This is a genomic window from Pseudomonas sp. 2835, assembly GCF_050435905.1.
Lineage (GTDB): Bacteria > Pseudomonadota > Gammaproteobacteria > Pseudomonadales > Pseudomonadaceae > Aquipseudomonas.
In genome coordinates this window covers 281,782-334,953 of record NZ_JBNDLE010000005.1, presented here as the reverse complement: position 1 = coordinate 334,953, position 53,172 = coordinate 281,782, and the positions used below count along the sequence as shown (strand labels likewise).

Annotated in this window: 62 protein-coding genes (2 of these 62 cut by a window edge); 36 read left to right on the top strand and 26 right to left on the bottom strand. The window is 63.7% G+C overall.

Annotated features, from left to right (window positions below):
- Positions 1-202: the 5' portion of a type II toxin-antitoxin system HicB family antitoxin gene (locus ABIE20_RS09940; protein WP_429504769.1), read on the bottom strand. 131 nt of this gene lie to the left of the window's left edge; only the first 202 of its 333 coding nucleotides appear in the window; it begins with the start codon at positions 200-202; its stop codon lies off the left edge, out of view.
- A gap of 80 nt (positions 203-282) precedes the next feature.
- On the bottom strand, positions 283-1,239 hold the full coding sequence (locus tag ABIE20_RS09935) for a threonine dehydratase (protein ID WP_429504767.1): 957 nt from the start codon (positions 1,237-1,239) through the stop codon (positions 283-285).
- Positions 1,240-1,326: 87 nt separating this feature from the next.
- On the opposite strand from ABIE20_RS09935, the gene ABIE20_RS09930 reads away from it, so the two are divergent.
- From ABIE20_RS09930 to ada, 3 genes are all read left to right on the top strand, one after another.
- Positions 1,327-2,670: a PLP-dependent aminotransferase family protein gene (locus ABIE20_RS09930; RefSeq protein WP_429504765.1), complete on the top strand. Its 1,344-nt coding sequence runs from the start codon at positions 1,327-1,329 to the stop codon at positions 2,668-2,670.
- On the top strand, positions 2,670-3,299 hold the full coding sequence (locus ABIE20_RS09925; protein ID WP_429504764.1) for a DNA-3-methyladenine glycosylase family protein: 630 nt from the start codon (positions 2,670-2,672) through the stop codon (positions 3,297-3,299). Before ABIE20_RS09930 ends, ABIE20_RS09925 begins: the two co-directional genes overlap by 1 nt.
- A gap of 76 nt (positions 3,300-3,375) precedes the next feature.
- Positions 3,376-4,437 carry a bifunctional DNA-binding transcriptional regulator/O6-methylguanine-DNA methyltransferase Ada gene (gene ada / locus ABIE20_RS09920; RefSeq protein WP_429504762.1) on the top strand — a complete coding sequence of 354 codons (1,062 nt, stop codon included), beginning with the start codon at positions 3,376-3,378 and terminating at the stop codon, positions 4,435-4,437.
- A gap of 6 nt (positions 4,438-4,443) precedes the next feature.
- Here ada and ABIE20_RS09915 read toward each other — a convergent pair whose 3' ends face one another.
- Together ABIE20_RS09915 and ABIE20_RS09910 are read right to left on the bottom strand one after the other, a co-directional pair.
- Entirely contained in the window at positions 4,444-5,073 is a 630-nt protein-coding gene (locus ABIE20_RS09915) for a lytic polysaccharide monooxygenase auxiliary activity family 9 protein (protein ID WP_429504760.1), read from the bottom strand.
- 99 nt (positions 5,074-5,172) lie between these two features.
- Complete coding sequence (locus tag ABIE20_RS09910; RefSeq protein WP_429504758.1) at positions 5,173-5,430, bottom strand: DUF2790 domain-containing protein; 258 nt, start codon at positions 5,428-5,430, stop codon at positions 5,173-5,175.
- A gap of 285 nt (positions 5,431-5,715) precedes the next feature.
- Here ABIE20_RS09910 and ABIE20_RS09905 point away from each other — a divergent pair, with 285 nt between their 5' ends.
- Positions 5,716-6,168, top strand: coding sequence for a GNAT family N-acetyltransferase (locus ABIE20_RS09905; RefSeq protein WP_429504756.1), 453 nt, complete (start codon positions 5,716-5,718; stop codon positions 6,166-6,168).
- Here the strand turns inward: ABIE20_RS09905 and def are convergent.
- The 3 genes from def to ABIE20_RS09890 all read right to left on the bottom strand — a co-directional run bounded on the left by def (position 6,120) and on the right by ABIE20_RS09890 (position 7,982).
- Positions 6,120-6,659 (bottom strand): peptide deformylase, encoded by a 540-nt coding sequence (gene def, locus ABIE20_RS09900; protein WP_045193433.1) that lies wholly within the window; start codon positions 6,657-6,659, stop codon positions 6,120-6,122. The two genes, ABIE20_RS09905 and def, sit on opposite strands and share 49 nt — an antisense overlap.
- Positions 6,649-7,635 carry a YihY/virulence factor BrkB family protein gene (locus ABIE20_RS09895; protein WP_429504755.1) on the bottom strand — a complete coding sequence of 329 codons (987 nt, stop codon included), beginning with the start codon at positions 7,633-7,635 and terminating at the stop codon, positions 6,649-6,651. Before ABIE20_RS09895 ends, def begins: the two co-directional genes overlap by 11 nt.
- Before the next feature lie 167 nt (positions 7,636-7,802).
- Positions 7,803-7,982, bottom strand: coding sequence for a CsbD family protein (locus tag ABIE20_RS09890; protein ID WP_429504753.1), 180 nt, complete (start codon positions 7,980-7,982; stop codon positions 7,803-7,805).
- A 207-nt stretch (positions 7,983-8,189) separates the two neighbouring features.
- Here ABIE20_RS09890 and ABIE20_RS09885 point away from each other — a divergent pair, with 207 nt between their 5' ends.
- The gene (locus ABIE20_RS09885) at positions 8,190-8,570 is read left to right on the top strand and encodes a hypothetical protein (protein ID WP_429504751.1); all 381 of its coding nucleotides are present in this window, start codon (positions 8,190-8,192) and stop codon (positions 8,568-8,570) included.
- Here the strand turns inward: ABIE20_RS09885 and ABIE20_RS09880 are convergent, their stop codons facing one another.
- Entirely contained in the window at positions 8,571-9,407 is an 837-nt protein-coding gene (locus ABIE20_RS09880) for a CvfB family protein (RefSeq protein WP_429504749.1), read from the bottom strand.
- Positions 9,408-9,552: 145 nt separating this feature from the next.
- Between ABIE20_RS09880 and ABIE20_RS09875 the strand changes: the two genes are divergently transcribed.
- Positions 9,553-10,422: a DUF6279 family lipoprotein gene (locus ABIE20_RS09875; protein ID WP_429504747.1), complete on the top strand. Its 870-nt coding sequence runs from the start codon at positions 9,553-9,555 to the stop codon at positions 10,420-10,422.
- A gap of 44 nt (positions 10,423-10,466) precedes the next feature.
- On the opposite strand, the gene aceK is transcribed toward ABIE20_RS09875, so the two are convergent.
- Positions 10,467-12,188: a bifunctional isocitrate dehydrogenase kinase/phosphatase gene (gene aceK, locus ABIE20_RS09870; RefSeq protein ID WP_429504745.1), complete on the bottom strand. Its 1,722-nt coding sequence runs from the start codon at positions 12,186-12,188 to the stop codon at positions 10,467-10,469.
- A gap of 187 nt (positions 12,189-12,375) precedes the next feature.
- Between aceK and ABIE20_RS09865 the strand changes: the two genes are divergently transcribed.
- From ABIE20_RS09865 to ABIE20_RS09770, 20 genes are all read left to right on the top strand, one after another.
- Positions 12,376-13,260 carry a DMT family transporter gene (locus tag ABIE20_RS09865; protein WP_429504743.1) on the top strand — a complete coding sequence of 295 codons (885 nt, stop codon included), beginning with the start codon at positions 12,376-12,378 and terminating at the stop codon, positions 13,258-13,260.
- Positions 13,261-13,594: 334 nt separating this feature from the next.
- Complete coding sequence (locus ABIE20_RS09860) at positions 13,595-14,431, top strand: ABC transporter ATP-binding protein (protein ID WP_429504823.1); 837 nt, start codon at positions 13,595-13,597, stop codon at positions 14,429-14,431.
- Between the two features lie 39 nt (positions 14,432-14,470).
- Positions 14,471-15,469, top strand: coding sequence for an ABC transporter substrate-binding protein (locus ABIE20_RS09855; RefSeq protein WP_429504742.1), 999 nt, complete (start codon positions 14,471-14,473; stop codon positions 15,467-15,469).
- Between the two features lie 29 nt (positions 15,470-15,498).
- Positions 15,499-16,275 carry an ABC transporter permease gene (locus ABIE20_RS09850; protein WP_429504740.1) on the top strand — a complete coding sequence of 259 codons (777 nt, stop codon included), beginning with the start codon at positions 15,499-15,501 and terminating at the stop codon, positions 16,273-16,275.
- A complete protein-coding gene (locus ABIE20_RS09845; protein WP_429504738.1) occupies positions 16,275-17,039 on the top strand; it encodes an SDR family oxidoreductase in 765 nt (254 codons plus the stop codon). The genes ABIE20_RS09850 and ABIE20_RS09845 overlap by 1 nt, the downstream gene beginning before the upstream one ends.
- Positions 17,040-17,053: 14 nt before the next feature.
- Positions 17,054-17,593: a cupin domain-containing protein gene (locus tag ABIE20_RS09840; RefSeq protein ID WP_429504736.1), complete on the top strand. Its 540-nt coding sequence runs from the start codon at positions 17,054-17,056 to the stop codon at positions 17,591-17,593.
- Between the two features lie 4 nt (positions 17,594-17,597).
- Positions 17,598-18,467, top strand: a complete 870-nt coding sequence (locus tag ABIE20_RS09835; RefSeq protein WP_429504735.1) for an alpha/beta fold hydrolase — start codon at positions 17,598-17,600, stop codon at positions 18,465-18,467.
- Positions 18,464-19,291 (top strand): IclR family transcriptional regulator, encoded by an 828-nt coding sequence (locus ABIE20_RS09830; RefSeq protein ID WP_429504733.1) that lies wholly within the window; start codon positions 18,464-18,466, stop codon positions 19,289-19,291. Before ABIE20_RS09835 ends, ABIE20_RS09830 begins: the two co-directional genes overlap by 4 nt.
- A 1-nt stretch (position 19,292) precedes the next feature.
- Positions 19,293-20,093 carry an SDR family oxidoreductase gene (locus ABIE20_RS09825; protein ID WP_429504731.1) on the top strand — a complete coding sequence of 267 codons (801 nt, stop codon included), beginning with the start codon at positions 19,293-19,295 and terminating at the stop codon, positions 20,091-20,093.
- Positions 20,086-21,768, top strand: a complete 1,683-nt coding sequence (locus tag ABIE20_RS09820) for a thiamine pyrophosphate-binding protein (protein WP_429504729.1) — start codon at positions 20,086-20,088, stop codon at positions 21,766-21,768. The genes ABIE20_RS09825 and ABIE20_RS09820 overlap by 8 nt, the downstream gene beginning before the upstream one ends.
- A gap of 10 nt (positions 21,769-21,778) precedes the next feature.
- Positions 21,779-22,582, top strand: a complete 804-nt coding sequence (locus ABIE20_RS09815) for an aspartate dehydrogenase (RefSeq protein ID WP_429504727.1) — start codon at positions 21,779-21,781, stop codon at positions 22,580-22,582.
- Between the two features lie 10 nt (positions 22,583-22,592).
- Positions 22,593-24,083 carry an aldehyde dehydrogenase gene (locus tag ABIE20_RS09810; protein WP_429504725.1) on the top strand — a complete coding sequence of 497 codons (1,491 nt, stop codon included), beginning with the start codon at positions 22,593-22,595 and terminating at the stop codon, positions 24,081-24,083.
- Complete coding sequence (locus ABIE20_RS09805) at positions 24,080-25,045, top strand: VOC family protein (protein WP_429504723.1); 966 nt, start codon at positions 24,080-24,082, stop codon at positions 25,043-25,045. Before ABIE20_RS09810 ends, ABIE20_RS09805 begins: the two co-directional genes overlap by 4 nt.
- Before the next feature lie 13 nt (positions 25,046-25,058).
- Positions 25,059-26,201, top strand: a complete 1,143-nt coding sequence (locus ABIE20_RS09800) for an FAD-dependent monooxygenase (protein WP_429504722.1) — start codon at positions 25,059-25,061, stop codon at positions 26,199-26,201.
- Between the two features lie 9 nt (positions 26,202-26,210).
- Positions 26,211-26,528, top strand: a complete 318-nt coding sequence (locus tag ABIE20_RS09795) for a hypothetical protein (RefSeq protein ID WP_429504720.1) — start codon at positions 26,211-26,213, stop codon at positions 26,526-26,528.
- Position 26,529: 1 nt separating this feature from the next.
- On the top strand, positions 26,530-26,757 hold the full coding sequence (locus ABIE20_RS09790; protein ID WP_429504718.1) for a recombinase-like helix-turn-helix domain-containing protein: 228 nt from the start codon (positions 26,530-26,532) through the stop codon (positions 26,755-26,757).
- A 20-nt stretch (positions 26,758-26,777) separates the two neighbouring features.
- A complete protein-coding gene (locus ABIE20_RS09785) occupies positions 26,778-27,809 on the top strand; it encodes a Rieske 2Fe-2S domain-containing protein (RefSeq protein ID WP_429504716.1) in 1,032 nt (343 codons plus the stop codon).
- Positions 27,809-28,246 (top strand): Rid family hydrolase, encoded by a 438-nt coding sequence (locus ABIE20_RS09780; protein WP_429504714.1) that lies wholly within the window; start codon positions 27,809-27,811, stop codon positions 28,244-28,246. Before ABIE20_RS09785 ends, ABIE20_RS09780 begins: the two co-directional genes overlap by 1 nt.
- 3 nt (positions 28,247-28,249) lie before the next feature.
- Complete coding sequence (locus ABIE20_RS09775; RefSeq protein ID WP_429504712.1) at positions 28,250-29,209, top strand: PDR/VanB family oxidoreductase; 960 nt, start codon at positions 28,250-28,252, stop codon at positions 29,207-29,209.
- A 475-nt stretch (positions 29,210-29,684) separates the two neighbouring features.
- Positions 29,685-30,914 carry a hypothetical protein gene (locus ABIE20_RS09770; protein WP_429504710.1) on the top strand — a complete coding sequence of 410 codons (1,230 nt, stop codon included), beginning with the start codon at positions 29,685-29,687 and terminating at the stop codon, positions 30,912-30,914.
- A gap of 39 nt (positions 30,915-30,953) precedes the next feature.
- Here the strand turns inward: ABIE20_RS09770 and ABIE20_RS09765 are convergent, their stop codons facing one another.
- From ABIE20_RS09765 to cysK, 4 genes are all read right to left on the bottom strand, one after another.
- Positions 30,954-31,844 carry a DMT family transporter gene (locus tag ABIE20_RS09765; protein ID WP_429504708.1) on the bottom strand — a complete coding sequence of 297 codons (891 nt, stop codon included), beginning with the start codon at positions 31,842-31,844 and terminating at the stop codon, positions 30,954-30,956.
- 107 nt (positions 31,845-31,951) lie between these two features.
- Positions 31,952-32,113 (bottom strand): hypothetical protein, encoded by a 162-nt coding sequence (locus tag ABIE20_RS09760; protein WP_176794290.1) that lies wholly within the window; start codon positions 32,111-32,113, stop codon positions 31,952-31,954.
- A 134-nt stretch (positions 32,114-32,247) separates the two neighbouring features.
- Positions 32,248-33,183 (bottom strand): aspartyl/asparaginyl beta-hydroxylase domain-containing protein, encoded by a 936-nt coding sequence (locus ABIE20_RS09755; RefSeq protein WP_429504706.1) that lies wholly within the window; start codon positions 33,181-33,183, stop codon positions 32,248-32,250.
- Between the two features lie 161 nt (positions 33,184-33,344).
- A complete protein-coding gene (gene cysK / locus ABIE20_RS09750; protein WP_045193464.1) occupies positions 33,345-34,319 on the bottom strand; it encodes a cysteine synthase A in 975 nt (324 codons plus the stop codon).
- A 130-nt stretch (positions 34,320-34,449) separates the two neighbouring features.
- On the opposite strand from cysK, the gene ABIE20_RS09745 reads away from it, so the two are divergent.
- The 3 genes from ABIE20_RS09745 (at position 34,450) to ABIE20_RS09735 (ending at position 37,702) form a co-directional block, all read left to right on the top strand.
- Complete coding sequence (locus tag ABIE20_RS09745; protein WP_429504703.1) at positions 34,450-35,523, top strand: DUF748 domain-containing protein; 1,074 nt, start codon at positions 34,450-34,452, stop codon at positions 35,521-35,523.
- A 138-nt stretch (positions 35,524-35,661) separates the two neighbouring features.
- Positions 35,662-36,507: an AAA family ATPase gene (locus tag ABIE20_RS09740; protein ID WP_093386178.1), complete on the top strand. Its 846-nt coding sequence runs from the start codon at positions 35,662-35,664 to the stop codon at positions 36,505-36,507.
- Positions 36,508-36,523: 16 nt separating this feature from the next.
- Entirely contained in the window at positions 36,524-37,702 is a 1,179-nt protein-coding gene (locus tag ABIE20_RS09735) for a vWA domain-containing protein (RefSeq protein ID WP_045193466.1), read from the top strand.
- Between the two features lie 96 nt (positions 37,703-37,798).
- On the opposite strand, the gene ABIE20_RS09730 is transcribed toward ABIE20_RS09735, so the two are convergent.
- Genes ABIE20_RS09730 through ABIE20_RS09715 form a run of 4 tightly spaced genes read right to left on the bottom strand, consistent with a single transcriptional unit; the run spans position 37,799 to position 41,481 of the window.
- Positions 37,799-38,719 carry a biotin-dependent carboxyltransferase family protein gene (locus tag ABIE20_RS09730; protein ID WP_429504701.1) on the bottom strand — a complete coding sequence of 307 codons (921 nt, stop codon included), beginning with the start codon at positions 38,717-38,719 and terminating at the stop codon, positions 37,799-37,801.
- Positions 38,716-39,420 (bottom strand): 5-oxoprolinase subunit PxpB, encoded by a 705-nt coding sequence (gene pxpB, locus ABIE20_RS09725; protein WP_429504700.1) that lies wholly within the window; start codon positions 39,418-39,420, stop codon positions 38,716-38,718. Before pxpB ends, ABIE20_RS09730 begins: the two co-directional genes overlap by 4 nt.
- A complete protein-coding gene (locus ABIE20_RS09720; protein ID WP_429504698.1) occupies positions 39,417-40,169 on the bottom strand; it encodes a 5-oxoprolinase subunit PxpA in 753 nt (250 codons plus the stop codon). Before ABIE20_RS09720 ends, pxpB begins: the two co-directional genes overlap by 4 nt.
- A 25-nt stretch (positions 40,170-40,194) precedes the next feature.
- Positions 40,195-41,481, bottom strand: coding sequence for an MFS transporter (locus tag ABIE20_RS09715; RefSeq protein WP_429504696.1), 1,287 nt, complete (start codon positions 41,479-41,481; stop codon positions 40,195-40,197).
- A 142-nt stretch (positions 41,482-41,623) separates the two neighbouring features.
- Between ABIE20_RS09715 and ABIE20_RS09710 the strand changes: the two genes are divergently transcribed.
- The gene (locus tag ABIE20_RS09710) at positions 41,624-42,535 is read left to right on the top strand and encodes a LysR family transcriptional regulator (protein ID WP_429504694.1); all 912 of its coding nucleotides are present in this window, start codon (positions 41,624-41,626) and stop codon (positions 42,533-42,535) included.
- On the opposite strand, the gene ABIE20_RS09705 is transcribed toward ABIE20_RS09710, so the two are convergent.
- From ABIE20_RS09705 to ABIE20_RS09695, 3 genes are read right to left on the bottom strand one after another with little or no spacing between them, the layout of a single operon-like run.
- Positions 42,532-43,053, bottom strand: a complete 522-nt coding sequence (locus ABIE20_RS09705) for a DUF2937 family protein (RefSeq protein WP_429504692.1) — start codon at positions 43,051-43,053, stop codon at positions 42,532-42,534. The genes ABIE20_RS09710 and ABIE20_RS09705 overlap by 4 nt on opposite strands.
- An 11-nt stretch (positions 43,054-43,064) precedes the next feature.
- Positions 43,065-43,841, bottom strand: a complete 777-nt coding sequence (locus ABIE20_RS09700; RefSeq protein WP_429504690.1) for a class II glutamine amidotransferase — start codon at positions 43,839-43,841, stop codon at positions 43,065-43,067.
- A 21-nt stretch (positions 43,842-43,862) separates the two neighbouring features.
- A complete protein-coding gene (locus ABIE20_RS09695; protein WP_429504688.1) occupies positions 43,863-44,354 on the bottom strand; it encodes an MFS transporter in 492 nt (163 codons plus the stop codon).
- 84 nt (positions 44,355-44,438) lie between these two features.
- Between ABIE20_RS09695 and ABIE20_RS09690 the strand changes: the two genes are divergently transcribed.
- Together ABIE20_RS09690 and ABIE20_RS09685 are read left to right on the top strand one after the other, a co-directional pair.
- Positions 44,439-46,490: a S9 family peptidase gene (locus ABIE20_RS09690; protein WP_429504686.1), complete on the top strand. Its 2,052-nt coding sequence runs from the start codon at positions 44,439-44,441 to the stop codon at positions 46,488-46,490.
- 137 nt (positions 46,491-46,627) lie between these two features.
- A complete protein-coding gene (locus ABIE20_RS09685) occupies positions 46,628-47,101 on the top strand; it encodes a cyclic nucleotide-binding domain-containing protein (protein ID WP_123565863.1) in 474 nt (157 codons plus the stop codon).
- Here the strand turns inward: ABIE20_RS09685 and ABIE20_RS09680 are convergent.
- Positions 47,098-47,370 (bottom strand): hypothetical protein, encoded by a 273-nt coding sequence (locus ABIE20_RS09680; protein WP_429504684.1) that lies wholly within the window; start codon positions 47,368-47,370, stop codon positions 47,098-47,100. The genes ABIE20_RS09685 and ABIE20_RS09680 overlap by 4 nt on opposite strands.
- A gap of 126 nt (positions 47,371-47,496) precedes the next feature.
- On the opposite strand from ABIE20_RS09680, the gene ABIE20_RS09675 reads away from it, so the two are divergent.
- The 3 genes from ABIE20_RS09675 (at position 47,497) to ABIE20_RS09665 (ending at position 48,832) form a co-directional block, all read left to right on the top strand.
- Positions 47,497-47,868, top strand: coding sequence for a YajD family HNH nuclease (locus tag ABIE20_RS09675; protein ID WP_038996595.1), 372 nt, complete (start codon positions 47,497-47,499; stop codon positions 47,866-47,868).
- A 61-nt stretch (positions 47,869-47,929) separates the two neighbouring features.
- On the top strand, positions 47,930-48,400 hold the full coding sequence (locus ABIE20_RS09670) for an RNA methyltransferase (RefSeq protein WP_429504683.1): 471 nt from the start codon (positions 47,930-47,932) through the stop codon (positions 48,398-48,400).
- Between the two features lie 66 nt (positions 48,401-48,466).
- On the top strand, positions 48,467-48,832 hold the full coding sequence (locus ABIE20_RS09665; protein ID WP_429504681.1) for a YgaP family membrane protein: 366 nt from the start codon (positions 48,467-48,469) through the stop codon (positions 48,830-48,832).
- Here ABIE20_RS09665 and ABIE20_RS09660 read toward each other — a convergent pair.
- On the bottom strand, positions 48,829-50,043 hold the full coding sequence (locus ABIE20_RS09660; protein WP_429504821.1) for a hypothetical protein: 1,215 nt from the start codon (positions 50,041-50,043) through the stop codon (positions 48,829-48,831). The two genes, ABIE20_RS09665 and ABIE20_RS09660, sit on opposite strands and share 4 nt — an antisense overlap.
- A 58-nt stretch (positions 50,044-50,101) precedes the next feature.
- Positions 50,102-50,551: a YcgN family cysteine cluster protein gene (locus ABIE20_RS09655; RefSeq protein ID WP_429504679.1), complete on the bottom strand. Its 450-nt coding sequence runs from the start codon at positions 50,549-50,551 to the stop codon at positions 50,102-50,104.
- Between the two features lie 148 nt (positions 50,552-50,699).
- Here ABIE20_RS09655 and ABIE20_RS09650 point away from each other — a divergent pair, with 148 nt between their 5' ends.
- Positions 50,700-51,293 (top strand): nitroreductase family protein, encoded by a 594-nt coding sequence (locus ABIE20_RS09650; RefSeq protein ID WP_115088257.1) that lies wholly within the window; start codon positions 50,700-50,702, stop codon positions 51,291-51,293.
- Positions 51,294-51,384: 91 nt separating this feature from the next.
- Here the strand turns inward: ABIE20_RS09650 and ABIE20_RS09645 are convergent, their stop codons facing one another.
- From ABIE20_RS09645 to rnd, 3 genes are all read right to left on the bottom strand, one after another.
- Positions 51,385-52,317 carry a D-2-hydroxyacid dehydrogenase gene (locus ABIE20_RS09645; RefSeq protein ID WP_429504677.1) on the bottom strand — a complete coding sequence of 311 codons (933 nt, stop codon included), beginning with the start codon at positions 52,315-52,317 and terminating at the stop codon, positions 51,385-51,387.
- A gap of 64 nt (positions 52,318-52,381) precedes the next feature.
- Positions 52,382-52,675, bottom strand: coding sequence for a YcgL domain-containing protein (locus ABIE20_RS09640; RefSeq protein WP_429504675.1), 294 nt, complete (start codon positions 52,673-52,675; stop codon positions 52,382-52,384).
- Positions 52,672-53,172: the end of a ribonuclease D gene (gene rnd, locus ABIE20_RS09635; protein ID WP_429504673.1), read on the bottom strand. It continues 633 nt past the right edge of the window; 501 of the gene's 1,134 nt are visible here — the last part of the coding sequence; its start codon lies beyond the right edge, outside the window — the gene reads right to left on this strand; it ends in the stop codon at positions 52,672-52,674. Before rnd ends, ABIE20_RS09640 begins: the two co-directional genes overlap by 4 nt.

Here is a 53,172-nt window from a genome sequence, read left to right as displayed (position 1 = left end):
GTTTTTCCGGCTTGACCCCACGCTCGGCGCAATCGGCCAGGTAGTCATCCAGGGCCAGGTGAAACGCCTCATGCAACTGCCTGACGGCGCTGGCGTGAAAGCTGATGATGTCACGCAGCCCCAGGACACGTCCGACGAAAATATCGTCCCGTGGGTCGTATTCGACTCGGGCGGTGTAGCCCTTGTAATTCATAGTGTTCATGGGCGCAGTCCCTAATTTGACGTTAAAAATGCTATCAAATTTAGATAGCATTTTTTATCAACCGATCAATTCAGGATTTTTCAATCGCCCGCCAGCACCTGAGCATACCGCTGCCGGTCAATGTTCGCCCCGCTGAGGATCACCGCCACCTTGCGCCCTTGCTGGCGCTCGCGCTCCTGGATCAGTGCGGCAAGGCCGGCGGCACCTGCGCCTTCGGCGGTGTTGTGGGTGTCTTCGTGGTAGATGCGCATGGCCCGGGCCACTTCTTCGTCGCTGACGCGCACAATGCGTGCGGCGTGCTGGCGGATGATTTCAAAGGCTTCGGGCAACGGCATGCGACACGCCATGCCATCGGCGAAGGTGTTGGCCGTGGCGGTGGTGACGATGCGGCCCTGCTCCAGGCTCTGGGCAAAGGCGTCGGCGGCGCTGGAGACCACGCCGACGATCTCGGTGCGCAGGCCCAGCAGGTTGCGCGCCTGGATCAACCCGCAGATGCCCGAGCCCATGCCGATCGGCACGTAGATGCAATCCAGCTCGCGCACGGCTTCCAGCAGCTCCAGCGCGTAGGTGGCGACGCCACGGATCAACTCGGGGTGAAACGGTGGCACGCTCTCGTAACCATGCAACTGGGCCAGGCGTGCGGCCTCTTCGCGGGCCTGGTCAAAGTCGGCGCCGTGCTCGATCAATTGGGCGCCCAAAGCGCGCATCGCCGCGTTCTTTTCGAGCGAGTTGCCCTCGGGCACAACGATGATAATCGGCAGCCCGGCATTGCCCGCAGCCAGGGCCATGCTCTGGCCGTGGTTGCCACGGGTGGCGGTGACCAGGCCGCGCACCGCCGGCTTTTGCCCCAGCAGCCACTGCACATACATCAACCCGCCGCGCACCTTGAAGGCGCCGGTCGGGGCATGGTTTTCATGCTTGACCCAGACTTCGCAGCCCAGCCGCTCGGCCAGGCGCGGCCAGGCGTACTGAGGGGTGGCGGGTACGCTGGCATGAACCAGGCGGGCAGCTTCGCGCAGGGCTGGCAGGTCGAACATGGAACACCTCGGCAGGATCGGATTTGACCTGATCCTAGTCGCCGCGCATTGTATGGGTAAATTCCTATATTGCATGGCCAACAATAAATGTGGACCCCTACCCTCTGCGACGATGCCCAGCCGCGCTACCTGGCCCTGGTCGATGCAATAGCCATTGCCATCGAACGAGGCGAGCTGAAAGTCGGCGAACGCCTGCCGCCACAACGGCGCCTGGCCTGGAACCTGGGGCTCAACCCGAGCACCACCCAGCAGGCCTACCGTGAAGCGGCGGCACGCCATTTGGTTTCGGGCGAAGTCGGCCGTGGCACCTATGTGCTGGCCGGCAGCAAGGAGGCCACGCTGTTTCGCCTCAAACAGCGCGACGTGCAACCGAGCCTGATCGACCTGTCGACCAACGTACCGGTGATCGAGCCGGCCAACCGCGACAGCGAAAACACTTTGCAGGCGCTGCTTGAGGAGGGGCTGGCGGCTTGCCTGGATCACTACCTGAGCGCCGAAGAGTTGCTGCGCGGGCGCCTGCACGGTGCCGCCTGGCTGGCCAATCGCGGTTTGCAGTTGAACGCCAGGCAACTGCTGCTGTGCGGCGGCGCCCAGCAGGGCCTGTTCACGGTGTTGCTGTCGCTGTGCCAGCCAGGCGAAGCGGTGCTGGTCGAAGCCCTTACCGCACCCGGCATCAAAGCCGCCTGCCGGCAGTTGCGCCTGCCGCTGCATGGCATCGGCCTGGACGATCAGGGTATTGTCCCGGACGACCTCGATCGGGTCGCCCGCGCCACCGGCGCGCGGGTCATGGTCCTGACCCCGAGCCTGCACAACCCAACCGGTGCGTGCATGAGCAGCCCCCGCCAGCAGGCGATTGCCGAGGTGGTCGAGCGCCATGACCTGCTGGTAATCGAAGATGATGTCTACGGCGCGCTGACCGACCAGCCGCCACTGTGGCGGTTGCTCGGGCGCCGCGGCCTGTTGATCAGCAGCCTGTCGAAAACCGTGGGCGCTGGTCTGCGCCTCGGTTGGATCGTCGCTGACCCGGCATTACTGGAGCAGATCGACCCCCATGCCCAGGCCACTCACTGGCAAATATCACCCCTGAACTTGCAGATTGCCTGCCGCTGGATTGCCGATGGCACCGCGCAAAGGCGCCTGGCCTGGCAGCGTGAGGAAGTTAACCAGCGCTGGCGCCTGGCGGGCAGGATCCTGGGCAGCCATTTGCTCAACACCCGCCAGCCATCGCCACATATCTGGGTCAGGGCCGGGCTCAGCGCCGCGCGCTTGACCGAGGCCTGCCGGACCCATGGCGTGGCAGTGGTGCCAGGCGAGGTGTTCGCGGTAAAACAGCATGACCTGGCGGCAATCCGCATCAGCCTGTCGGCCGCTGGCAGCCGCGCCGAACTCAAGCAGGCACTGGAACAAGTGGCCAAGGCACTGGAGGCCTGATGAGCACGCATGCGTTCTATACCGAGGCACAAACCTGCCTCGCCGCACTCGACCCGCAGTGGGCCGCGCACATCGAGGCGGTCGGCCCGTGCCTGCATCAGCCCAAGCCCACCCGCGACCCGTATCAGGCGCTGGTGCGGGCCATTGCCTACCAGCAACTGCATGCCAAGGCCGGCGATGCGATCCTCGCGCGCTTTCTGGCGCTCTACCCGGGCAGCACCTTTCCCAGCCCCGAGCAGGTGCTGGCGACCACCCCGGAGCAGTTGCGCGCCTGCGGCTTTTCGGCGAGCAAACTGGCAACCATCCAGGGTATTGCCCGGGCACGCCTCGACGGCCTGGTGCCGGACTATCAGCAGGCTCTGATGCTTGAAGACGAGGCACTGATCGAACGCCTGGTAAGCCTGCGTGGCGTGGGACGCTGGACCGTCGAGATGCTGCTGATCTATACCCTGGAGCGCATGGACATCCTCCCGGCCGACGACTTCGGCGTGCGCGAGGGCTACCGCCGTTTGCAGGGCCTGCCCGAGCAACCGACACGCCGGCAGATGATTGACCTGGGCAAGTCCTGGAGCCCGTACCGGACCGTAGCCGCCTGGTACCTGTGGCGAGTGCCGGCCAGCCGAGTTTGAGCGCAAGACCCGGAGTTTTTCCTGTGAGCCGCCCCCGTAGCCTGAACCCATCGAACAACGCCAGGAGCACCCCGTCATGAGTACAGGCAAACCACGGATCAGCGAATCCGACCCGCGCTGGCAGGCCATAGTGGCCCGTGACCCGGCCGCAGACCAGGCCTTTGTCTATGCCGTGCGCACCACCGGCGTGTACTGCCGGCCCAGCAGCACCTCGCGCCTGCCGCGCATCGATAACGTCGAGTTTTTCGACACCGCCGCACAGGCCGAAGCCGCTGGCTACCGGCCAAGCAAACGCCGCGGCGCCGACCAGACCCATGTCGCCGAACAACACCGGGCGCAGGTCACCCGCGCCTGCGCCTTGATCGAAAACACCGACCCGGCGCCGAGCCTGAACCAGCTGGCCGAGCACCTGGAAATAAGCCCCTTCCACTTTCACCGGGTGTTCAAGGCCGTGACCGGGCTGACGCCCAAGGCCTATGCCTCGGCCCACCGCGCGCGCAAGGTGCGCACACAGTTGCAGCAATCGGCAACGGTCACCGACGCCCTGTACGAGGCCGGTTTCAACTCCAACAGCCGCTTCTACGAATCGAGCAACGCGCGCCTGGGCATGACCCCGGGGGCCTATCGCGATGGCGGTGCCAACACCGATATCCGCTTTGCCATCGGCCAGTGCACCTTGGGGGCAATCCTGGTGGCGCAGAGTGAACGGGGGATATGCGCAATCCTGCTCGGTGACGACCCGCAGGCGTTGCTCAATGATCTGCAGGATAAATTCCCCAAGGCCAACCTGATCGGTGGCGATGCCGGGTTTGAAACCCTGGTGGCCAGGGTCGTGGGCTTTATCGAGGCGCCGGGCATCGGCCTGGACCTGCCGCTGGACCTGCGCGGTACGGCGTTCCAGGAACGGGTCTGGCAAGCCTTGCGGGCGATCCCGGCTGGCAGTACAGCCAGTTATGCCGAGATCGCTCAGCGGATCGGCTCTCCCAGGGCGGTGCGCGCCGTGGCTCAGGCTTGCGCGGCCAATGCCCTGGCTGTGGCCATCCCGTGTCACCGGGTGGTGCGCAGCGATGGCAGCCTTTCGGGCTACCGCTGGGGCGTGGAGCGCAAGCGCGAGTTGCTGGCGCGCGAGAGCCAGTGAGGCGGGTTACTGGAAGTTGACGTCGAAGGCCTGGTAGAAGGCGTTGCCGGTGTCAGCGACCAGCCACAGCAGCACGATTACGTGATGGCCTTTTTTGTTGGCCGGTAGCTTGACGTCGTGTTCAACCTTGGCCTTGAGCTGCTCCTTATGCTCGTAGTAAGGCGTGTACGGATAGAGATCTTCGGCAAAGGGTGCCGTTTCGAGCTGAGCGCGACCGATACGTTTGTTGGCATCCCATCCGTCTTTGGTAATAAACCAGCGATAACCACGGGTGGTGTGCGGGGCCGTGTACTCCCACTTCACATGAAAAGTCTGGCCCGGCGTGACATTCAACAACGGCCAGGTAAACGGTTTGCCCAGTTTCGCGGACATTTCCGCGTTGGTGTAATTGACGACGTCACGAGCGTCCTGTTTACCGCCACTTAGAATATATCCATCGGCGGGGGGCACAACACTTGGGTCATCCGTCTGAAAGGGTGCAGGCACCGGTCCTGCCGCCAGGCTCGGGAAGTTCTTGCCGCCTTCCATTTCATTGAGTTGCCAGTTGCCAAGCAATCCCAGTTCGACGGTCTTGGAACCGCGGCTTTCGGGTGAAATGACGCGGCCGTGCCGCAGATTTTTCTCAGGGCTGTTCATTGCAATCACTCCATGTGAGATAAGAAAACCTGTCCACCCTGGACCCGATTTACCCTAGCTCAAGCGCTGCAATGCGCAACCCAGAGGCGCCGAACGGTATCAGCCGTTGCTGCAGCCGTCGCCCATGGCGCGGTACTCGATGGTGTGGCGCTGACCCTGATGGTCTTCGTAGGTCATGGTTGCCGGTACCACTTCACAGACATTGGGAATGGTCGACAAACTGATGACTTTGGCAATATCCAGGTTGGTGCTGTAGTCGTACTGTTCAACAACCGGTTGTGCCGCAGCGGTATTGATTTCATCCGCCAGGGCGAACGAAGAAACAGCAACCAAAGCAAGTGCAATTAAGCGTTTCATGATAATAGGCCTGCAAAGCAATCAAACTAATCGATTGACTTCATTTGCCAATAAGGGCGCGGAGAAGTTGTTATATCAAGCGATGGGACATAACACGAAGACCCGACCCCACTACAACTTATTCTGTGGGATGTGGTTAGTTTACAAGGTACTTCAGGCGGTTAAATCGCGAAGCCGGACAATCACTGTTACCGCTTGTGCAACAATAACTCCAAGGCAAGCCCCTCGACATTGATTGCCTTGCGGTGTAAAAGCCCGGGGTAGAGCCATTGCCAGATCAAACCCGTGACCCGTTTACGCTACTGCCCATTGCTTGCGCCCGAGCGGCCCTTGCTGAATAAATTCTATCGAAACCACGGCTCGCCCATGCGCGCGGCGGCCCAGGGCCGGCTTTGGGTGGCCCGGGCCGAAGAAATCGTCGCCGCCTTGTGCCTGAGTGAAGTGCCCGGCGGCCATTGGCTGACCGGCTTGTTCGTGGCCCCCGCCTGGCGCGGCCAGCAACTCGCCGGCCGCTTGATCGACGCGGCGCTGGCTGAGTTGCAAGGCAACATCTGGCTGTTCTGTCATCCGGACCTGACAAGCTTCTACACCCGCCAAGCCTTCAACACCACCGACGCCCTGCCTGCGCCACTGGCCGAGCGCCTGCAGCGCTACCAGCAAAGCAAGCCGCTGCTGGCGATGGTGCGGGTTCAGTCGTCGCTGGCCGGGTCCAGCCCGGGGAACAGCACCTCGGTATAACCGAAGCGGCTGAAGTCGTGGATGCGCGAGGGGTACAGGCGGCCGATCAGGTGGTCGCATTCATGCTGCACCACCCGCGCATGAAAGCCTTCGGCGTTGCGCACGATAGGCTGCCCCTGCGGGTCGATGCCTTCGTAGCGAATCCGCTGGTAGCGTGGCACCACGCCACGCAGGCCCGGCACCGACAGGCAGCCTTCCCAGCCGTCCTCGACCTCGGTGCCCAAGGGCGTGATCAGCGGGTTGAGCAAAATGGTCCGCGGCACCGCCTCGGCATCCGGGTAGCGCTCGCTGCGCTCGAAGCCGAAGATCACCAGTTGCAGGTCGATGCCGATCTGCGGCGCGGCCAGGCCGACGCCGCCGACATGCTCCATGGTTTCGAACATGTCGGCGATCAGCCGCTCAAGCTCGGCGCTGCCAATCATGTGCGCCGGCACCGGTGGGGCGATGCGCAACAAGCGCTCATCGCCCATTTTGAGAATGTCATGAATCATGCTGGCTTCGACTCAAGGGTTCGCTGGCAGGCGTGGTTTCATGATCGAGCGAGTGATCGCGGCCCAGCCCGGATACATGCTTTTTATCATGCTCAGGGGCCGCGCCATCAAAGTCTTTTTCGCCGGGGTCCTTGCCTTCTTCGGACATATGCTCGATCACCGCATTCATCTCCGCGCCCAGCAGCAATACGGCAGCAGAAATATAAAAGTACAACAGCAGGACAATGATCGCGCCGATACTGCCGTACATGGCGTTGTAGTCGGCGAAGGTCTTGACGTAATAACCAAAACCCAACGAAGCGATGATCCACACCACTACCGCCAGCACCGACCCCGGGGTAATAAAGCGAAACTTCTGCTTCACATCGGGCATCACGTAATAGATCAGCGCCACCGCAACCATCATCAGGATGATGATCGCCGGCCAGCGCAGCACGGTCCACAGGGTGACAATGAACTCCTGCATGCCGATCTGCGAGGCAATCCATTCCATCACCTGCGGCCCCAGCACCATCAGCGCCGCGGCCGCCAGAAGCATGCCGGCAATACCCACGGTGTAGACCACCGACAGCGGGATGCGCTTCCACACCGGGCGTCCTTCGACCACGTCATAGGCCGCGTTCATGGCGCTCATCATCAACCGCACACCGGCGGACGCAGTCCACAGGGCGATAACGATACCCACCGAGAGCAACCCACCCTTGGACTGCTGCAACTGGTCGATCACCGGATTGACCTGCTCCAGCGCCTGGGGCGGCAAGACCAGTTCCGACTGCAAGCGCAGCCAGGAGAAGAAGTCGGGCAAATGCAGAAAACCGATCAGGGCGATCAGGAACAGCAGGAAGGGAAACAGCGAAAACAGCATCTGGTAGGCCAGCGCCGAGGCATAGGTGGACATCTCGTCATCGAGAAATTCCTTCACCGTGCGCACCAGCACACGGTGCAACGGCAAGCCGCGCAGGTCGGGAAAAATCATAGCGTCTCCTTTCGCCGCTCGAGGGTCATGGGCGGTTCCTCACACACTCATCTGACAGGTACGTCCTGAAGTCTAATCGACGATCGCCTCAAAGTTGCGATTGATTGGCGCAGATAGCACAACGGCCACCCGAGGATGGCCGCCGTCCTTTGCGTGTTGAGGCAGACTCAAGGCTTTTTCACGGCATCCTTGGCCTTGCCAACGGCTTGCTGAACTTCGCCCTTGACTTCCTGGGCCTTGCCTTCGGCGCGCAGCTTGTCGTTGTCGGTCACCTTGCCAACACCTTGCTTGACGTTACCAACTGCCTCGTTGGCCATACCTTTTACTTTATCTTTAGTGCCACTCATGGGTGTTCTCCTGAAGGGGAAATAAACGCTGTCAGAGTCGACAGTCTGTGGACCCGTGGCCGCTTGCGAGAGTTTCAATTATTTTTCCGCGGGCCGCCTGCCGAGCATGCAGGGGCATTAGATAGGGCGGCGAATAACGTCGCTTTATGTTTCATCGCGTTGCCAGCACAATAAGCGACCTTTCAAGCGTCACCCGTAGGAACCTGCATGAAACTCGACAAACCCACCGCCATCGCCCGCCGCAACCAGGAACTGGAACGCCCCGTGCTCAACAGCGACAACACCCTGTTTGCCGTGCTCGACACCAAGCGCAGCCTGTGGTGGTTCGATGTGCCGGTGAAACTGCTGCGCAAGGGCCAGCCCGACTGGGTCAACCTGCTGCTGCACACCCCCGACACCGACGAGCTGCAGCATTTGAAGGTGCCGGTGAACTACCTGCAGGCCCATCAGGAAAAAATGGAAGTGCGCCACCCGGGCAAGCGCCGCTCGACCATCAGCCTGGCGCTGAGCGCCGATCGCGATTCGCTGCTCAAAGACCTGCGCCCAGGCGGTGAGAACCTGAGCTTTGCAGGCTTCAAGCAGGTCTGATCAGGCCAGTTCGATGCGGTCGGCGTGGATGACGATGCGGCCATCCTTGTACAAGGCACCGATGGCCTTCTTGAAGTTGCCCTTGCTGACCCCGAACAGATCGCTGATCAGCTGCGGGTCGCTCTTGTCGCTGACCGCCAGCACGCCGTTGGCGTCCTTGAGCTTGGCCAGGATCTTGTCGTGCAGGCTGTTGGCCAGGTCCTGGCCGATGGGCTGCAGGCTGAGGGCAATCTTGCCGTCGCTGCGCAGCTCTTTGATGTAGCCCTTCTCCTGCTTGCCCGAACGCAGGAACTTGAACACCTCATTCTTGTGAATCAGGCCCCAGTGCTTGTTGTTGATGATCGCCTTGAAGCCCATCGGGGTTTCTTCGACCACCAGCAAATCAACCTCCTGGCCGACCTTGTAGTTGGCCGGCACCTTGTCCAGGTAGCGGTCCAGGCGCGCGGTGGCGGTGATACGGCGGGTACGCTTGTCGAGGTAGGCATGCACCACGCAGTACTCGCCGGCCTTCATCTGACGCTTTTCTTCGGAGTACGGCATCAGCAGGTCTTTGGGCAGGCCCCAGTCGAGGAAGATGCCGATGCTGTTGATTTCCTTGACCTTGAGGCTGGCGAAATCGCCGACCTGCAACTTGGTCTTTTCGGTGGTGGCGATCAGCTTGTCTTCGCTGTCGAGGTAGATGAAGACGTTCAGCCAGTCCTCGACCTCGGTGGGCGTGTCCTTGGGGATGTAACGGTTAGGCAGCAGAATTTCGCCGTCCGCCCCGCCGTCCAGGTACAGACCGAAGTCTGTGTGCTTGACCACTTGCAAAGTGTTGTAACGCCCAACTAAAGCCATTTCCGGAAATCCTCGTTGCGAGCGGGGCATTCTACACCTCAAGCGGCAATTGCGCCCGGTCGCCGATGACGGCCTGTCAGCAAAATGAACCGCGAGGGCCAGCCCTGTTCTATAAAGACAAGCAAGCCTTCGCAAGGATTCGCTCATGTACGCCTGCCTGTCCAAGTACCTGCGCACCGTTCTGTTGCTGGTGATATCGGCCCTGCTGGTGGTCGCCTGCAACCGTATCGACCTGGCCTACCGCAACCTCGACACGCTGGTGCCCTGGTCGCTCAACGACTACCTGAGCATGAACCGCCAGCAGAAGACCTGGCTCAATGAACGGCTCAAGCAGCAACTGGCCTGGCATTGCCGTACGCAATTGCCCGGTTACCTGACCTGGATCGACGAGATCACGGCGATGGTCACCAGCAACGCGGTCACCGACCAGCAGTTGCGGGTACGTACTGAAGAGGCCCGGCAGGCGATTGCCAAGGTCGCCGACCAGATCACTCCGTCGGCCGCCGAACTGTTGCGCAGCATGGATGACGAGCAAGTGCGGGAAATGCGCGAAGCCTTTGCCGACGATATCCGCGAGCGCCAGGCCAAGTACGTCAATACGCCGCTGGCGCGGCAGATCGAACGCCGCGCCGAGCGTATGGAGAAACGCCTGAGCACCTGGCTGGGCGAGCTCAGCCCGCAGCAGCGTTTGCGAGTCATGACCTGGTCCCAGGGCCTGGGCGAACAGAACCGCCAGTGGATCGCCAACCGCGCCCATTGGCAGGCACAGTTCAGCGCGGCCATGGACCAGCGCCACAGCGACAGCTTCGAACCGCGCCTCGAAATCCTGCTGAAAAAGCGCGAAACCCTGTGGACCCCGGAATACCGGATCGCCTTCCAGCGCACCGAGCAAGAGGCGCGGCGCTTGCTGGTGGACGTAATGGCGCAGAGCAGCGAACAGCAGCGCCAGCATCTGGAGCAGAAGCTTGCACAGGTGCGCCAGAGTTTCAGTGAGTTGAAGTGCTTGAAAGGGTAGCGGCCGCATTCAACTGTAGGAGCGGGCTTGCCCCGCGATGTTGTTCAACCCTCCCGGCACTTGCGCCGGTACGGGAACACGTCGATCACCTTGCCGCCGCGGATCGCCGCCTGCAGGCTCTTCCAGTAATCGGCGTCGTACAACTCGCCATGCAACTGGTTGAACAGCCGGCGCTGGCCGCTATCGGCGAACAGAAACGGCGGAAACTCCTCAGGGAACACATCCAGTGGACCGATCGAGTACCAGGGCTCGGAGGCCATTTCATCCTCCGGCGTGCGCGGCGGCGGGATATAACGAAAGTTGACCTCGGTTAGAAAGCAGATCTCGTCATAGTCGTAGAACACCACCCGGCCGTGACGGGTAACGCCAAAGTTCTTCAGCAGCATGTCACCGGGGAAGATATTCGCCGCCGCCAGTTGCTTGATGGCCAGGCCGTAATCTTCCAGGGCTTCGCGCACCTGGGCGTCGTTGGCGTTTTCCAGGTAGAGGTTGAGCGGGGTCATGCGCCGCTCGGTCCAGCAGTGGCGGATCAGCACAGTGTCGCCATGCACCTCGACAGTGGACGGCGCCACTTCCAGCAGTTCGGCCAGGCACTCGGGCTCGAACTTGCTCAAGGGGAAGCGAAAGTCGGAGAACTCCTGGGTATCGGCCATGCGCCCGACACGGTCGACGCTTTTTACCAGCCGGTACTTTTCGATCACCGTGGCGCGGTCGACGTTCTTTGACGGCGAGAAGCGGTCCTTGATGATCTTGAACACGGTGTTGAAGCCCGGCAGGGTGAACACGCTCATGACCATGCCACGCACGCCCGGGGCCATGATGAAGCGGTCATCGGTGCCGGCCAGGTGGTTGATCAGCGCCCGGTAGAACTCCGACTTGCCGTGCTTGTAAAAGCCGATCGAGGTGTACAGCTCGGCGATGTGCTTGCCCGGCAGGATGCGCTTGAGAAAACCGACGAACTCGGCCGGCACCGGCACATCGACCATGAAGTACGAGCGGGTGAAGGAGAAGATGATCGACACCTCGGCTTCGTCGGTGATCAGCGCGTCGACCTCGATGCCGTGGCCCTCGCGGTGCAGCAGCGGGATCACCAGCGGCCACTGCTCGTCCTGGGTGTAAAGGCGCCCGACCAGATAAGCGCCCTTGTTGCGGTACAGCACCGAGGAAAACAGCTCGACGGCCAGGGCCGGGTCCTTGCAGACCCAGTCCGGCAAGTTCTCGCGCAGCTGCGCTTCGAGGCGCGCGAGGTCACCGGCAAGGTCGGCGTAGGGCACATCGAAGCGGTAGTCGGCAAACACCTGCGCCAGCAACGCGCTCAAGCCGCTTTGCGGCCGATAGGTGCGGGTTTGCGCTGCCCGCTCGTGGCTGCGCAGCGCTGGCCGGGTGGTGTGGATGAACATGCAGCCATCGCTGATCAGGTCATGGCTGAACAGGCTGCAGAAGATCGAGTTGTACCAGGTCTCCGACAGTTCATCGTCCAGGCGCGGGTCGATCAGGCCGATATAGGCACTTTTGACCAGCGGCCACAGCGAGACGTCGAGCAGCACCTCACCCTCGAAACCCTGGCGCAGCCAGCCGCTGACCTCGCTGACCTTTTCCTCATACAGATTGATGCGCGCCGCCGAGGCGCTCTGGGTCTGTTGCCACTGGGCCTGCTCGAATCGCTCGCGGGCGCCGTCGGTGATCTGGCGGAAATGCTCGCGGTAATCGTCGAAGCCATCGAGGATCATCCGGGCGATATCGGCGGCCGGCCATTGCTGGGGCATACGTCAGACCTCTGCGGGAATGTCAAAGCCTGAGCTTAGCCAGTCGCCACGGGCAGGGAAAGCCTGTTGGCACGGCTGTATCGGCCAAACTCGGCGCATGCTGAATTCGAGCGCAAGAAAGGGAGAGAGCTCAGGCTGCCATGTAACGTAAACTCGCGCCCTGCCCCCAAAGGACCCGGAGAGCCCCATGAGCCCCATCGCCATATCCCGCCTGTTGATTCTTGCTGCTGTCTGGGGGGCGAGCTTTTTGTTCATGCGCATCATCGCGCCGGTGCTCGGCACCCTGCCCACGGCGTTTTTCCGCGTCTCCATCGCCTGCCTCGGCCTGCTGGTGATTCTCGCCCTGCTGCGGGTTCGCTGGGACTTCAATGGCAAGCTCAAGGCCTGCCTGGTGCTGGGCATGATCAACTCGGGGATCCCCGCCACCCTTTATTCAGTGGCCGCCCAGGTGCTGCCAGCGGGTTATTCGGCGATTTTCAATGCCACCACGCCGCTGATGGGCGTGCTGATTGGCGCATTGTTCTTCCGTGAGCCGATGACCCTGGCCAAGCTCAGCGGTATCTTCCTCGGCCTGTTCGGGGTTGGCATTCTCAGTGGCGCAGGCCCGGTGGCGTTCGACGCCAAGCTGCTGCAAGGCGCCCTCTCGTGCCTGGCGGCGACCGCCTGCTACGGCCTGGCCGGTTTTCTCGCCCGGCGCTGGCTCGACCAACAAGGCGGCCTCGACAGCCGCCTGTCGGCGCTGGGCAGCATGATGGGCGCGACCTTGCTGCTGTTACCGTTGTTCGGCTACAGCGTGCTGACCCAGCCGCCGGCAAGCTGGGGGGGCTGGCAGGTGTGGGCGTCGTTGCTGGGCCTGGGGCTGGTGTGTACCGCCTTTGCCTACATCCTTTATTTCCGCCTGATCAGCGAGATCGGGCCGGTCAAATCCAGCACCGTGACGTTCATGATCCCGGCCTTCGGCGTGCTCTGGGGCGCCTGGCTGCTGGACGAACCGCTGTCGATGGCGCACCTGTATGGCGGGCTGTTGATTGCCGTGGCGTTGTGGCTGGTGCTCAAGCCGGCTCGCGCCTGACAGGTTAATGCTTGTTCCTGTGGGAGCTGCCAAGCCAGCTTCCACAGTTTCTGGTTTCACCCATGAAACCAGCCCTTCCCCTGCGTTACCGAAAAAAGCCTCTTTTCATTGCACCAGCAATTGCCACGCGCCGTTGTTGTGCAAATTCGTGCCATATAGAAAACCTTGTTTCATATATAAAACAAACGAGCGTTAACCTTAATCCATCAACTCATTAATAAATAAGCACTTTTTAAATAAAACAGGGCCAATACACATTTGGCATTGTTCATGCACTAAACCGCGTATCACCTATAAAACAGACCAGAGAGCTTCCCCAATGGCTGTGAAAGAGATGTACGCAATCCCCTCTCAATGGAATACGCCGCACTCCAAGGAAGACCTGGAGCCGACCGAAATCGAATTTCGCAATGTCGGTAAGTGTTTCCCGGCCAAGGGCAAGGCCGACGCGCCCTTTGCCATTCGCGAGGTGAACTTCAAGATCCGTCGCGGCGAGGTGGTGTCGATCATCGGCCCATCCGGTTGCGGCAAGAGCACCATCCTCAATATGGGCTCCGGCCTGTACCGCCCTAGCGAAGGCGAAGTCTTCGTCGGCGGCGAGGCGGTGGTCGGGCCGGTGCGCAAGGTGGCCTTCATGTTGCAGAAAGACCTGCTGATGCCCTGGCGCAGTATCCGCCGCAACGTCGAGCTGGGCCTGGAAATCCAGGGCATGCCCGCCGCCAAGCGCCAGCCGATTGCCGAAGATCTGCTCAATCGCTGCCACCTGCAAGGCTTTGCCGACCACTACCCGTTCCAGCTGTCGGGTGGCATGCGCCAGCGCGCCGCCCTGGCCCGGACCCTGGCCATCGACCCGCAGGTGCTGTTCCTCGACGAGCCGTTCTCGGCCCTCGATGCGCAGACCAAGATGATCCTGCAACAGGACCTGGCGCGGATGCTGTTCGAAGAAAAGAAAACCGCGCTGTTCATCACTCACGACCTGGTCGAGGCGATTGCCATGTCCGACCGCCTGCTGGTCATGAGCGCCCGCCCGGGCACCATCATCGAAGAAATCACTGTCGACCTGCCGTTTCGCGACAACCCGCTGGAGCGCCGCAAGCTGCCGGAAATCGGCCCGCTGGCCGGGCGCCTGATGGAACTGCTGAAAGTCGGCGAAGACACCGAACTGCATTGATCAACGGCCACCGGCCCATCAACCGATTCAGGAGTACGCATGTTCAAGTCCCTGCAACGCCTGGCACAGACTTCGCTCATCACCCTGGGCCTTGGCCTGGCGCTCACTGCCCAGGCAGAGCCGACCAAGGTCACCTACCTGCTGCCCGCGCCGCCAAACTCGCCGGCCTTCGCGCCGTGGATCATCGCCAAGGAAAAGGGCTACTACCTTGCCAGGGACCTGGACCTGACCTTCATCGCCGCCAAGGGCGGGGTCGATGTCGCCAAGCAGATCGGTGCCGGCAACGCCATGCTTGGCGGCGCCATCGGTGATACCCCGATCGTGGTCCGCGCCAACGGTATTCCGGTGCGCGCGGTAGCAGTGCTCGGTGCCGGCGGGGTGACCATGATCGCCACCAACGCCGGCGAGAACATCCAGTCGATCAAGGACCTCAAGGGCAAGACCCTGACCGTGATGTCCTACTCCGACACCACATACTACGCCCTGCTCGCCTCGCTGCGCAAGGCTGGCCTGAGCAAGACCGACGTCGATATCCAGGCCGCCGGGCCGTCGGGCGTGTGGCAGCTGTTTTCGGCCAACAAGGCCCAGGCCATGGCCGGGGTGCCGGACTGGGTGGTGAATGCCGAAGAGGCCGGGCTGAAGATCAGCCTGATCCCGCAGAACGAGATCTTCGAGAGCATGGCCCAGGCGATCCTCGCCTCGGACGAGGCGATCAAGAACCAGCCGCAGGTGGTCGGCGGCGTGGTCCAGGCAACCCTGCAGGGCATGCGCGACATCATCCAGGACCCGAAAGCCGCCGCCGCTACCTTCGCCAAAGCGGTCCCGGCCTACGCCGGCAAGGAAGCGGCGCTGGAGAAAACTTTGCGCCTCTACGTCGAGCACGTCTACGCCAACCAGACCGTGCTCGGGCGCATCGACCCGGCGCGCCTGGACGCTGTGCGCAAGTTCTATGTCAGCGAAGGCATCGTCGCCAAGGAACCCAAGCTCGACGAGCTCTACAGCAACCAGTTCATCGAAACCACCACGGCCGCGCAATAAGCCGGGATGCATAACAAGGTATTAGCCCGATGAGAAACCTCAACACCTCCGTGCTCGGCAGCGTCGCCCTGCTGATCCTGTTCCTGCTGCTCTGGCAGTGGGGCCCCGGCCTGCTCGGCATGCCCGAGTTCGTCATGCCGCAACTGAGCCGCGTGGCCCAGGAAAGCGTGGTGATGTGGCAGTCCAGCGGCCTGCTGCAGCACACCCTGATTACCGCCTTCGAGATCATCGTCGGCTTTGGCCTCGGCGCCCTGCTGGGCGTGGCCATCGGCGTGTCGCTGGGCCTGTCGCCGTCGGCCGAGGCCATGCTCTCGCCGTACATCCTGGCCCTGCAGATCGCCCCGAAAGTCGCCTTCGCGCCGCTGTTCGTGATGTGGCTGGGTTACACCATCTACCCGAAGATCCTGATTGCCATCCTTATCGTGTTCTTCCCGGTGATGATCAACGTGCTCTCGGCGATCCGCACCGTTGACCCGGACATGATCAACCTGGTGCGCACCATGAACGCCAGCCGCTGGCAGATCTTCCGCCTGGTGGAGTTCCCCTCGGCCATGGCCGCGCTGTTCTCGGGCCTGCGCATCGCCTCGACCCTGGCAGTGATCGGGGTCACCGTCGGCGAACTGGTCGGCGGCAACCAGGGCCTGGGCTTCCTGTTGGTCGACGCTGAAGGCCAGGGCAACACCGCCGGCGTCTTCGTCGCCATCGTCATGCTCACCCTGATCGGCGTGCTGGCCTACGGCGCGGTGGTCTGGGCCGAGAAACGCGTCCTGCACTACCTGCCCAAAGCCATGCTGAGTACCCAATGATGAGCCCATTCAACTCCATGCTCGAAGGCCGCCGCGTGCTGGTCACCGGGGGCGCCCGCGGCCTGGGCTATGCCTTCGCCCAGGCCATCGGCCAGGCCGGTGCCCAGGTAGTGATCGCCGATATTCTCCAGGAGCGCGTGCTGCAGGCCGCCTGCGAGCTGCGCGAGCAAGGCTTGCAAGTGACCGGCGTGACCCTCGACCTGGGCAACCCGCAATCAATCAATGCCTGCGTCGCCGAGGCGGTTGCCGTACTGGGCGGCCTCGACGGCCTGGTCAACAACGCCTCGATCACCAACTCCGGCGGCAAGACCTGCGAGCAACTGGACATCGACACCTGGGACCAGGTCATGCAGGTCAACGTCCGTGGCACCTGGCTGATGACCCGCGCCTGCCTGCCGGCCCTGCGCGCCAGCGGCAAAGGCGCGGTGATCAACCTGGCCTCCGACACTCCGCTGTGGGGCGCGCCGAACCTGCTGGCGTATGTCGCCAGCAAGGGCGCGATCATCGCCATGACCCGCAGTCTGGCCCGCGAATTGGGCACTGACAACATCACCGTCAATGCCATCGCCCCCGGCCTGGTGCTGGTTGAAGCCACCGCCTATGTGCCCGAGGCGCGCCACCGCCTGTACACCGAACAACGGGCAATTCAACGCCCGCAACTGCCAGAAGACGTCAGTGGCGCCGTGTTGTTCGCCCTGTCCGACCTGTCGCGTTTCATTACTGGACAAACCCTGCCGGTCAACGGCGGGTTCGTCATGCCTTGAGCAAGGAGAAACCCATGACCGACCTATCCGTACAAAACGACGCCCCGAAAACCTGGGAACAGCCCGCAGGCTCGGACCTGGCTGGCTGGATGCAAACCCGCATCGCCCGCTACCAGACCCGCAAGTACGACTGGGACGCGCTGAAGTTCCAGGCCGACTTCGACCCCAAGTTCCGCCGCGCGCAAATGCGCTACGTCGGCACTGGCGGTACCGGGGTCAACAGCGACATGAACACCATTCCGTCAGAGAACTTCACCTTCTCGACCATGGTCATCCCGGCCGGCCATGAAGGCCCGCCGCACATCCATACCGACGTCGAGGAAGTGTTCTTCGTGTTGCGCGGCAAGCTCAAGGTGATCATCGAGAAAGACGGCGAGCGCTTCGAAACCGTGCTCACCGACCGCGACCTGATTTCGGTTCCGCCAGGCGTGTACCGCGAAGAGATCAACATCGGCGATGAAGACGCGCTGATGTGCGTGATGCTCGGCGCGAAAAAGCCGGTCACCCCGACCTACCCGCCAGCGCACCCGCTGGCCTCGATCAAGCGCGGTTAAGCCGATGTTGCACGCCACCGACCACGCCCTCGCCGGCCTTGAGGCCCAGTTGCAGCAGCGCTTCCCCCAGCGCCTGGTGCAACTGGCAAGCGGCGCCCAGGCGATCCGCGAAGCCGGCCACGGGCCTGCCATCGTGCTGTTGCATGGCATCGGCTCGGGCGCCGCGTCCTGGCTGCAGGTGGCGCTGCAACTGAGCCAGCACGCCCGGGTGATTGCCTGGGATGCACCGGGCTACGGCGACTCCAGCCCGCTGGCCGCCCCAGCACCGCAAGCGGCGGACTATGCCCGGCGCCTGCTGCAATTGCTCGATGCGCTGCAGATTGACGACTGCCTGCTGGTCGGCCATTCCCTCGGCGCCCTTAGCGCCGCGGCCTTGACCCAGCAGCAGCCGCAACGGGTGCGGCGCCTGGTGCTGATCAGCCCGGCTCGCGGCTATGGCGACCCGGCCCGCGCCGAGCAGGCGCAACAGGTGCGCAACCAGCGCCTGCACACCCTTGAGCAACTGGGCATCGCCCAGATGGCCAACCAGCGCAGCGCGCACATGCTCTCGCCAGCGGCCAGCAGCGAGGCCCGCGCCTGGGTGCAATGGAACATGGCGCGGCTGCTGCCCCAGGGCTATCGCCAGGCCATCGAGCTACTGTGCGGCGACGACCTGCTGCGCTACGCAGCCCTGGCCGTGCCGTGCGAAGTGCATTGCGGCGGCGCCGACAGCATCACCCGCCCCGAGGACTGCCAGGCCCTGGCCAAGGCCCTGGGGGCAGCGTTTGCGCTGATTGCCGAGGCCGGCCACGCCAGCCCGATCGAACAACCCGAGGCCGTGGCAACGCTGCTTGCCCGGGCCCTCGAAGAATCCCTGACAGGTACTGCGCTATGAATGATTCGGATCTGTTGAAAGACAACCAGGACAAATACATCGTCCCCGGCCTTGAGCGCGGCCTGTTGCTGCTCTGTGAATTCAGCCGGCAAAACCGCACCCTCACCGCGCCGGAACTGGCGCGGCGCCTGGAGCTGCCGCGCTCGACCATCTTCCGCCTGCTGACCACCCTCGAAACCATGGGCTTCGTCACCCGCAGCGGCAACGAATACCGTCTGGGCATGTCGGTGCTGCGCCTGGGCTTCGAGTACCTGGCCTCGCTGGAACTGACCGAGCTCGGTCAACCGCTGCTGGCGCGGCTGTGCGATCACCTTAATTACCCGAGCAACCTGGTGGTGCGTGACGGTCGCTCGATCGTCTACGTGGCCAAGGTTTCGCCGCCGTCGGTGTTCTCCAGCGCGGTCAACGTCGGCACCCGCCTGCCGGCCCACGCCACGGTGCTGGGGCGCATCCTCCTTGAAGACCTGAGCCTGGCCGAGCTACGCGAGCTGTACCCGGAGGAGCACCTGGAACAGCACTCGCCGTGCACGCCGAAAACCGTGCTGGAGCTGTTCGACCTGGTGCAGAGCGACCGTCAGCGTGGCTATGTCAGCGGCGAAGGTTTCTTCGAATCATCGATCTCGACCATCGCCGCGCCGGTGCGCGATCACAGTGGCCGGGTGGTTGCCGCCATGGGCGTGACCATCCCTACCGTGCAGGTTGCGCACATCAATTTCGACGGCCTGCTCGGCCATGTGCGGGGCAGCGCCGACGAGCTGTCGCGCCTGCTCAACTACACCCCGCACGCAGGCTCCGGCCGCGTCACCGCGCTGATGAGGGACTGACATGAGCAACCTCTATCAACTGCACGGGCGCACCGCCATCGTCACCGGCGGCTCTTCCGGAATTGGCCTGGCCTGCGTCGAGCAACTGCTTGAAGCCGGTGCGGCAGTGGCCTTTTGTGGTCGCGATCAAGACCGCTTGAACAGCGCAGAAGCACGCCTGCGCGAACGTTTCCCCAAAGCGCGCCTGTTGGCTCACGTCTGCGATGTGCTGGATGCCGCGTCAGTCAACGCTTTCGCCGCCGCCAGCCTGGCCGCGCTGGGCCCGGCCCAGGTGCTGATCAACAACGCCGGCCAAGGCCGGGTCTCGACCTTTGCCGACACCACTGATGAGGCCTGGAGCGAAGAGCTGCAGCTGAAATTCTTCTCGGTGATCTACCCGGTGCGCGCCTTCCTGGCGCAACTGCAGGGCCAGGCCGGCGCCTCGATCGTCTGCGTCAACTCGCTGCTGGCCAGCCAGCCGGAGCCGCACATGGTCGCCACCTCGGCGGCCCGTGCGGGCCTGAAGAACCTGGTGCGCTCGATGGCCACCGAGTTCGCCGAACAGGGCATCCGGGTCAACGGCATCCTCATCGGCCTGGTCGAGTCCGGCCAGTGGCGCCGGCGCTTCGAGGCCCGCGAAGAGCGCGGCCTGGACTGGTCGCAATGGACCGCGCAACTGGCGCAACGCAAACACATTCCCCTGGGGCGCCTGGGCCTGCCCAAAGAAGCAGCCCAAGCGATCCTGTTCCTGGCTTCGCCCCTGTCGGCCTACACCACTGGCAGCCATATCGATGTTTCTGGAGGCCTGTCCCGCCATGCGTAATGAAAACACTGTCACCGTTGGCGCTGCCATCACCGCGTTCCTCGAACAATGCGAGGTCAAGGCCGCCTTCGGCGTGATCTCGATCCACAACATGCCGATCCTCGATGCGTTCGCCGTGCGCGGCAACATTCGCTTCGTCATGGCTCGTGGCGAGGCCGGCGCGACCAACATGGCCGATGCCTATGCCCGCACCACCGGCGGCCTGGGCGTGTGCCTGACCTCCACCGGCACCGCCGCCGGTAACGCCGCCGGGGCGCTGGTCGAAGCGCTGACCGCCGGCACGCCGCTGCTGCACATCACCGGGCAGATCGAAACGCCGTACCTGGACCAGGACTTCGCCTACATCCATGAAGCCCGCGACCAGCTGACCATGCTCAAAGCGGTGTCCAAGGCGGCCTTTCGCGTACGCAGCGTCGAGACCGCACTGAGCACCCTCAAGCTCGCCGTACAGACCGCCCTGACCGCGCCGACCGGCCCGGTCAGCGTCGAAATCCCGATCGATATCCAGTCGACCTTCATCCCCATGCCGACCGACCTGTCGCCGCTGCCGATCCCGGTTGCCGTGCCGGCGCCTGAAGCCCTGGACCTGGTCGCCGAACGCCTGGCCAGCGCCACCCGTCCGCTGCTCTGGCTCGGCGGCGGCGCCCGCCACGCTGGTGCGCAGGTCAAGCGCCTGCTGGACATGGGCGTTGGCGTGATCACCTCGACCCAGGGTCGCGGTGTGGTCAACGAAGACGACGAGCGTTGCCTCGGCGCCTTCTCGCAAAACAAGCTGGTCGAAGGCTTTCTGCAAAGCTGCGATGCGCTGGTGGTAGCCGGTTCGCGCCTGCGCAGCAACGAAACCTTCAAGTACGCCCTGAAGCTGCCGCGCACCACCCTGCGCATCGATGCCAACCCGGCCATCGAAGGGCGCAGCTACTCCAGCGAGCTGTTCATCTGCGGCGACTCGGCCCTGGCCCTCGAGGGTCTGGCCGACCGCCTGGAAGGCCGCCTGAACATCGACCCGAACTTCATCGACGAGCTCAAGGCCGTACGCACGCAATCGCGCGCGCAGCTGGTGGCCGACCTCGGCCCGTACTCGGCGATGGTCGAGCAGTTGCAGGGGCTGACCGGGCGCAACTTCTCCTGGGTGCGCGACGTGACCCTGTCCAACAGCATCTGGGGCAACCGCCTGCTCAACCTCTACCACCCGCTGGCCGGCGTGCATGCCCTCGGTGGCGGCATCGGCCAGGGCCTGGCGATGGGCATTGGCGCGGCCGTGGCAGCGGCGGAAACCGACCCGCAGCGCAAGGTCTTCGCCCTGGCTGGCGACGGCGGTTTCATCCTCAACCTCGGTGAGCTGGCGACCCTGGTGCAGGAGAAAGCCAACGTGGTGATCCTGCTGATGAACGACCAGCGCTACGGGGTGATCCGCAATATCCAGGATGCCATCTACGGCGCCCGCCACGCCTATGTCGAACTGCACACCCCGGACTACACCAAGCTGGCCGAGTCCATCGGCCTGCGCCATGGCCTGGTCAGCGACCTGAAGGACTTCGGCCCGGTGCTCGACAACGCCCTGAGCCAGGGCGGGCCGTTCCTGCTGGAAGTCGACATGCTCAGCGTCGGCGGCTTTGCCACCCAGTTCGCAGGGCCGCCCAACAGCGAAACCAAAGCCCAGAAAGCCACGGCCTGAGGACTTGCGCATGCTCAATATCACCATGATCGGTTGCGGCGCCATTGGCGTCGCGGTGCTGGAACTGTTGGAGAACGATGCGCAGATGCGGGTCGAGCATGTGATTGCCTCGGCAGGCTCTGAAGCCCTGGTGCAACAGCGCCTGGCCAGTTTCAAGCGCCCGCCGCAGGTGCTCACCGCCCTGCCCGCCGACGCCCGTCCAGACTTGCTGGTGGAATGCGCCGGGCACAAGGCAATCGAGGAGCATGTGCTGCCGGCGCTTGAGCGCGGCATCGCCTGCCTGATCGTCTCGGTTGGTGCATTGTCGGAGCTGGGCCTGGTCGAGCGCCTGGAGGCCGCCGCCGCCCGTGGCAACACCCGCATCGAGCTGCTGCCCGGCGCCATCGGCGGCGTCGATGCGCTGTCGGCGGCCAAGGTCGGTGGCCTGGATTCGGTCGACTACACCGGCCGCAAACCGGCCAGGGCCTGGAAGAACACCCCGGCCGAAGAGGTTTGCGACCTGGACACCATCGACCAGGCCACGGTGATCTTCGAGGGCAGCGCCCGCGAGGCGGCGCGCCTGTATCCGAAGAACGCCAACGTCGCCGCCACCCTGTCGCTGGCCGGCCTTGGCCTGGACCGCACGCGGGTGACACTGATTGCCGACCCGCTCAGCGAAGAGAACGTGCACCACTTCGAAGCCCGTGGCGCCTTCGGCGGTTTCGAGATGAGCCTGCGCGGCAAGCCGCTGCTGGCCAACCCGAAGACCTCGGCGCTGACCGTCTACAGCGTGGTCCGCGCCCTGGGCAACCACGCCCATGCCATTTCCATCTAGGGGAACGTCGATGACGCTGGAACAGACTCTACCTATCTGCATCGCCGGCACCTGGCGCCTGGGCGGTGGCGAGCGCTACGCCACACGCTACCCGGCCACGGGCGAGCCGGTGGCCTGGCTCAACGCCGCCAGCCTCGAGGATGTCGAAGACGCCGTGCAAGGCGCCCACCAGGCCTTCCTCAACAGCGGCTGGGCCCAGCGCAAGCCGCACGAACGCGCCGCCGTGCTGTACCGCATCGGCGAACTGATCCGCCAGCGCAGCGAAGAACTGGCGCAACTGCAGCGCCAGGACAACGGCAAGCCGATCAACGAAACCCGCGCCCTGGTGGCCAGCGCCGCCGGTACTTTCCAGTTTTTCGCCGCTGCCTGCGAAACCCTGGAAGAGACCATCACCCCGTCGCGCGGCGACTTCGTCAGCATGAGCGTCTACGAGCCGATGGGCGTGGTCGCGGCCATTACCCCGTGGAACTCGCCGATTGCCAGCGAAGCGCAAAAGGTCGCTCCGGCCCTGGCCGCCGGTAACGCAGTGGTGATCAAGCCGGCAGAAATCACCCCGCTGCTGGCCCTGCAACTGGCGCAGATCTGCGAAGACGCAGGCTTGCCCAAGGGCCTGGTCAGCGTGCTGCCAGGCAAGGGTTCGCTGCTCGGTGATGCGCTGACGCAGCACCCGCTGATCAAGCGTGTGTCGTTCACTGGCGGGACCAAAACCGGCAAGCACATCGCCCACATCGCCGCCGACAAGATGATGCCGGTGTCGCTGGAACTGGGCGGCAAGTCGCCGACCATCGTCCTCGATGATGCCGACCTCGATCACGCCGTGGCCGGGGTGTTGTACGGCATCTTCAGCTCCTCGGGCGAGGCCTGCATTGCCGGCTCGCGTTTGTTTGTTGCCCGCGCTCTGTACGAGCCGTTCATGCAGCGCCTGGTGGCGGGTGCTGCACGTTTGCGCCTGGGCGACCCGGCGGACGAAGCCACGCAGATGGGCCCGCTGATCAGCGCCGCGCACCGCGAGTCGGTGGAGCGTTACGTGGCCCTGGGCCTGGCCGAAGGTGGCCGCCTGCTGCTCGGCGGCCAACGCCCGACTGGCGGCCTGTTTGATCAGGGTTACTTCTACCCGCCGACCATCCTCGAAGGCCTGAGCAACGGCCAGCAGACCTGCCAGGAAGAAATCTTCGGCCCGGTGCTGGTGGCCCTGCCGTTCGACAGCGAGGCCGAGCTGATCGAGCAGGCCAACGACAGCCTTTATGCCCTCGCCGCCGGCATCTGGAGCCGCGACTACAAGCGTGCCTGGGCCCTGGGCCGCAAGATCCAGGCCGGCACGGTGTGGATCAACACCTACAAGCAGTTCTCCATCGCCACCCCGTTCGGCGGCTGGCGTGACAGCGGCCTGGGCCGCGAGAAAGGCCGCCTGGGGATCCTGCAGTACATGGAACAGAAAAGCCTCTACTGGGGCATGAACGAACAACCACTGGCCTGGGCCGGTGCGGAGGCAAAGCCATGAGCGTATTGGGCATCGATGAAGTCACCTACGGCGTCGAAGACCTCGACACCTGCGTGCGCTTCTTCAGTGACTGGGGCCTGGACAAGGTCAGCGAACAGGCCGACGAGGTCGTCTTCGAAACCCTCAACGGCTGCCGGGTGGTACTGGCCGACATCAACAAGACCGGCCTGCCTGCGGCGATCGAGCCGGGCTCGACCGTGCGCGAGGTGGTCTGGGGCGTTGAAAGCGAAGCGGACCTGGCCCTGTACAGCCAGCGCATCGCCAATGACCCGGGCTTTGTCGAAGGCAACGGGCGCATCGGCTGCACCGACCCCAACGGCCTGGCGATCCGCCTGCAGGTGACCCGCAAGCGCGCACTGGACATCGAGTGCAGCGGCCACAACACCTGGCAGACCAAGGGCCGGATCAACAAGCCGGCGCCGGTGTACGAGCGCGCCACGCCGATCGAGGTCGGCCACGTGGTGTTCTTCGTCAAGGATGTGAATGCCTGCGAAGCCTTCTACCACGAGCGCTTCGGCTTCCAGGCCTCGGACCGCTACCCCAACCGCGGCGCGTTCCTGCGCACCGCCGAAGAAGGTGGCCACCACGATTTGTTCATGCTCCAGTTGCCGGCCCCCCGCGCCGGTCTGAACCACGTGGCCTTCACCGTGCGCGACCTGCACGAGGTGTTCGGCGGCGGCATGCACATCTCGCGCAGTGGCTGGGCCACCGAGATCGGCCCGGGCCGCCACCCGGTGTCGTCGGCGTTCTTCTGGTACTTCAAGAACCCGGCCGGCGCCCTGGTCGAGTATTACGCCGACGAAGACCAGCTGACCGGCGAATGGCAGCCGCGCGAGTTCGAGCCGGGCCCGACGGTGTTTGCCGAATGGGCGATTGCCGGCGGCATCGATGGCAATACCCGGCGCCAGCAGCATGTCGAGGCGCCGCAAGGCAAGTTCCTTACCGACAAACCCAAACCCTGAGCAGGAGTTGTCCATGTCTTCTTTGAACATCGCCATCAACGGTGCCGGTATCGGCGGCCTCACCGCCGCCATCGCCCTGCGCCAGGCCGGTCACCAGGTCACGGTTTTCGAACAGTCCAAAGCCTTTTTGCGGGTCGGTGCCGACATCAACCTCACCCCCAACGCCGTGCGCGCCCTCGATGGCCTCGGCGTGGGCCCGGCGGTGCGCATTCCGGCCGCGCGCCCGACCCACCGCATCAGCCGCCTGTGGGACACAGGCGAAGAAACCTCGCGCCTGGAGATGGCCGACGCCGCTGAAAGCCAGTACGGCGCACCGCAGCTGACCATCCACCGCGCCGATTTGCTGGCGGCCCTGGCCGATGTGTTTCCGCTGCACAACGTGCAGTTCGCCAAGCGTGCCGAGCAGGTGCTGCAGGATGCCGATGGCGTCGAGCTGCGCTTCAAGGACGGCAGCCACCATCGTGCCGACCTGCTGATCGGCGCCGACGGCATTCACTCGGTGGTGCGCAATGCCCTGTTCGGTGAAGAGCAGCCGCGCTTCACCGGGGTGGTCGCCTACCGCGCCGTGGTCCCGGCCGAGCGTGTAGCGCATGTACCGAACATCCAGGCTTTCACCAAATGGTGGGGCCCCAACCCGCAGAGCCAGATCGTCACCTTCCCGCTGAACCAGGGCCGCGACATCTTCATCTTCGCCACCACTGCCCAGGACAGCTGGCACCTGGAGTCCTGGACCACTGCCGGCGACGCCGCCGAGCTGCGCAGCCATTACCAGGACTTTCATGCCGACGCACGGGCGCTGCTCGATGCCTGCGATGAAGTCCTCAAGACCGCGCTGTACGAGCGTGACCCGCTGCCGTACTGGTCCGAAGGCGCCATCACCCTGCTCGGTGACGCCTGCCACCCGATGATGCCGTTCATGGCCCAGGGCGCCGGCCAGGCCATCGAAGACGCGGTGGTGCTGGCCCGTCATCTGCACGGTGTCACCAGCCCGGCGCAGATCACCAGCGCCCTGCAGGGTTACCAACGGGCGCGCCTGGAGCGCACCAGCCAGATCCAGATCGGTTCACGCGGAAACCAGTGGCTCAAGGCCGGCGGCAATGCCGACTGGGTCTACGGCTACGACGCCTGGACTGTGCCCACTGCCAGTGCCGCTTGAGGCCCAAGCATGAGCGAGACGATGCAACTGACGGTGGTGCTCAAGCACGACCAGTCGAAGAACCTGGAACAGATCCAGGCGCACATGAAGCAGATGGGCTGGTGGGACAGCTTCCCGCCGGCCGGCGTCGAGCTGCTGTCCTGGACCGTGGCCATGGGCCTGGGCCAGATCGTCACCCTGCGCCTGCCGCCGAGCTTGCTCGGCAAGGTCAATGTGGAACTGGAGCGCGCCGCCTGGGGCGTGTTCCGCACCGAATGCTACCCGACGTACGACTTTGTCCCGGTCCGCGAAATGATCCGCGAACGGGTCCGCAATGGAGGTCAATGACATGAGCAACACCCCACGCTACCTGGAACCCCATCAGGCGCGCAAACGGCCCAACACCCCGTTCGAGGAACTGCTCGGCGATTCCATCGAGCGCGCCTACGGCAATGGCATCACCCAGCTGCCCGAGCTGCTGGCGCACCTGAACCTGGCTGGGCCGCCCTGCCCTTTGACCAGCGGCGAGTGGACCGAAGACTCCTATAAAACCCTGATGGCGCGGCTGGGCGCATGACCCGCCGGAGGTAAAACAAGATGAATATGCAATTCACCGTCGATCCTGTTGAGAACCACCTGGCCAACGGCCTCAAAGACCTCTGGTTTCCTGTGTTGCCCTCCGAGCTGCTTGGCGACAAGCCGCTGTCGGTACGTCGCCTGGGCTACAAGATCGCCCTGTGGCGCGACAACGATGGCAGCGTGCATGCCCTCGAAGACCACTGCCCGCACCGTGGCGCGCCACTGTCCCAGGGCCCGGTGCTGGGCGACCGCCTGCAGTGTCCGTACCACGGCGTCGAAGTGCGCTGCGACGGCACCGTGACCAAGGTCCCCGGCAGCCCCGGCTGCAAGCTCGAAGGCAGCCGCCCGACGCGCATGTTCCACACCCGTGAGGCGGCCGGGGCGATCTTTTTGTTCAACGCCACCGACCCGCACCTGGACACCCCGCCAGAGCTGGTGCTGCCCGAGCAATTGACCTCGCCCGAATGGAGCAGCTTTCTCTGCTACACCGAGTGGCAAGGCGACTACCGCTATGTGCTCGACAACGTCATGGACCCGATGCACGGCACCTACCTGCACAAGATGTCGCACTCGATGAGCGAAGGCGAAGCCACCGCCAAATTCGTCACCCGCGACACCGAACAGGGCTTCTTTTTCGAAAAGGAAGGCCAGCGCGGGGTCAACTTCGACTGGACCGAATTCCTCGACAACGGCTGCCACTGGCTGCGCCTGGAAATCCCCTATCCGAAGACCGGCGGCCCGGGCGGCAACTTCACCATCATCGGCAGCTACACCCCGAGCAGCCGTAGCCTCTCGGCAGTATTCCACTGGCGCGCGCGGCCACTGACCGGCTGGCAGCGCGACACCTGGCGCTTCCTCTACAAGAACCGCCTGGAAGCCCGCCACTGGACGGTGCTGGAGCAGGACCGGGTGCTGCTGGAGTTCATGGAGTACGACGCCAACCAGCGCGAGAACCTCTATCAGCATGACCTGGGTGTGGTGCGCCTGCGCCGCTACCTCAAGGGCAAGGCCAAGGAGCAACTGGCGCTGATCGAAGCGAAGCCGCTGTGATGAGCCTGCCCGTGCACCGTATCCAGGCACAGGCGGTGACCGAGCTGGCCACTGCCAGCTGGTCCAACGCCCTGCTGCTGGGCAACGAGCTGGTGATGTCCGGCATGACCGGCCATCCCGCCACTCGCCAGGCTGCCGAGCGCGGCGTGCCACTGGATGCCTACGCGCAGACCCTGGTGGTACTGAACAAGATCCGGGCGCTGGTGGAAGCGGCAGGCGGGCACATCGGCAATCTCTACCGCTTGACGCTGTACCTCACCGACATTGCCGACAAGGACGAAGTCGGTCGCGCCCGCCGCGACTTCTTCCAAGGTTTTGCCTGCTACCCCACCTCCACCCTGGTTCAGGTGAGCGCCTTGGTGTTCCCCGAGCTGGTGGTGGAAATCGAAGCCAGCGCCCGGCTCGACATTGACTTGCGCACTGCGCCATTGAGGTGACCGATGTCCAACTCCTCTACCATCACCGCGCTGGTGCACACCCTGCGCCACGAAGCCGAAGGCATCATCAGCGTCGAACTGCGCCCCTGGGGCGACACCGTGTTCGCGCCGTTCGAAGCCGGCTCGCACATCGACCTGCACCTGCCCAACGGCCTGGTGCGCAGCTATTCACTGCTCAACTCGCCGAGCGACCAGGGCCGTTATGTGGTCGGCATTCTGCGCGATCGCAACAGCCGCGGCGGCTCGGCGTTCGTCCATGAACAACTGCGCGTTGGCACGCAACTGCGCATCTCGCAGCCACGCAACAACTTCGCCCTCGACCCGCACGCCAGCCACAACGTGCTGGTGGCCGGCGGCATCGGCATCACGCCGATCTACTGCATGTTTCGCCAGTTGCTGGCACTGGGCAAATCCGCCGAGCTGATCTACTGCGCCCGCTCGCGCAAGGAAGCGGCGCTGCTGGAAGAACTCAGCGGGGTCGATGCCAAGGTGCTCTACCACTTCAACGACGAGAAGAACGCGGTACCGGACCTGGCCCATTACCTGGCCGGGCAGCCCGGCGATACGCACTTCTACTGCTGCGGCCCGACGCCGATGCTCGATGCCTTCGAGAGCACCTGCGAAAGCCTCGGTTACCCCCATGCGCATATCGAACGCTTCACCGCCGCCGAACTGCCGCCCTCGGAAGATGCCCAGGACAGCTACAGCGTCGAGCTGAAAAAGTCCGGCAAGACCCTGAACGTCGAGCCTGGGCTGAACCTGCTTGATGTGCTGCTCGAAGCCGGCTGCGATATCGAGTACAGCTGCCGCGAAGGGGTGTGCGGCTCGTGCGAAACCCGGGTGCTGGAAGGTGATATCGACCACCGCGATGGCGTGCTGACCAAGGCCGAACGGGCGGCGAACACATCGATGATGGTCTGTGTCTCGGGCTGCAAGAGCCGGCGCATGGTGCTTGATCTGTAACCCTTGCAACACGCGCAATTGGCCGGCACCGAGTGTGCCGGTTTTTTTTGCGCGACTTTCAGGACCTGTGGGAGCCGGCCTTGCCGGCGATGGGCCGCAAAGCGGCCCTAAAACAGTCAATTACTTATTCATTGATAAAACACCCCACGCACTGTCAACGCGCGCTGTGCACTTAAACCGCACTGCCATTGCCCAGCGCTGTTACTTAAACACCACGCTGTTTCACCCACGGCACGGTTTAAAGCGTTTCAGATATAAATAATTGTTTTACATCATATTTATTCAAACAACCGCCACTTATCGGCACTGGCACAGTTCCTGCTCTTTCCCTCTCGAATATAAATAAAAACAATGTGCCACCTATAAAATAATAACAAACCCACCGATGCGCCACCGCTGACTTCGCTTAACGCCTGACCCCAGGCGGCGGACAGCTGTTGCCCACAGAAACTGCTCAACCTTGCGGGGCATTGATATGAACAAGTACGTGATAAGCCTTGGCCTGATCCTCGGCAGCGCCACCAGTTTCGCTTCCGAGCCCGGCCCTGCGGCGCCGGACCAGCCGCCAGCGGTGAAAAAACCCTTTCCGCACATTGCCTGGCGCAGTGACGACGGCCAGAGTTCGCTGGATATCGGCGGTGCGCTGCGGGTCAATTACCGCGATGAGCACTGGGACACTACCGAGAACAACGGGCGCTTTCTGTTCGATACCTTTCGCCTGGATGTCCAGGCCACCCACAAGCAACTGTTCAGCGACATCGGCTACTGGTTCCAGGACGACGGCAAGCGCTCGATCGACCGTGGCTACGTCGGTTATCGCTTCAATGCCAATTCCAATGTGCAACTGGGCGCGCCATTCAAACCCTTTGGCCTTGAGCCTTACCCGCAGTTTGGCTGGAGTTACCACATCCCGTTTTTCATGGGCTATGGCGTCAGTGCCGGCACGGGCCTGAAATACAGCTACAAGGACAAGGACTGGGACCTGCAACTGGGCTACTTCCCGCGCATGCTACCCAGCGGCATCCGCTACTCGCCGGAAGTCGGCCGTTACAGCGATCTCGACGACAACGCCGTGGCCTTCACCCAGTCGCGCCAGGACAACGAGAAGCGCAACCAGGTCAACGCCCGGGTTGCCCGGACCTTTAGCGGTGACGGCTGGAAAACCGAAATCGGCGCCTCGCTGGCCGCAGCCGAGCTGTACAACGCCACCACCCGTGACGATGGCGACTACTGGGCCGGCGGCGTGCATGCGATCGTCAACGCCGGCAACTGGACGGTCACCAGCCAGGCGATTCGTTACGAGTACGATCCGAAGAACCCCGACGGCGTCAGCAACGATTCGGTGCTGATGGGCGGCAACGGCCTGACCCCGGCCTACCTGATCGCCTCCAAGGCCACCATCGGCTCGATCAACGTCGGCTACGACATCTTCACCCCGGGCCTTGGCCAGTTGAAGAAGATCAAGGTCTACAACGACTACAGCCGCATGATGAAAGACAAAAGCGGCTGGGATGACTCGCAGATGTTTACCGTGGGCGCGCAGTTTTTGGCCATGCCGATCATGGCCTGGGTCGACTTCACCTGGGCGAAGAACGCCAACCCCTTCGGCGGCGCCGAGAACGGCACGGGCTGGACCAGCACCAACTCGGTCGGCAGCAACGACTGGTACTACCGCACCAACATCAACATCGGCTACTACTTCTGAAGGCAAACCGCCCGGCGCACTGCCGGGCGGTCCGTACAGTCAGTCAGCTTGCAGCTGCGCCTGCCCGGCTGCGGGCTTGCGGAACACGAACAGCAGGCCGATGACGATCAGCCCCATGCCCAACAGGCTGAGCGCCGCCAGGCGGTTGCCGAAGATCAGGTAGTCCATCACTGCAGTAACCGCGGGCACCAGGTAGAACAGGCTGGTGACATTGACCAGGTTGCCCTTGGCGATCAGCCGGTACAGCAGCAAGGTCGCCAGCAGCGACACCACCAGCCCCATCCACAACAACGCGCCGATGAAGCTGTCGGTCAGTTCCACGTGCAGCGGCTGGAACGGCGCGAATACCGCGCACATCAGCAGCCCGGCGATATACTGCAGCGGCAGGGTGCCCATGGGGTTGCTGGTGATGCGCTTTTGCATGATCGAACCGAAGGTCATGCTCATCAGCGCCAGCAAGGCAAACAGCATCCCGGCCAGCGACACGCCGCCAAGGTTGATGCTTTGGTAAACCACCATGATCAGGCCGCTCAACCCCAGGCCCAGGCCGAACAACCGGCTCCAGGAGCGCTGGCGCTCCATCAGCACCACGGTGAGGATCGGTTGCACGCCCATGACCGTGGCCATGACCCCGGGGGTAACGTGGGTGTTGAGCGCCAGCAAGTAGAAAATCTGATAGGCACCGAGCAGCACGCAACCGGTGGCCAGAGCTTGCAGCACTGCCGGGCGGCTGCGCGGCCAGTGCAGCTTGAGCAACGGGCTGAGCAACAGCAGGCCGGCCAGGGCCAGGGCCGAGCGCAGCAGCAGGAAGGCAAACGGGCTGGCGTGGGCCAGGCCGAGCTTGGAGACGATCGCCCCGCTACTCCAGAGCAGGACGAACAGGCTGGTAGTGGCCGCCGAGGCCATAGATTGTTTCGATAGAACAGACATGAATGCCACCTGTAATTCGGGCAGATAAGCCGAACGGTGCTACCCGCAAGGGGCAGCCAACCGTATTCAGTAGGGTGCAGGTGTGTGGGGACGCAGCGATTGGCCGCTTAGCCCAGCACTACCACCGCTGGCGGTGCAACGATGCACACGACCACGCTACTGACAGGTGGTGGGTAGTGACTGATCATGGCCGGCTGCTGGCTCGCGCGCACAACGACAACCGCGTCAGGCGCGGTAGCGAATACGGTGGCTGGGCAGGAAGCTGGCATGAGCAGGTCTTCGGTGAGGTGAAGTGGGTCTGACTATAGACCAGCCTGTTTCAGGCTGGCAAGTCGGTGGTGAATGCAGATCCATTGTGGGAGCCGGCCTTGCCGGCGATGGGCCGCAAAGCGGCCCGAAACAATCAGAACAACCAGCGATACAGCAGGTAGGCAACCACCACCGCCAGCACCGGACGCAATACCCGGTAGGCCTTGGGATTGGCGCGCTTGAACTGCTTCACACGGCTGCTGATGACGTTGCTGAAGCGCTTGCTCCAGGCATAGGCCTGGTTGATCCCGCCAACGCGCTCGTCGTCGGTGTTCTGCGGCGCAGTGGCGCGGCCGAGGAAGGCACTGACCTTGCGGTTGATGCGGGTCATCAGCGGGCTGTTGAGCGGGCGCTCGACGTCACAGAAAAGAATCACCCGGGTGGTCTCGGTTTCGTTCTTGACCCAGTGCACGTAGGTCTCGTCGAACATCACGTCTTCACCGTCGCGCCAGGCGTATACCTGGCCATCGACGTAGATCCGGCAGTCGTCGGAGTTGGGCGTCGACAGGCCCAGGTGATAGCGCAGGGAACCGGCGAACGGGTCGCGGTGCGGGTTCAGGTGACTGCCGCCGGGCAGCAAGGCGAACATCGCGCCCTTGACGTTGGGGATGCTGTTGACCAGCGCGACGGTCTTCGGGCACAGCGCCTCGGCCGAAGGCAGCGGCTTGTCGTACCACTTCAGGTAAAAGCGCTTCCAGCCCTTCTTGAAGAACGAACCGAAACCGGCGTCGTTGTCTTTCTCGGCAGCGCGGATGTAACCCTCGTCGAACAGGTGCATGGCCTCTTCGCGGATTACTTCCCAGTTGTCCTTGAGCACGTCGAGCTCGGGGAAACGGTTACGGTCCAGGTATGGCTTGGACGGCACACCGGAAAACAAGTACATCAGGGCGTTATAAGGGGCGAACAGCGCCGAATGGTTGACGAACTGGCGCAACATTGGCAAACGCGCCTTGCCGCGCAGGTGCACATACAGCGTGCTGCCGAAAAACAGCAGCAGTACACCTGCCTTGGCGACAAAGGAAAAGGTCATGCAACACTCCTTGGAATTTCGATCAGGCCATCGCTGCCGGATTAATCGAACATATTAACCGATCCAGCCCCGCTGAAAACCTGCGGGGCCGGGATTCAGTGTTAAGGATTGTGCAACAAACAGCGGCGCCGGTTATTGCCCGGGATCAGCGCCGCTGCGACTTATTGCTGGTTTTCCTGTTCGGTGAACAGGTCGGCAAACAGCATGCTCGACAGGTAGCGCTCGCCCGAGTCCGGCAGGATCACGACGATGGTCTTGCCCTGCATTTCCGGTTTTTCCGCCAGGCGCACCGCCGCGGCCATGGCCGCACCGGAGGAGATTCCGCAGAGGATGCCCTCCTCCTGCATCAGGCGCAGGGCCATGGCCTTGGACTCCTCGTCGCTGACCAGCTCGACCTGGTCGACCATCGACAGGTCAAGGTTCTTCGGCACGAAACCGGCGCCAATGCCCTGGATCTTGTGCGGGCTGGGCTTGATCTCTTCACCGGCACGGGCCTGGGTGATGACCGGCGAGCCGAGCGGCTCGACCGCCACCGAGAGGATCGCCTTGCCCTGGGTCTGCTTGATGTAGCGCGACACCCCGGTAATGGTGCCGCCGGTGCCGACGCCCGCTACCAGCACATCGACGGCGCCGTCGGTATCGTTCCAGATCTCCGGGCCGGTGGTTTTCTCATGGATCGCCGGGTTGGCCGGGTTCTCGAACTGGCCGGGCAAAAAGTACGCCGACGGGTCGCTGGCGACGATTTCGCTGGCCTTTTCGATCGCGCCTTTCATGCCCTTGGCCGGCTCCGTGAGCACCAGCTCCGCGCCCAGGGCCTTGAGCACCTTGCGCCGCTCGATGCTCATCGACGCCGGCATGGTCAGCAGCAGCTTGTAGCCACGGGCGGCAGCGACAAAGGCCAGGCCGATGCCGGTATTGCCTGAAGTCGGCTCGACGATGGTCATGCCCGGCTTGAGTTTGCCGCTGCTTTCGGCGTCCCAGATCATGTTCGCGCCGATCCGGCACTTGACCGAATAGCCGGGGTTGCGCCCCTCGATCTTGGCCAGCACGGTGACGCCGCGGGGGGCGATGCGGTTGATCTGCACCAGCGGCGTATTGCCGATGGAATGCGCGTTGTCAGCAAAGATACGGCTCATGGCGGGGTCCTTTTATGCACCGGGCGGAAAACTTCAAGGGTAAGCCTGCAACGCCAGTGCGTCCACAACCGGCGAACCCCTGAAGCTGACAGGGGTCAACCGATCACTACCTTGCCGGGAACTACCACCGATGAAACGCCGCTATCGCTGGCCCTTATGGGGGCTATTGGGTATTACATTGTTACTATTGGCCTTGCACCTGACCCTGCCGCTGCTGGTGCGCAACTACCTCAACGACAAACTGGCCGACATGGGCGACTACCGCGGGCAGGTCACCGATGTCGACCTGGCACTGTGGCGCGGCGCCTACAAGATCAACGGCCTGAACATCGTCAAGACCAGCGGCAAGGTCCCGGTGCCGTTTCTCGAAGCACCATTGATCGACCTCTCGGTCAGCTGGCATTCGCTGTGGCACGACCAGGCGGTGGTCGCCGAGGTGACCTTCCTCAAGCCGCAGTTGAACTTCGTCGACGGCGCCAGCAAGCAGAGCTCACAGACCGGTCAGGGCACCGACTGGCGCCAGCAACTGGAAAAACTGCTGCCGATCACCCTCAACGAAGTGCGCATCGAAGACGGCACCTTGAGCTTTCGCAACTTCAACTCCAAGCCGCCGGTCAACCTCAAGGCCACCCAGCTCGATGCCAGCATCCGCAACCTCACCAACGTCGAGGACCGCAAAGGCCGGCGCGATGCCACCTTCGACGGCAAGGCCCGGCTGCTGGGCGATGCCAGCGTCGAAAGCAGCGCCACCTTCGACCCGTTCAGCGACTTCGACGACTTCAAGTTCCGCCTGCGCGCCACCGGCATCGAGCTGCGCCGGCTCAATGACTTCGCCAGCGCCTATGGCAAATTCGACTTCAATGCCGGCCACGGCGACCTGGTGATCGAGGCCGAAGCGCAAAAGGGGCGGCTCACGGGCTACATCAAACCGCTGCTGCGCGATGTCGATGTGTTCAACTGGAAGCAGGACGTTCAGAACCAGGACAAGGGCTTTTTCCGTTCGATCTGGGAAGCGCTGGTCGGCGGCAGCGAAACCGTGCTGAAAAACCAGGGCAAGAACCAGTTTGCCACCCGCGTGGAACTCAGCGGCAGCGTACACAAAAGCGATATCAGCGCCTTCGAGGCGTTCTTGCAGATATTGCGCAACGGCTTCGTCCAGGCCTTCAACGCACGTTACGAACAAGCGCCGCCCAAGGCTGACTGAGTCACCGAGTGACGGTCCATTCAGAGACTGAATGGGCCGTCTGCGTTCCCACTCGCCCGGAGCCCGCGTTATAGTCGTGCATGACAATTTTTCCGCCAGGGGCCATGTACCCCCGGCGCTACGTTAGAGGATCGGTTCATGAAGTTCGAAGGCACCAGCGCTTATGTCGCTACAGACGACCTGAAACTGGCGGTCAACGCGGCGATCACCCTGGAGCGGCCGCTGCTGGTCAAGGGCGAGCCGGGCACCGGCAAGACCATGCTCGCCGAACAGTTGGCCGAATCCTTTGGCGCCAAGCTGATCACCTGGCACATCAAGTCGACCACCAAGGCCCACCAGGGCCTCTACGAGTACGACGCGGTCAGCCGCCTGCGTGACTCGCAACTGGGCGTCGACAAGGTCCACGACGTACGCAACTACCTGAAAAAAGGCAAGCTCTGGGAAGCCTTCGAGTCCGAAGAGCGGGTCATTCTGCTGATCGACGAAATCGACAAAGCCGACATCGAGTTCCCCAACGACCTGTTGCAGGAACTCGACAAAATGGAGTTCTACGTTTACGAGACCGACGAGACGATCAAGGCCAAGCAGCGCCCGATCATCATCATTACCTCCAACAACGAAAAGGAACTGCCCGACGCCTTTTTGCGCCGCTGCTTCTTCCACTACATCGCCTTCCCTGACCGCAGCACCCTGCAGCAGATCGTCGATGTGCACTACCCGAACATCAAGAAGGACCTGGTCAGCGAAGCGCTGGACGTGTTCTTCGACGTGCGCAAAGTCCCGGGCCTAAAGAAAAAGCCGTCCACCTCCGAGCTGGTCGACTGGCTCAAGCTGCTGATGGCCGACAACATCGGCGAAGCAGTGCTGCGCGAACGTGATCCGACCAAGGCCATTCCGCCGCTGGCCGGGGCTCTGGTCAAGAACGAACAGGACGTGCAGCTGCTCGAGCGCCTGGCCTTCATGAGCCGTCGCGGTAACCGCTGAGCCGGGAGCAAAAGCCATGCTGCTCAATCTGTTCAATGAAATGCGCGCGGCCAAAGTGCCGGTGTCGGTGCGCGAGCTGCTTGATTTGCTCAATGCCCTCAAGCAGCGCGTGACCTTTGCCGACATGGACGAGTTCTACTACTTGTCGCGGGCCATCCTGGTCAAGGACGAGCGCCATTTCGACAAGTTCGACCGGGCGTTCTCGGCCTATTTCAAGGGCCTTGAGAACCTCAACCAGCACCTGGAAGCCTTGATTCCCGAAGACTGGCTGCGCAAGGAGTTCGAGCGCTCGCTGAGCGACGAGGAACGCGCACAGATCCAGTCCCTGGGCGGCCTCGACAAGCTGATCGAGGAGTTCAAGAAGCGCCTCGAAGAGCAAAAGGAACGCCATGCCGGCGGCAACAAGTGGATCGGCACCGGCGGCACCAGCCCGTTCGGCTCGGGCGGTTTCAACCCCGAGGGCATCCGCGTCGGCGATGCCGGCAAGCGCCAGGGCAAGGCGGTCAAGGTCTGGGACCAGCGCGAATACAAAAACCTCGACGACCAGGTCGAGCTGGGCACGCGCAACATCAAGCTGGCCCTGCGTAGGCTGCGCAAGTTCGCCCGCCAGGGTGCGGCCGAAGAGCTGGACATCGACGGCACCATCGACCACACCGCCCGCGATGCCGGCCTGCTCAACATCCAGATGCGCCCGGAGCGGCGCAACAGCGTCAAGTTGCTGCTGCTGTTCGACATCGGCGGCTCGATGGACGCCCACGTGAAGATCTGCGAAGAGCTGTTCTCGGCCTGCAAGACCGAGTTCAAGCATCTGGAGTACTACTACTTCCACAACTTCGTCTACGAGTCGGTGTGGAAGAACAACTTGCGCCGGACCTCAGAGCGCACCTCGACCCTGGACCTGCTGCACAAGTACGGCGCCGACTACAAGGTGGTGTTCGTCGGCGACGCGGCCATGGCGCCCTACGAGATCACCCAGCCCGGTGGCAGCGTCGAGCACTGGAACGAAGAAGCCGGCTACGTGTGGATGCAGCGCTTCATGGAGAAGTACAAGAAGCTCATCTGGATCAACCCCTATCCGAAAGACACCTGGGGCTATACGGCCTCGACCAACATCGTGCGCGAGCTGGTCGAAGACCGGATGTTCCCGCTGACCTTGCGCGGGCTGGAGGAAGGGATGCGGTTTTTGTCCAAGTAGACACGGGGCCGCTACGCGCCCCATCGCCGGCAAGGCCGGCTCCCACAGAGGTTTGCATTCACCTGTGGGAGCTGGCTTGCCAGCGATGAGGCCCTCTCAGCCAACAAACCTTTCAAGAAACGCCCGCTGCTCAAGCCACGCCATCTCCTGCACCACCGGCCGGAAGCGCACCACACGCCCCGGCAGCATCTGCGCCATCCTCGCCAGGGCCAGCGGCGTCAACGCGCCCAAGCGTGGATAGCCACCAATGGTCTGGCGATCATTGAGCAGCACGATCGGCTGGCCGTCCGGCGGCACCTGCACCGCGCCCAACGGAATCCCTTCGGAAATCATCGCCGGGCCCTGGTAGCGCAACACCGGCCCGAGCAAGCGAATGCCCATACGATCGGCACGGCTGTCGAGGGTCCAGTCGCGATTGAACGCTTCGAACAGGCTCGTGCCGCTAAAATCGCCGATCTGCGCGCCGAGCAACAGATCAAGCGGCGCCCTGTCGGTAAAGTCCGGCCACATCGCCTCCGGCACTTCTTTCAGTACCGTTGCCGGGCCTACAAATTCCATCTGCTGCCCCTTGGCCAGCGGCGAGCCCAGGCCATCCAGCCCACCAAGTTCCTCACGCACCACGCTGGCACAACTGCCCAGTACCTGCGGTGCCTTGAAGCCGCCCGGCGCTGCGATGTAGGCACGGGCGCCATGCAGCGGCGAATTCAGGCGCAGGCGCTGGCCCTTGCTCATGTTGAAGCTGCGCCAAGGCTTGAGCGGCTGGCCGTCGAGGCGTGCGTCGAGGTCGGCGCCGGCCAGTGCCAGGCAGCAGTCCTGCTCGGCAACCAGGCTGAAACCACCGAGGGTAACCTCGACCACCGCGGCCTCTGGCGAGTTGCCCAGCAGCCAGTTGGCCCAGCGCATCGACACCCAGTCCAGCGCCCCGCCCTGGGTCACGCCCAGGTGGCGCACGCCAAAGCGCCCGGCATCCTGCAACAGGCACAGCGGCGTGCTGGCCTCGATCGACAAGCGGCTCATGCCTGTGCCTCCAGCGGGGTATCGTCGCCGCCCAGGTTGATGAATGTAGCGCGCTCAACCGCCACGAAGCGCACCCGGTCCCCCGGCTGCAACAGGCTGTAGCCGTCGCGCTGACGGTCAAAAAGCTTGCTCGGGGTGCGCCCGATCAGGTTCCAGCCGCCGGGAGAAACCGCTGGATAAGCGGCGGTCTGGCGCTCGGCAATGCCCACGCTGCCGGCCGCCACGCGTTTGCGCGGGGTGGCCAGGCGCGGCGCGGCCAGGGCTTGTTCGACCAGGCCCATGAAAGCGAAACCGGGGGCAAAGCCCAGGGCGAACACCTGGTAGTCACGCTCGCTGTGGCGACGAATGATGTCGGCCACCGAGGTCTGGCAGCGCTCGGCCAGCAGTTTCAACTCCGGGCCTACGCTCAGGTCGTACCACACCGGAATCTCGTGCTGACGGCCAGCGCTGCCAGGGTCCGCTTGCAGGTCGTTGAGCGCTTCACGGATGCAGGCCTGGGCCTCGGCCGGCGACATCTGGAGCATGTCGAACTGCACCATCAGCGTGGTATAGGACGGCACCAGGTCGACCAGACGCTCGGCAAAGACGCTGCGCAGGCGCTGGGTAGCGGCGAGCATCCACGGCATGTTGCTTTCATCGATATGGTCGAACAGGCGCACCATCAGGCAGTCGATAGCCACCACTTCAATTCGGTAATTCATGACACCGCCTGGGCATCGAGGGCCTGGCGGATCTGCCGCACGGCGGCGATCGAGCTGTCGTTGTCGCCATGCACGCACAGGGTATCGGCCTGCAGCAGCAACGGGCTGCCATCGCTGGCGCTCAGCGGCTCGCCGCGGGCCAGGCGCAGGGCTTGCTCGACGATCACTGCCGGGTCGTGGTGCACCGCCCCCGGCAAGCGCCGCGACAGCAGGTGGCCGCTGGCGTCGTAGGCGCGGTCGGCAAAGGCTTCGAACCACAGCGTCACCCCGTACTCGTCGCCCAGGGCCTGGGCCGCGCTGTTGTCGGCGGTGGCCATCAGCATCAGCGGCAACTGCCGGTCATAGGCGGCCACGGCTTCGAGCACGGTACGCAGCTTGAGCGGCTCGGCCATCATGTCGTTGTACAGCGCGCCATGGGGTTTGACGTAGGCAACCCGGGTGCCCTGGGTCCGGCAAATGCCGTCCAGGGCGCCGATCTGGTAATGCAGCAGGTCGCGAATCTCTTCGGCGCTGCAGGCCATGGAGCGGCGGCCAAAGCCGGCCAGGTCCGGGTAGGCCGGATGGGCGCCGATGCGCACCTGGCTGGCAACCGCCAGGGCCACGGTCTTGCGCATGATCCCGGGGTCGCCGGCATGAAAACCGCAGGCAATGTTGGCGCAATCAACATAAGGCATGACCTGGGCATCCAGGCCCATGGTCCAGCTGCCAAAACTTTCACCCATATCGCAATTCAATAACAGGCGGCTCACGTGTGACACTCCTTCAGGCTCGGCCTTAATGGGCTTCTAATTGTTTGCCGCGGGTTTCCGGCAGGCTCAAGGCTGCCAGAATTACCACTCCGTAGGACACTGCGGCAAATCCGCCGATGCCCAGGCCCAGGGGAATCTTCTGGCTCAGCAGGCCGATCAGCAGCGGGAAGAACGCCGCCAGCGCCCGGCCGATGTTGTAGCAAAAGCCCTGGCCCGAACCGCGGATACGGGTGGGGAACAGTTCGGTGAGAAACGCGCCCATGCCACTGAAGATCCCCGAGGCGAAGAAGCCCAGGGGGAAGCCCAGCCAGAGCATGACACCGTCGCTGACCGGCATCTGGGTGTAGAGCAGGACAATGATGAACGAACCGACGGCGAAGAGGATGAAGTTCTTTTTCCGGCCCAGCAGGTCGGTGAGGTAGGCGCTGATCACATAGCCGATGTAAGAGCCGAAGATCACCATCGCCAGGTAGCCGCCGGTGCCCAGTACGCTCAAGCCGCGCTCGTTCTTGAGAAAGGTCGGCAGCCACGAGGTGATGGCGTAGTAGCCGCCCAGGGCGCCGGTGGTCAGTAGCGAGGCGCGGATCGTGGTGAAGAGCATGCCTGGAGCGAAGATTTCATAGAAGTGCGACGGCGCTGCGGTTTTTTCCGCGGCCTTGGCCTGCCGGTAGATTTCCGGGTCCTTGACCAGGCGGCGGACGAAAATCACGAACACCGCTGGCACGATGCCCAGCAAAAACAGCGCGCGCCAGGCATCTTCCGGCGGCAACAGCGAGAACAGCACGGCATACAGGATCGCCGTCAGGCCCCAGCCGATGGCCCAGCCGGACTGCACCATGCCCACCGCCTTGCCACGGTCCTGGGCGCGGATCACTTCGCCGATCAGCACCGCGCCGGCGGTCCATTCGCCGCCAAAGCCGAAGCCCATCAGGGTGCGCGCGATCAGCAACTGCTCGTAGTTCTGGGCAAAGCCGCAAAGAAAGGTGAAGAAGGCGAACCACAGCACCGTCAGTTGCAAGGTGCGCACCCGGCCGATACGGTCGGAAAGGATACCGGCGATCCAGCCACCCAGGGCCGAGGCGATCAGGGTGCTGGTGTGGATCAGCCCGGCCTCGGCGGTGCTGATGCCCCACAGGGCGATCAGGGTGGGGATGACGAAGCTGAGCATCTGCGTGTCCATGCCATCGAGGCCGTAGCCGATCTTGCAGCTCCAGAAGGTCCGGCGTTCCTGCTTGTTGATGTTGCGGTACCAGTCGAATGGCCCCGCCACTGACCTGGCTTTGACCTGTTGCTGCACGCCCGATGGGTTCATGGTTGCCTCAGCTTGTTGGTATTGTTTTAACGACGACAACATGTGTCGCGGCCTGAGGATCATTTTTCGACGGGTGCGGGTTGTCGTCCAACGAGAAAAACCAGCTGTCTGGCATAAGAAAAACTTGATCAGTGAGCGCGCCATGAACCTCAAATTCCTCGAAACCTTCGTCTGGGTCGCCCGCCTCAAGAGCTTTCGCCTGACCGCCGAAAAGCTCTTCACCACCCAGGCTTCGATCTCCAGCCGCATCGCTGCGCTTGAGGCCGATCTCGGGGTCAGGTTGCTGCTGCGCGACTCACGGGGCGTGAGCCTGACACCGGAAGGCAGCAAGGTGCTCGAATATGCCGAACAGATGCTCGACACTGCCAAGGCCCTCAAGCAATCGCTGGACAGCGACCGGGCCAAGGTCGGGCGCATTCGCATCGGCGTGATGGACACGGTCATCCACACCTGGATGAGCCCGCTGGTGGCGGAGTTGATGGAGCGCTACCCGCAGGTGGAAATCGAGCTGATCGCCGATACCGCGCTCAACTTGCGCGAACAGCTGCAAAAAGGCTTTCTCGATGTGATCCTGCAAACCGACCTGCTGCGCCAGGAAAGCATCCGCAGCCTGGACCTGGCGCGCTACCCCATGGGCTGGATCGTCGCCAGCCAGTCGATCTACAACCGCGACTACGCCTCGCTGGCGGACCTGGCCCGCGAGCGCATCGTGACCTTTTCGAAAAATTCCCGCCCGCACCAGGAAGTGCTCAGCCTGCTACAGGCCGAAGGTGTCGGCGCGCCACGGTTGAACTGCGTGAACTCGGTGGCGGCGATCACCCGGTTGCTGCGTGATGGTTTTGGTATCGGCGCCCTGCCGCCGGCGCTGGTCAGCGAAGAACTGGCCCGCGGCGAACTGATCCTGCTGCCGTTGGCCCGGCAGCCACCGAGCCTGGAGCTGGTGGTGGCCTGGCAGACCGGCGTCGAACTGGTCGATGAAGTGGTGCAACTGTGCCGCAACGTGCTGGAGCGCTACGCCTGTGATGCCGGGCCACAGCGCATCGTGCTGGTTTAGCGCCAGCTCTCCTGCACCGCCTTGCGCCGCCCGCCCAGGGCTACCCAGCCGAGCAACAGCAGCAGGCTTTCGACCACCAGCGCCAGCAGCAGCGCGCAGCTCAGGCCCCAGGCCAGGGCCTCTGGGTTGAGGAGGATCTGGTAGCGGTAGCCAGTGAGGGTTTCTTCGCGCAGTTGCGGGTTGGCGGTGACCAGCACATGCCAGGTTTTCGCCAGCCACGGCCCCTGCAGGATCTGCCATTCCTGCTCGAACTGGCGGTTGCGGATCAACAGACTCTCGATGCTGTTGGCATCGCTGGTGAATACCGGGTCGTCGCTGCTGCGGTAATGGCGCACCAAGGCCTGCAGGTCGCCGCTGAAGAAGCGCTTGGCGGTGTCTTCGAAGCCCTTGAGGCCTTCACGCGATTCGAGCAGGTGCGCCTCGACCCGCTGGCTGTAATCGACGATATAGCCCGGCACCTGCAGCCCGACCAGCAAACCGCAGGTAAACAACAGCAAGCGCAGGTAACTTCTGAACATGGGGCTGATCCTTAGCTGGCCTGGCCTTGGGCGATGCATTCGCCACGGCGCCACAGGGCCCACTGGCCAGGCGCGTAGCGGTGCCAGGTTTCGTTCTCGGTGAGGGCCTCGGTGGCGATCACCGTGACCACGTCGTTAGGGGTGGTTTCGGCCTGGAAGTCGACGATCATGTCGACGTCCTTCAGCCGGGCCGGGCCGAAGGGGGCACGCCGGGTGATGTGTACCAGCTTGGTCGAACAGAAGCAGAACAGCCAGTCGCCATCGCTGAACAAACAGTTGAACACGCCCTTGCCACGGTACTCGGCGCACGCCTCGACCAGCACCGGCAGCAACTGCTCGACCTCGACCGGCTCGGGGAAGGCTTCGCGCACGCGGTTGAGCAGGTCGCAAAACGCCGCTTCGCTGTCGGTATCGCCGACCGGCCGGTAGAAGGTCGCCTGGCCCTTGAACTCGCCGAGCTGGCCGTTGTGCGCAAAGCACCAGTTGCGCCCCCACAGCTCGCGCACGAACGGGTGGGTATTGGACAGGCAGACCTTGCCGACGTTGGCCTGGCGAATGTGGCCGATCACCACTTCGCTCTTGATCGGGTAGCGCTGCACCAGGTTGGCGACTTCCGACTCGCAGCTCGCTGCCGGGTCCTGGAACAGACGCAGGCCACGGCCTTCGTAGAAGGCGATGCCCCAGCCGTCACGGTGCGGGCCGGTGCGCCCGCCGCGCTGCATCAGCCCGGTGAAGCTGAAAACGATGTCGGTCGGCACATTGGCGCTCATGCCCAGTAGTTCACACATGCTTGGCTGCTCCGGGCAATCCTACAGACGCGGCTCGACCCGCGTGCCACTGCCGCCCAGCGGCGCTGCAGGTGGCGGGTTACGGTAGCGGTCGCTGCGCTCGGCGGCGAACGGTTCATCGCTCACAGGCTCCTCGGCCTCGCGCTGCGCGGCGGCTTGCGCCTGCTCGCGGCGAGCCCTGGCGCGGCGCTCGAGCGGCCAGCGGATAAGCACGAACAGCGCGTACAGGGCAAAGGCGATCATGCCGTACATGGCCAGGTCGGCCGCAGCGCGCAGGGCGTTGTTGCCAACCTTGAACAGGGTATCGAGGGCGGCAATGGCGATGGCCGGGGCGAATTTTTCTTTCACCGGGTCGACGATGGTCGGGGTCAGCAGCAGCACCGCCATCAGCACCCGCAGCGGTTCACGCAGCCAGCGCCACATCCACGAGGTCAGGCGAAAGCCCACCAACAGGCATCCCAAGGCGGCAAGGGCGTAGAGGCCCCAGGCGAGCAGATAATCGTTCTCGGTCATGGTGTCCGTGGCAAGCTAGGTAAATAGACGCTTATGATAAACACTTTTCCGCGCGCAGGCGCCCCCCAGCCAAGAGAACCCCGCATGTCCGCAGACGCCACCGCTCCTCGTGCCCCGATTGCCCGCAAGGCCGCAGGTGCCGATCCCTATGCCTGGCTGCAGCAGCGCGACACCCCCGAGGTGCTGGCGTACCTGAACGCCGAGAACGCCTATCAAGAGGCGCAACTGGCCGCTCAGGCGCCGCTGCGCGAGCAACTGTTCGAAGAGATCAAGGCGCGCATCCTCGAGACCGACCTGTCGCTGCCCTCGCCCTGGGGCCCGTACCTGTACTACACGCGCACCACTGCCGGCGACGAGTACGCCCGCCATTACCGCTGCCCGCGCCCGGCCGACGATTCCAATACGGTCGATGAAAGCCGCGAAGAACTGCTGCTCGACCCTAATGAGTTGGCCAAGGGTGGCTTTTTGTCCCTGGGTGCCTTCAGCATCAGCCCCGACCACCAGCGCCTGGCCTACAGCCTGGACACCACGGGCGACGAGATCTACACCCTGTACGTCAAGGAGCTGGCCAGCGGCGCCATCGAGCAGCTGCCGTTCGAGGACTGCGACGGCAGCATGACCTGGGCCAACGATAACCAGACGCTGTTCTTCGCCGAGCTGGACGACACCCATCGCCCGCACAAGCTGTTGCGCCATCGCCTGGGCAGCGCCAGTGTCGAAGCGGTGTATGAAGAAACCGACGGCCGATTCTTTCTGCACTGCTACCGCGCCAGCTCCGAGCGCCAACTGATCCTGCTGCTCAACAGCAAGACCACCAGCGAAGCCTGGGTGCTCGACGCTGAACACCCCGAGCAGGCCTTCACCTGCCTGGCGCCGCGGGTCGAGGGTCACGAGTACTACCCCGACCATGGCCAGCTCGAAGGCCAGTGGCGCTGGTTTATCCGCAGCAACCAGGACGGCATCAACTTCGCCCTGTACCAGGCCGATGCCGATAGCGTGCCGAGCCGCGAGCAATGGCAACTGCTGGTGGCCCACCGCGACACGGTGATGCTCGAAGGCCTGACCCTCAACGCCAGCGCCCTGACCCTGAGCCTGCGCGAAGGCGGCCTGCCGATCATCGAAGTGCGCCCGCAAGGCCTGCCGGCCTACCGCGTCGAGCTGCCGGACGCCGCCTACAGCCTGTACGTGCAGGACAGCCTGGAGTTCGTCAGCCCGCGCATCCGCCTGCGTTACCAATCGCTCAACCGCCCGGCCCAGGTACGCCAGCTGGAGCTGGCCAACGGCGCCCAGCAAGTGCTCAAGCAAACCCCGGTGCTCGGCCCGTTCGACCCGGATGCCTACGTCAGCCAGCGCCTGTGGGCCACTGCCGCCGACGGCACCCAGGTACCGATCAGCCTGGTGCAGCGCCGCGTCGACGTCGGCAAGCCGGTGCCGCTGTACCTGTACGGGTATGGCGCCTATGGCGAAAGCCTCGACCCGTGGTTCTCCCACGCCCGCCTGAGCCTGCTCGAACGCGGCGTGGCCTTTGCCATCGCCCACGTGCGTGGCGGCGGCGAGCTGGGTGAAGCCTGGTACCGCGCCGGCAAGCAGGAGCACAAGCACAACACCTTCGGCGACTTCATTGCCTGCGCCGAGCACCTGATCGCCCAGGGCGTTACCTGCGCCGGGCAACTGGCGATCAGCGGCGGCAGCGCTGGTGGCCTGCTGATCGGCGCGGTACTAAACCAGCGCCCGGAGCTATTCAAGGTGGCGATTGCCGAAGTGCCGTTCGTCGACGTGCTCAACACCATGCTCGACCCGGAACTGCCGCTGACCGTCACCGAATACGACGAGTGGGGCAACCCCGAAGAACCCGAGGTGTACGAGCGGATCAAGGCCTACGCACCCTATGAAAACGTCCGCGCCCAGGCCTACCCAGCCCTGCTGGTGATCGCCGGTTACAACGACAGCCGCGTGCAGTACTGGGAAGCGGCCAAGTGGGTGGCGCGGCTGCGGGTGACCAAGACCGACGACAACCTGCTGCTGCTCAAGACCGAAATGGGCGCCGGCCACGGCGGCATGAGCGGACGCTACCAGGGACTGCGCGATGTGGCGCTGGAGTATGCGTTCGTATTTAACGTGCTGGGCGTGGTGTAAATCGGAAAATTTGTTGTCTGATCAAGCGAATCGCCGGCCAGGCTTGCTGCCACAAATCCTGTGGGAGCTGGCCTTGCCAGCGATGGGCTGCGCAGCAGCCCCAGAACAGACACCACAAAACTAAAAGAACGACGCCAATGCCTGAACCCACCCACCTCAACAACGAAATCCGCGACATGCTCATGGACTGCGGCCTGTTCGACCAGTTGCTGCCTGTCGACTTCCAGGCCGCCGCCGGCTATTTCAGCATCAGCAGCATGAGCGAAGGCGCTGAAATTTTCCGCGAAGGCGATGCCGGCACCTTCATGTGCATCATCCACCACGGCGTGGTTTCGGTGCGCAAGACCGACGCCGAGCAGCGCCAGGTCGAAATCGCTACCCTGCGCAAGGGCCGCGCCTTCGGCGAAATGGCCGTGCTCGACGGTGAACGGCGCTCGGCCAGTTGCATCGCTGCCAGCGATTGCCAGTTGCTCAACCTGGGCAAGGACTCGCTGGAAAAGATGCTCAACGACGCCCCGAAGATCGCCGCCAAGATCATTCGCGCCCTGGCCGTGGCCCTGTCGCGGCGCCTGCGCATGCAGGACGGCCAGCGCCTGGCACAGCAGGTCTAGTCGCCCTTGCCCTTGCTGTTGTCCGGATTCAGGCCGGGCAACGGCTGGTCCTTGGGCGGAGCGGGCAGCGGCATCGGCGGCAGCAATGGCGAGCCCGGTCGCGCATCACCGGCCCGCGGCGGCGTACTTGGCGTCACCTGCGGATAGGGTGTTGGCGTGGCGGTGCCCGGCGCCCCCGGCACTGGTGTGATCAACCGTGGCTGCAGCTCGGCGGCCGCGGCAGTTTGCAAGCTGGCACAGATCAGTACGGCAATGATCGCGTAACGCATGCACAGGCTCCTTGAAGGTCCTGGCTACAGGCTACTCCCACGGCGCACGGTTTGCCTGTCCGAATTGCCCGCCATCGGGCTAAACTTCAAGGCATAACCGTAACAAGCCCGAGAAAAGGTAATCCCATGAGTTCGTCATCCTCTGCCGCCGCCACCGCACGGCTAGACCGCATCCTCGCCGACGCCAAGCGCGACAAGGAAATGGGCTACCGTGACAAGGCCCTGCGCATGTACCCGCACGTGTGTGGCCGCTGCGCCCGTGAGTTCGCCGGCAAGCGCCTGAGCGAGCTGACCGTGCACCACCGTGACCACAACCACGACAACAACCCCCAGGACGGTTCCAACTGGGAGCTGCTGTGCCTGTACTGCCACGACAACGAGCACTCGCGCTATACCGACCAGCAGTACTTCAGCGAAGGCTCGACCAGCAGCCCGAGCATCGCCAAGGCCACCCACAATCCGTTTGCGGCCCTGGCCGGGATGCTGAAAAAGGACTGAAGCGCCCACAGTCGCCGGCAAGCCCGTATAATCGCGTCTTTTTTGCGAAGGGCCCCGGCACGTGGCGAACAAACGGTACAGCTGCATTGGTCTGTTCAACCCCAAGTCAGCAGAGAACGTCGGTTCGGTGATGCGCGCCGCGGGTTGCTACGGCGTCAACTCGGTGTTCTACACCGGCAAGCGCTATGAGCGCGCCCGCGACTTCGTCACCGACACCAAGCGTGTGCGTTACGATATTCCGCTGATCGGCATCGACGACCTGCAGAAGATCATCCCCCTGGGCTGCACGCCGGTGGCGGTCGAGCTGGTCGATGGTGCCCGGCCGCTGCCCGAATACACCCACCCGGACCGTGCGATCTACATCTTCGGCCCCGAAGACGGCTCCCTCGACCCGAGCGTGCGGGCCTGGTGCGAAGAGACTATCTACATCCCGACCAACGGTTGCATGAACCTTGCCGCCACGGTCAACGTGGTGCTTTACGACCGTCTGGCCAAGGGCCTGAATACCCGCTCCGGACCGAAGTTCAAGTAACTCGACTGAACACCCCGCCCTGCCCGGCGGTCTGCTGTAGACCATCGCCCCTACTGGAGAATGATCATGTCCGAGAAACAGACGCTTATCCCGGCCAACTCAGCGCATATGGCCAGCGAACAGAACGTCCACGGCTGGGAACGCGCAGGCTCGGTCGCCACCGGGGTGATCATGGTCGGCAAGGGCCTGCGCCGTGGCGGCCTGTTCGGCTTGATTCAGGTGGCTATCGGCGGCGTCGCTCTGGCCAGAGGCATCACCGGCCACAGCTCGGTAAAAAGCCTGATCGAGCGCGGCCGTAGCGACCTGGACAACATTCGCAGCAAGATCGAACGCAGCGGCGCCGAGCTGCAAGCGCTACAGGCCAACGCCGAAGCCGCCACCCGCGGCACCACGGTGACCGGCAACGACGCCCTGCAAGACCCCAAGCCTTAACGCAGCAGCTTGCTCTGCAGCACCTCGGACGATTTGCCCAGCACGCTTTCGCTGAGCTGGATGAACTCCGCGGTGCTGACGCTGTTCAGGCGCATCATCGCCCGGGTGACATCATCCAGTGAACGCTGGTTGTGGGTGTGCAGGCGGATTTCCTGGTCAAGCGCGCGCAACAGCAGCACGCCACGGGCGATCACCGCGCTATCGACCTGCTCGCCGCGCAAGCTGCTGACCTTCTTGCCACTGCGCTCAAGGCTCGCCTGCTGGGCCTGGTAGCGCTCCTCGGTCATGCCGCCGGCGCGGCGTAGCAGCTCGCTGGCGTAGTACTCGGCCAGGCTCTCACCGATCCAGTCGCTGGCTTCGCGGTCGTTGATCTGCGCGAACACATGCACCAGCTCACGCAGCAGCGGGCTCGAGCCGTTCTCGCCGACCAGCGCACGGCTGCTGTGCAGGTAGATGGAATTGTGCCCGGCCCGCGCCCCCCGCCACAGCTCATCGCGGGCGCCGACCAGCAGCAGCTTGGGCGGGTTGCGCGGGAATACCGCCTGCAGCTGCGGCCAGACGAAAGTCAGCAGGGTCAGGTTGTCCAGCCGGCGCATGCCCTGGCCTTGGGGTGCGGCGACACTGACTTCGGTTTCACCCAGGCGCGCGCGGCGGGTGCCGACGGTGCCGGCAAGCATCCAGCCGGTCGGGCGGTCGAACAGGCGCGAAACGTTGTCGATGCGAAAGCGCTGCTTGCCGATGCGCGGCCACGGCGTCTCGACGCTTTTCCAGCCCTTGGGCAGCTCGAAGCTCAGGCGTGCCACCAGTTCGGTGCCGTCGTGCTGGTCCAGGCGTGCCGGCGGCACCAGGTCATCGCCGCGAAACAGCGCCCAGTCCGGGGTCATGCGGGTCTCGAAAGCGCCGCCCTTGAGGCGCTGGCTAAGACGTACCTTGTAGGTCAACTGGCTCTTGCCCGGCGCCGGTTGCCAGTGGCCACGCTGATCGTCGCCCTGTACCTGCCATTGGCCGTCGGCCTGAAAGTCGCTGTAGGCGCCGTCCTTGCCCAGGTCGAAGTCCAGGCTGCGCACGCTGGCGCCATCAGCCAGGGTCAGGCGCACTTCGGCCTGCTCGCTTTGTGGCAACAAGCGCACGTGGTAATCCAGATCGACCTTTTTCGCCCAGGCCGGCGAACTGGCCAGCAGGCCCAACACCAGCCACCCATGGCAACGCACACGCATACAGAAACTCCTTGTTCCGCCAAACGCGATTTCCGACGACCCTCTGCGGGGCTCAGCCGGCGCGGAAAATCAGATAGTCTTCCCAGTCGTCTTCATCGACGCTGTCTTCGCTGAGCATGCGCCCGGATTGTGAAATCCGTTGCTTGTGCACCTGCTCGCGATCGCCGCACACCAGGTGATGCCAGCCGGGCAGGTCCTTGCCCTCGCTGACCAGGCGGTAACCGCAGGTGGTCGGCAGCCACTTGAACTGGTCGGCCTTGCCCGGCGTCAGCTGGATGCAGTCGGGTACGATCTGCATGCGGTTCGGGTAATCGCTGCACTGGCAGGTCTTGAGGTCCAGCAACTTGCAGGCGATACGTGTGTAATAGACGCTATTGTCGTCTTCATCTTCAAGCTTTTGCAGGCAGCACAGGCCACAGCCGTCACACAGCGACTCCCACTCCTGACGATCGAGTTGCTCGAGGGTTTTACGCATCCAGAATGGATTGGCGTTGGCAGTCATGTAGCGGGTGTCCTGTTTCAATTCGTGCGCAGTGGCGCGGCGGCGCCAGTCTAGGGCCTGACACCGGCCATTGCCAGACCGCTTGTCAGCGCTCATATGACACAGTAGTTTGACCAGCGGTCACCACCCCAACTCTCAGGAACTCAAGATGAGTGCAAATCCTCGCGTTGCCGATCACGCCATCAACGAACAGTTCATCCAGCGCTGGTCGCCGCGCGCCTTCACCGGCGAGCCGATCGACCAGGCCACCCTGCTGAGCTTCCTGGAAGCCGCACGCTGGGCACCTTCGGCCTACAACTCGCAGCCCTGGCGCTTCCTCTATGCCCGCCGCGACACGCCGAACTGGGAACGCTTCCTTGGTTTGCTCAACGAGTTCAACCGCAGTTGGGCCCAGCACGCCTCGGCGCTGGTGATCATCATTTCCAAGACCAGCTTCACCGCGCCGGGCGCCAGCGAAGAAACCCCGGCCCTGTGGCACACCTTCGACACCGGCTCGGCCTGGGGACACCTGGCGTTGCAGGCGAGCCTGAGCGGCTGGCACACCCACGGCATGGCCGGTTTCGATCAGGAACTGACCCGCAAGGAGCTGAAGATTCCCGAAGGCTACGCCCTGCACGCGGCAGTGGCGATCGGCAAGCTGGGCGACAAGTCGACCCTCGCTGAAGGTCTGCAGGCGCGGGAAGTACCGAGCCCGCGGCGGCCGTTGAGCGAGTTGGCGGCTGAGGGTGATTTCAGCCTGTAGTTTTCAAGGGCTGCTCTGCAGCCCATCGCTGGCAAGGCCAGCTCCCACTGGGTCAAGGGTGCCGTCAAACCTGCGGGAGCCGGCATTGCTGTTAGTAGCCGCGCTGAAAGTCCACTTCCCCGCGTAACCCTTGACCCGCCTCATACGCTCGCAGGTTCTCGACAAACAAGCGCACCATCGCCGCCGGCGAGGTCGGCGCCGAGCTGTGCCCGGTCAGCAGCAAGCCCCAGGCGGTCCAGAACGGATGGCGCTGGGGCAGCGGCTCCTGGCGGCAGACATCGATCACCGCGCCGGCCAGATGGCCCTTCTTCAAGGCCTCGACCAGGTCGGCATCGACCACCGCCACGCCGCGCCCGGCATTGATGAACAGCGCTTCGGGGTTGAAGCGCTGGAACAACGCCGCGTTGTACAGGTCATGGGTCGCCGGAGTATCCGGCAGCAGGTTGATGACGTAATCGACTTCGCCGACCAGACGCCCCAGGTCGTCAAGACCGGCCACTTCGATAAACGGCGCCTGCTGGCGCGGCTGGCTGGCGATGCCGTACAGCTGCACGCCGAACGGCAACAGAAACTGCGCCACCTGCTGGCCGATATCACCGGTGCCGACGATCAGCGCCCGGCGCCCTTGCAGGCTGCGTCCGGGGCGGTCATCCCACTTACGCTCGACCTGGCTGACCAGGCGCGCCAGCACCTCGCGCTCGTGGCCGAGCATGTAGGTGAGCACGTATTCGGCCATGACCTGGCCAAAGATGCCCACCGCCCGGGTCAGGCGGTAGTCGCGCTGCAGGCCGTCAGCCAGTAGCGGCGTGATGCCGGCCCAGGTCGATTGCAGCCACTGCGGCTGATGGCCCTGGCGCAGCAGGGTGGCCAACAGGTCCGGCTGGCCCAGCCACACCGGGCTGGCGGCGGCCATCCGCGCAAGCTCGGCCGAATCACCACTGTTCAGGACCTCCAGGTCCGGTGCCATCTCGCGCAACAGCCGAGCGTAGAGGGCATGATCCTGTTCAGCGATCAAAACACGCATGTTCATAACAACCTTGGGTAACGGCGAAGGCCGCCAGGGGCTGGCGGCGCGGCTGTGAGGGAGGTCAGATCGGGTCGTTGCGACGCAGCAGCTCTTCTGGCAGGTGCTCGATGTACTCGTCCTCGGCCGGCGGCATCTGCAGGTGATAGCCCTGCTGCTCGAGGTTTTCCAGGACCTTGGCGATATCTTCGCGGGCCAGTTGGCGTTCCGGGGTCAGGACCAGGTCAAAGGCATGCACCGGCTTGCCGAAGAACGGCAGCAGAGCCTCGGGTACGCGCTCCAGGCCCTCGGCCTTGAGCACGTACAGGTACATTTCGTTCTTGCGCGGGCTCTTGTAGATCGAGCAGATACGTTTCATGGTTGGTCTCCGGCGCCCGCCAGGCAATCGAGCAGCGCCTGCCCCATGCGCTCACGGCGCCAGCCGCGCAGCGACTCGGGGAGTTGATAGGGTCCGTTGGGGTAACCGCTCTTGAGCAGCAGTTCCAGGGTTTTCTTGCGCAGCATCAGCTCGGGGGCGATGTTCAGGCGCTCGCCTTCGGCCTGGCCGATGGCGCGCAGTTGCTTGAGCAGCGCCGAGGCTTCGATCGGCAGCGGCTCGGGCACCGCCGGCGGCCATTGCTCTGGCGGCAGGCTGGCGGCCTGCTTGATCAGGCCGAGTAAAAACTCGCCATCCTGACGAATGGTGCGCGGGTGCATGTCTTCGATCTTGGCCAGCGCCGACAGTGAGTCCGGCTGGGTGCGGGCCATCGGCCACAAGGCGTTTTCGCGCACGATACGGTTGCGCGGCAGGTCGCGGGCACGGGCTTCGCGCTCGCGCCAGGCGCACAGCTCGCGCAGCACCGCCAGTTGCGCACG

Bases quoted from the DNA above. Each gene is read 5' to 3' on its own strand.
- ABIE20_RS09935 (WP_429504767.1), bottom strand. From the start codon at position 1,239: ATGTTCGACCTGCCAGCCCTGCGCGAAGCTGCCCGCCTGGTTCATGCC.
- ABIE20_RS09930 (WP_429504765.1), top strand. From the start codon at position 1,327: ATGTGGACCCCTACCCTCTGCGACGATGCCCAGCCGCGCTACCTGGCC.
- ABIE20_RS09925 (WP_429504764.1), top strand. From the start codon at position 2,670: ATGAGCACGCATGCGTTCTATACCGAGGCACAAACCTGCCTCGCCGCA.
- ada (WP_429504762.1), top strand. From the start codon at position 3,376: ATGAGTACAGGCAAACCACGGATCAGCGAATCCGACCCGCGCTGGCAG.
- ABIE20_RS09915 (WP_429504760.1), bottom strand. From the start codon at position 5,073: ATGAACAGCCCTGAGAAAAATCTGCGGCACGGCCGCGTCATTTCACCC.
- ABIE20_RS09910 (WP_429504758.1), bottom strand. From the start codon at position 5,430: ATGAAACGCTTAATTGCACTTGCTTTGGTTGCTGTTTCTTCGTTCGCC.
- def (WP_045193433.1), bottom strand. From the start codon at position 6,659: ATGATTCATGACATTCTCAAAATGGGCGATGAGCGCTTGTTGCGCATC.
- ABIE20_RS09895 (WP_429504755.1), bottom strand. From the start codon at position 7,635: ATGATTTTTCCCGACCTGCGCGGCTTGCCGTTGCACCGTGTGCTGGTG.
- ABIE20_RS09890 (WP_429504753.1), bottom strand. From the start codon at position 7,982: ATGAGTGGCACTAAAGATAAAGTAAAAGGTATGGCCAACGAGGCAGTT.
- ABIE20_RS09885 (WP_429504751.1), top strand. From the start codon at position 8,190: ATGAAACTCGACAAACCCACCGCCATCGCCCGCCGCAACCAGGAACTG.
- ABIE20_RS09880 (WP_429504749.1), bottom strand. From the start codon at position 9,407: ATGGCTTTAGTTGGGCGTTACAACACTTTGCAAGTGGTCAAGCACACA.
- ABIE20_RS09875 (WP_429504747.1), top strand. From the start codon at position 9,553: ATGTACGCCTGCCTGTCCAAGTACCTGCGCACCGTTCTGTTGCTGGTG.
- aceK (WP_429504745.1), bottom strand. From the start codon at position 12,188: ATGCCCCAGCAATGGCCGGCCGCCGATATCGCCCGGATGATCCTCGAT.
- ABIE20_RS09865 (WP_429504743.1), top strand. From the start codon at position 12,376: ATGAGCCCCATCGCCATATCCCGCCTGTTGATTCTTGCTGCTGTCTGG.
- ABIE20_RS09860 (WP_429504823.1), top strand. From the start codon at position 13,595: ATGTACGCAATCCCCTCTCAATGGAATACGCCGCACTCCAAGGAAGAC.
- ABIE20_RS09855 (WP_429504742.1), top strand. From the start codon at position 14,471: ATGTTCAAGTCCCTGCAACGCCTGGCACAGACTTCGCTCATCACCCTG.
- ABIE20_RS09850 (WP_429504740.1), top strand. From the start codon at position 15,499: ATGAGAAACCTCAACACCTCCGTGCTCGGCAGCGTCGCCCTGCTGATC.
- ABIE20_RS09845 (WP_429504738.1), top strand. From the start codon at position 16,275: ATGAGCCCATTCAACTCCATGCTCGAAGGCCGCCGCGTGCTGGTCACC.
- ABIE20_RS09840 (WP_429504736.1), top strand. From the start codon at position 17,054: ATGACCGACCTATCCGTACAAAACGACGCCCCGAAAACCTGGGAACAG.
- ABIE20_RS09835 (WP_429504735.1), top strand. From the start codon at position 17,598: ATGTTGCACGCCACCGACCACGCCCTCGCCGGCCTTGAGGCCCAGTTG.
- ABIE20_RS09830 (WP_429504733.1), top strand. From the start codon at position 18,464: ATGAATGATTCGGATCTGTTGAAAGACAACCAGGACAAATACATCGTC.
- ABIE20_RS09825 (WP_429504731.1), top strand. From the start codon at position 19,293: ATGAGCAACCTCTATCAACTGCACGGGCGCACCGCCATCGTCACCGGC.
- ABIE20_RS09820 (WP_429504729.1), top strand. From the start codon at position 20,086: ATGCGTAATGAAAACACTGTCACCGTTGGCGCTGCCATCACCGCGTTC.
- ABIE20_RS09815 (WP_429504727.1), top strand. From the start codon at position 21,779: ATGCTCAATATCACCATGATCGGTTGCGGCGCCATTGGCGTCGCGGTG.
- ABIE20_RS09810 (WP_429504725.1), top strand. From the start codon at position 22,593: ATGACGCTGGAACAGACTCTACCTATCTGCATCGCCGGCACCTGGCGC.
- ABIE20_RS09805 (WP_429504723.1), top strand. From the start codon at position 24,080: ATGAGCGTATTGGGCATCGATGAAGTCACCTACGGCGTCGAAGACCTC.
- ABIE20_RS09800 (WP_429504722.1), top strand. From the start codon at position 25,059: ATGTCTTCTTTGAACATCGCCATCAACGGTGCCGGTATCGGCGGCCTC.
- ABIE20_RS09795 (WP_429504720.1), top strand. From the start codon at position 26,211: ATGAGCGAGACGATGCAACTGACGGTGGTGCTCAAGCACGACCAGTCG.
- ABIE20_RS09790 (WP_429504718.1), top strand. From the start codon at position 26,530: ATGAGCAACACCCCACGCTACCTGGAACCCCATCAGGCGCGCAAACGG.
- ABIE20_RS09785 (WP_429504716.1), top strand. From the start codon at position 26,778: ATGAATATGCAATTCACCGTCGATCCTGTTGAGAACCACCTGGCCAAC.
- ABIE20_RS09780 (WP_429504714.1), top strand. From the start codon at position 27,809: ATGAGCCTGCCCGTGCACCGTATCCAGGCACAGGCGGTGACCGAGCTG.
- ABIE20_RS09775 (WP_429504712.1), top strand. From the start codon at position 28,250: ATGTCCAACTCCTCTACCATCACCGCGCTGGTGCACACCCTGCGCCAC.
- ABIE20_RS09770 (WP_429504710.1), top strand. From the start codon at position 29,685: ATGAACAAGTACGTGATAAGCCTTGGCCTGATCCTCGGCAGCGCCACC.
- ABIE20_RS09765 (WP_429504708.1), bottom strand. From the start codon at position 31,844: ATGTCTGTTCTATCGAAACAATCTATGGCCTCGGCGGCCACTACCAGC.
- ABIE20_RS09760 (WP_176794290.1), bottom strand. From the start codon at position 32,113: ATGCCAGCTTCCTGCCCAGCCACCGTATTCGCTACCGCGCCTGACGCG.
- ABIE20_RS09755 (WP_429504706.1), bottom strand. From the start codon at position 33,183: ATGACCTTTTCCTTTGTCGCCAAGGCAGGTGTACTGCTGCTGTTTTTC.
- cysK (WP_045193464.1), bottom strand. From the start codon at position 34,319: ATGAGCCGTATCTTTGCTGACAACGCGCATTCCATCGGCAATACGCCG.
- ABIE20_RS09745 (WP_429504703.1), top strand. From the start codon at position 34,450: ATGAAACGCCGCTATCGCTGGCCCTTATGGGGGCTATTGGGTATTACA.
- ABIE20_RS09740 (WP_093386178.1), top strand. From the start codon at position 35,662: ATGAAGTTCGAAGGCACCAGCGCTTATGTCGCTACAGACGACCTGAAA.
- ABIE20_RS09735 (WP_045193466.1), top strand. From the start codon at position 36,524: ATGCTGCTCAATCTGTTCAATGAAATGCGCGCGGCCAAAGTGCCGGTG.
- ABIE20_RS09730 (WP_429504701.1), bottom strand. From the start codon at position 38,719: ATGAGCCGCTTGTCGATCGAGGCCAGCACGCCGCTGTGCCTGTTGCAG.
- pxpB (WP_429504700.1), bottom strand. From the start codon at position 39,420: ATGAATTACCGAATTGAAGTGGTGGCTATCGACTGCCTGATGGTGCGC.
- ABIE20_RS09715 (WP_429504696.1), bottom strand. From the start codon at position 41,481: ATGAACCCATCGGGCGTGCAGCAACAGGTCAAAGCCAGGTCAGTGGCG.
- ABIE20_RS09710 (WP_429504694.1), top strand. From the start codon at position 41,624: ATGAACCTCAAATTCCTCGAAACCTTCGTCTGGGTCGCCCGCCTCAAG.
- ABIE20_RS09705 (WP_429504692.1), bottom strand. From the start codon at position 43,053: ATGTTCAGAAGTTACCTGCGCTTGCTGTTGTTTACCTGCGGTTTGCTG.
- ABIE20_RS09700 (WP_429504690.1), bottom strand. From the start codon at position 43,841: ATGTGTGAACTACTGGGCATGAGCGCCAATGTGCCGACCGACATCGTT.
- ABIE20_RS09695 (WP_429504688.1), bottom strand. From the start codon at position 44,354: ATGACCGAGAACGATTATCTGCTCGCCTGGGGCCTCTACGCCCTTGCC.
- ABIE20_RS09690 (WP_429504686.1), top strand. From the start codon at position 44,439: ATGTCCGCAGACGCCACCGCTCCTCGTGCCCCGATTGCCCGCAAGGCC.
- ABIE20_RS09685 (WP_123565863.1), top strand. From the start codon at position 46,628: ATGCCTGAACCCACCCACCTCAACAACGAAATCCGCGACATGCTCATG.
- ABIE20_RS09680 (WP_429504684.1), bottom strand. From the start codon at position 47,370: ATGCGTTACGCGATCATTGCCGTACTGATCTGTGCCAGCTTGCAAACT.
- ABIE20_RS09675 (WP_038996595.1), top strand. From the start codon at position 47,497: ATGAGTTCGTCATCCTCTGCCGCCGCCACCGCACGGCTAGACCGCATC.
- ABIE20_RS09665 (WP_429504681.1), top strand. From the start codon at position 48,467: ATGTCCGAGAAACAGACGCTTATCCCGGCCAACTCAGCGCATATGGCC.
- ABIE20_RS09655 (WP_429504679.1), bottom strand. From the start codon at position 50,551: ATGACTGCCAACGCCAATCCATTCTGGATGCGTAAAACCCTCGAGCAA.
- ABIE20_RS09650 (WP_115088257.1), top strand. From the start codon at position 50,700: ATGAGTGCAAATCCTCGCGTTGCCGATCACGCCATCAACGAACAGTTC.
- ABIE20_RS09645 (WP_429504677.1), bottom strand. From the start codon at position 52,317: ATGCGTGTTTTGATCGCTGAACAGGATCATGCCCTCTACGCTCGGCTG.
- ABIE20_RS09640 (WP_429504675.1), bottom strand. From the start codon at position 52,675: ATGAAACGTATCTGCTCGATCTACAAGAGCCCGCGCAAGAACGAAATG.